A 57671-nucleotide genomic window follows, 5' to 3' on the forward strand; every position below is an offset into this window, starting at 1 on the left:
CAGTTCATTCCCATGTTTTTCATATGGTCGAAATCTTCTGTGTAACGATGATAGCTATCGGTCGCTACTTTCCAGTCAGAAGCGTGTTCGCTTGCATCTCTGATATCATACACACTTGGACCTTTGCCGCCTTCATTCCAGGCACCTTCTGTTTGCATACTGGAAACGGAATTGCCCCACAAAAAATCTTTTGGTAATCCTTTCGTCATGTCTAGACACATCCTTATAAAGATATAGTGTTATTGCTAATTCAAATTGTAAGCGTAATCGCAACGGAAGTCAATCAAAAGCACCACCTGTTGCATAAATGGAAACACGCTGAAGCGGAACGGACTCACTGCTTAGAGATGTCTCTATTCTTTTTGAAAATAGTAACGATTTCTTTTGCAAAATAAAGCGTTCTGTTCACATTTTATGAAAATGTTTTTCGAAAATAGCAGCACATCCTTGACTTAGAGTTAACTCTAGAGTGTAAACTATGGGTAAAGTAAAAGAGAGGGAGAGCAGTATGCAAATCAAAGAGGTAAGTAAAAAGTATTCTATGTCACCAGATACTTTGCGTTACTATGAAAAAATCGGATTGATCCCCCCAGTCAACCGGACTTCAGGTGGGGTAAGAGATTTTACGGAAGATAATTTGAAGTGGGTTTATTTTGTAAAATGTATGCGAGGAGCAGGTTTGCCGATCGAATCTTTGACACGGTATTTGGAATTGTTTCACCAAGGGGATAAAACCATTCCGGATCGCGTTCAAATTTTAAAGGATGAAAAAGAGAAACTGGAATTAAAACGGGTAGAAATAGAAACAACGATTGCAACACTGAATCATAAGATCGAAAATTATCATGAGCGCTTGAATGTGCGCGAAAAAGAATTGGACATGTATCCGGAAGAAGTTGAATCTACGTAAAAAGGGGTCTCAGTATGGGGGAAATAGCAAGAAATAAAAGTTGGAAACATTGGATCGTCATTTTGAGTTTGTGCGGGTTGACTGCGAGTGCAATTGGATTGCCCGTTATGTCGAGCGGGGTATTTATTACTCCAGTTTCGGAAGATTTGGGTGTGTTACGCGGAAGTTTTTCGATCCATAATACGTTGACATTGGCAGCCGCTGCAGTAGTGGCATTGTATATTCCAGCATTGTTGCGTCGCTATAAATTCAAACATTTAGTACTTATTGGTGGATTGATGGGTGCATTCAGTACCATCGGCTTCGGATTTTCCGATTCGTTGTGGGCTTTTAATATTTTAGGAATCATTCGTGGAATTGGTACAGGCGTATACGCAATTATTCCCTCAACGATGATCATCAATGAATGGTTTGAAGAAAAACACGGATTGGCTACGAGCATAGTTTTGAGTTTTAGTGGAGTTGCCGGAGCCATATTTTCACCCGTCTTTGCATCGCTTATAATCAGTATCGGGTGGCAAACGACGTATATGATCATGGGTGTGGTGATATTCGTCTTGTGTCTTCCCGTTATTTTGATTCCTTTTGAAATGAGTCCGCGTGAGGAGGGGCTATTGCCTTATGGGTATGTTCCCGAGGTTGAAGAGGATGAGCGAAATAATGTCAGCGCCACAGAGGCAACAAGTGGGGAATTATCTAAAAAAGCAGATATCAACTGGAAACATTTTGGACTCTTGAGTCTGTTCGCCATCATGCAGACGATTGTTACAGGAACCCCGCAGCATTTTCCGGGATTTGCTGAAACCTTACAGCATTCGGTACAAGTCGGTGCATCCATGCTATCTGCGGCCATGCTAGGAAATATCTTTTTCAAGCTCAGCTTAGGATTCATTAGTGACTATATTGGGCCAATTAAAGCGACACTGAGTATGCTGGTATTGAATTTACTGGTGAGTATTCTACTCGTGATGGTCCAGGCACCGTATCTATTGATTGCGGGGGGCTTCCTATTTGGTGGCGCTTATTCTATTCCATCGGTAGGCATCGCGTTACTTGTCAACGAGTATTTTGACCGTTTGAATTTTGCGCGTCTGTACCCCTTGATCTCGTTCGCGATCAGTATGGGAGGGGCTTTCTCCTTATCGATCGTCGGCTTTATTTATGACTTTACGGGCTCTTATACCAATGCCTTTTTAATGGGCGTAGGGATCAATGCAGTCAACATTGTTATTCTATTCCTTGTGACGCACCTAGTGAACAAAAGAGCACGAGAGGAAGAAGCACCAACAGTAGAAACCGATTAACTGAACCTCTGCTACTAAACTGATTTTCCCTATCCAAACAAACAATTTATGGTTAACTGAAGTAAGAGGAAAAGCATCGGACACTGTGTCCGATGCTTTTTTCAATTTGAAGCACGCCAGTGTTGCTTCAAGCAGAACGGCAGAAGTTGGCGGGACTGCCGTAACAGGAGTATTCAAATAGGAAAACAAAGACAATAGTTGATCGATTTCAGAAAATTTCAGCAAACACTTCAACTTAGTTTGTCTTTCAGAAAAATTTAGAGTAGAATGGGACTCAAATTACTTTTTTGAAAAAAAGTAGGTTACGGGGACAAATCCGTATCATTCAAGAAAAGAGGAGTGAAAAAGATGAAAAAAGTAGGACTGACTACACGAATTTTTATTGGGTTATTACTGGGAGTGATCGTCGGGATCCTGTTACAAGATCAGGTGGCAATCGCCAATACGATTCAGGCAGTCGGCGACATCTACATACGCCTGATCAAGATGATCATGATACCGCTCGTCTTTTCTTCACTCGTTCTAGGTGTAGCCAATGTCAGCGACTTAGCCAAAATTGGGCGTGTTGGAATAAAAACGCTCATCATTTTCATGGGGACCACGACTGTCGCCATCACCATCGGCTTGATCGTCTCGTCCATTCTAGAACCCGGTTCACAAATGAATCTGGTCGCGAGCCAACCCAATGAAGGGATAGAATCGGTCTCCTTCATTGAAACGATCGTCACCATAGTGCCCGATAACTTTATCGTGGCCGTGATGGATTCAAATATGCTCCAAATCATTTTCTTCGCATTGATTCTGGGGATGGGAATCGTCAAAAGCCAAGAAAAAGGCGCCGCTTTAAAAGACGTCATCGAATCGGTCTCAGTGGTCATTCATAACATCACCTCTATGATCATGGAACTGACGCCCTTTGGAGTATTCGGACTGATCGTTCCTGTCGTAGCCAACAATGGACTGGATGTCCTGCTACCCTTATCGAAAATCATCGTAGCCTTTTACATCGCTGTGATCTTACAACTGTTCGTTACCTATGGTTTGCTGATCAAATTTGGGACCGATTATTCGATCAAAGAATTTTTCAAAAAAATCATGCCAGCGCAACTGGTCGGATTTACGACTTGTAGCAGTTCCGCAACACTGCCGGTATCATTGAGATGCACACAAGAAGATTTGAAAATGTCGAAAGATGTTTCAGGATTCGTATTGCCTTTAGGGGCTACGATCAACATGGACGGAAGTGCTTTGTATTTAGGTATCACGGCACTCTTTACCGCTCAAGCGTTCGGGATCGATCTCACTTTAATGAATCAGATCACGATCGTCTTGACGGCCGTGTTGTCATCGATCGGAGTAGCGGGCATTCCAGGTTCAGGAATGATCGTCCTCAGTATGGTCCTTGCTTCTGTTGGTTTGCCGGTAGAAGCAATTGGATTGATTGCAGGAATCGACCGTATCTTAGATATGGGCAGGACCTTGATCAATGTGACTGGAGATGCAGTGACCGCAGCAGTGATCGACAAAAGCGAACAAAAAGAAACCCAAACGGCCTTGGGTACCTTATTCAATTTCGAATCCACGAACTAGCAACTAGCAGGTAAGAAAAAGACACCTCTTCATTTCGTGAAGAGGTGTCTTTTTCTTAAGTTCAATCAGTTTTTTTCAATAAACGATAGCGCGAAACAATCAAGTCCATGATCAATTGATACAGCAGGGCGTGGGTTTGAACGCTCGTCGTGTGTTCAAAAACAATACCGTAATCGACCGCCTCGTGTTCGATTTTATCGGGATCCGATGTGATCAACACGATTTTGGCTTTTGTTTTATTGAATGTTCGCTTCGGGAGATGGGCTTTTGATAGTTGGTTTTGAGAAATATACAAGCCTGAATTGGAAAAAATAATGATCAATGTATCTTCATCGGCAGTGCGAATATATTCTTCTTGGACCATATCATCAATTGCAGTATAAATGATTTTATTATTGTAAGCCAGTTTTTCCTGGAAATCGAGCGCAGCATTTTGGGAAAAGAGCAATCCAAAAGTCGCAACTTTTTTATAGTGAACAAGATCGGCAGCCAGTCGATCGATTTTTTCATAATCCAACTGTGTACGCAACCGTTCAATGTCTTGCAAAACGGCATCAAAATAAAAATCGGGACCTTTGGATTGCATCGGTTTGACAATATTGCTCAAATAATTCCAGTGAAAATCGTAGCGGTTTTCTTCAAATCCAGAAGCTTCTTTCATGGATTGGTAATCATCGAAGCCGATTTGACGTACAAACTTAGATAAGGTAGATTTAGAAACCGCACATTTTTCTGCCAATTCTGAAATTGTGAGTATTTTTATGTTGTCATACTGTTCGAGCAGGGTTCGAGCTAAATGAAAATCAGTCGTATCCGCTGGTTGTGTATTCACAATAGCAAATAAACGCATAAGTAGTAATCCCATAGTGCACTCCTTTTAGACAGTTTCTTATTTGGAAACTATTGCATGATGATCGTATTTGATTGGTAAACTCAGTATAACAAAAAGTTCTTCTCAAAAGAACAGAATAGGAAAGAGAAAAGGATCGTGGAGAACTATTGTAAATACAAAAAGGATCAAATAGGAGGAGCTGTCTATATGAAAAGCTATTTTAAAGAAGAGTTTTTATGGGGAGGGGCCATCGCTGCCAATCAGGCAGAAGGAGCGTGGAAGAAAGATGGGAAAGGAATGTCTGTAGCGGACGTTGCTCAATTTAAACCCACTGTTTCTGTAAAAGACTATAAAAATCAATGGAAAGTAACACTAGAAGATATCGCAAAGGCAAAACGAACAGATGATGTCGTCTACTATCCGAAAAGACGCGGGATAGATTTTTATCATCGCTACAAAGAAGATCTCGCTTTATTCAAAGAGCTGGGGTTGAAAACACTACGCGTTTCGATTTCCTGGCCACGGATCTTTCCTAATGGAGACGAGACGGAACCGAACGAAAAAGGTCTGGCATTTTATCGAGACGTATTTGAGGAAATGCGCCGCTTAGACATTGAACCACTGGTCACCTTATCTCATTATGAAATGCCATTGTATCTCGTGGACAATTATGATGGCTGGGTCTCGAGAAAAGTAATTGCATTCTTTGATCACTTCGCACGCGTAGTGGTAGACGAATACAAAGACCTAGTCACCTATTGGCTGACTTTTAATGAAATCGATAGTGTCTTCCGCCATCCATTTACCACAGTCGGAGTGGTAGAAGAAAAATACGACTCGAAAGAGGCAACGGAAGAAGCGATCTATCAGGCATTGCACCATCAGTTTGTGGCAAGTGCACTGGCTACGGAGTATATTCACAAAGTTTCTCCAGGGGCACAAGTGGGGGCGATGCTCACAAAACGCATGACTTATCCGGAAACGTGTAACCCACAAGATGTGAAACTGGCTTTAGCTGAAAATCGGGAAAATCATTTTTACAGTGATGTCCAGGTGTTCGGCGAATATCCACAGCATATCCTCAATGAATGGAGAGAAAAAGGGTATCAGATCCATTTTGAAGACGGGGATGAAACGGTTTTGAAGGAACACACGGTAGATTACTTGTCATTCAGTTACTACATGAGCATGGTCGCTTCTGTGAATGCTGATCAGCGTGATAAAGTCGGCGGAAATATCACAGCGGGTGTCAAAAATCCCTATTTGGAAACATCCGAATGGGATTGGCAAATAGACCCGACCGGTTTATACATTTCTCTGATAGATCTATACGATCGCTACCGCATCCCGCTGTTTATTGTGGAAAATGGGATCGGTGCACAAGATGTCTTGACAGCAGATAAAACGGTGGTGGACGATTACCGGATCGCTTATTTCCGTGAGCATTTCAAAGCCATGAATGAAGCGGTGAAAGATGGCGTCGACCTAATGGGTTACACTTCTTGGGGCGTGATCGATATCGTGAGTGCTTCAACGAGTCAAATGAGTAAACGGTATGGCTTTATTTATGTCGATGCCAATGATTACGGCGAGGGCAGTTTTGACCGCTACAAGAAAAAATCATTCGATTGGTACCGAGAAGTTATTGAAACAAATGGAAAAAGTTTGTTTGAATAAACAAACAGCTTCGGACAGATGAATAAAAGGTCGGAACCTAGGTTCCGACCTTTTTATTCACTAGTTAGACTAAGCCATATTTTTTAAAACTTTTTGCAAGTCCGTCGTTTTCGACGGAGTCTGTGATATCATCTGCAATAGATTTTAATCCGGGTTTGGCATTGTCCATTGCGACGCCAATGGAACAATACAGTAGCATTTCTACATCATTTAACCCGTCCCCGATCGCAAAAGTCTGTTCTAAAGGATGGTCAAGTTTTTCGAGTAAATGTTGAATGGCCTTGGCTTTATGCACACCTTTGATGGCCAGCTCACCACTATTTTCTCCAAAAGCCGGGACTGTACTTTGATGCACTTCAAATTCCTCAGAAAAGTTAGTGAGGATTTTTTCGAAGGGCACATTTGGGTGTTCCAAGAAACAAATCTTATTGATATCGGGATGATATTCGTGTTGGGAACTAGGTGTCAACCCTGCTATGAATGGATGGGGGTGACTTCTTTTTTCTTCTAAGAGTTCAGGATCGTGGATTACTTTTTCTCCATAAAGAATTTTTTCGACTTGAGGAATAAAATTTGGTGAAGTGAACAAGCCATCATTGGATTCAAGATAGTAATCCATATCGTGTGTAATAAAAAAGTCGAGAATGTGGCGGACGCTTGCTTCAGGCATCTTTTGATGATAAAGCATTTCGCCGTTGTTTTCCACGAATCCTCCGCCGGCTCCTATAATTCCGTCTATTCCAATGTCTAGGATAAAATCATAAATTTCCGGTTTTGATCGTCCTGTGGAAAGAAAAATCCGATGTCCATTCTGACGTGCGGTACGGATAGCTGTCACTGCACTTTGGGGAACATAGCCATTGTCGCCAACTAAAGTTCCATCAATATCGATAAAAATATAATAAGGTTTCATAAAAAGCCTACTTTCTAAATTTTGATTTGTCAATTATTCAAGAGGGTCAAAACGAGCTTGCTGAACTTTTCTATTTTGGCTAGCCATTCGAGCCTTGACCTTGTGTAAAAAAGACACAGTTACCCATTGCGCAGGATGCTCATTCAGGTCTGAATGGCCTATTTTTCAAGAGGGTCAAAACGAGCTTGCTGAACTTTTCTATTTTGGCTAGTTCAGTAAGCTCTGACCCTACGTGAAAAAAGATCCATTCGCCCATTGCGCGGGATGCTCATTCGGGGCTGATGGCCTATTTTTCAAGAGGGTCAAAACGAGCTTGCTGAACTTTTCTATTTTGTCTAGCCATTCGAGCCTTGACCTTGTGTAAAAAAGATACAGTCACCCCATTGCGCAGGATGCTCATTCAGGGGTGACCGTCCTATTTTTACAAAGGTCAGAGCAGGCTTGAATTGCTTTTCTTTTAAAATAGTTATCTATAGTTTAGCATAGGATAGATGGAAAAAGTAAAATTTTATTACGTTTTGCTTGATTGTTGGAATCCTTTTCATGTTATACTAAAGGAAGCAAAGTAAAGGAGTGAAGTGAATGGAACACAAACAGTTAAAACAGTTTCCAGAAAATTTCTTATGGGGTTCGGCTTCGGCTGCTTATCAAGTAGAAGGTGCTTGGGATGAAGCAGGTAAAGGTGAATCTGTTTGGGATCGGTTTGTTACTATCCCGGGAAAAACGTTCAAAGGAACAAACGGAAAAGTAGCGGTCGATCATTATCACCGTTATAAAGAAGATGTCGCATTGATGGCTGAGATGGGTATGAAAGCTTACCGATTCTCCGTTGCTTGGGCTCGTGTCATTCCAGATGGAGACGGCGAAGTGAATGAAGAAGGATTGGCTTTTTACGACCGGTTGATCGATGAATTGGTCGCGAATAATATTGAACCAGTCGTTACATTGTATCACTGGGATATCCCGCAAGCCTTACAAGATAAATATAAAGGCTGGGAATCACGTCAAATCATTGAAGACTTCACACGTTATGCAGAGATTTTATTTAAACGCTATAACGGAAAAGTAAAATATTGGGTTTCATTGAATGAACAAAATGTCTTCATTCAACATGGGTATAAACTAGCTTCTCATCCACCAGCAGTTACGGATGAAAAACGCATGTATGCTGCTAACCACGTAGCTAATTTGGCTAATGCTTCTGTGATCAAACGATTTAAAGAACTAGAAATCGATGGAAAAATCGGTCCGAGTTTTGCCTATCATCCAGCTTATGCTTTTTCTTCAAAACCAGCTGATCAATTAGCAGCATTGAACTTTGAAGACTTTGAAGCTCACTTATGGATGGATGTCTATGCATTCGGGAAATATCCAACAGTTGTGTGGAATTATTTAGTAGAAAATGATTTAGCACCCGAAATCCAAGATGGCGATATGGAATTGTTGAAAGCCGGAAAACCGGATTTCATGGGCTTGAATTATTACCAGACTGATGCAGTAGAAAGCAATCCGATAGAAGAAGGCGTCGGCATCGGAAAAGCAAACTACTCTGGTGAAAAAGGTACTACTGAAGCAAGTGGTGTTCCGGGACTGTATAAAACAGCCGTGAATCCTTATGTTGAACGTACAAACTGGGATTGGGACATCGATCCAACTGGTTTACGTATCGGTATGCGTCGAATTTCTAGTCGGTACGATCTACCTATCCTGATCACTGAAAATGGACTGGGTGAATACGACACATTGGAAGCTGACGGAAGTATCCATGATGATTACCGCATCGATTATCTCCGCCAACACGTGAAAGCGATCCAAGAAGCTATTACCGACGGCGTAGAAGTCTTAGGTTATTGCACATGGAGCTATACTGACCTATTAAGCTGGTTGAACGGTTACCAAAAACGTTACGGTTTTGTCTATGTAGACCGCGACGAAACGGAAGACAATACGTTTGATCGCTATAAAAAAGATAGCTTTTTCTGGTATAAAAAAGTCATCGAAACAAATGGACAAGATTTAGGCGAATAAAAAATAGATTTGAAGTGAGGGGATTTTATTCCTTCACTTCTTTTTTTCTGTTCTAACGTATGAACCTTTCGTGATCGCGTCAAACAAAGCAGCTGAGTTGCGTGACGAAATGGATATTGTTGAAGTCGCTTCTGTAGAAACTGCTTAATAAAAAAAATGAAATAAGGGCTGGAGCAAGTGCTTCAGCCCTTATTTGAACAAATTTGGTGTACAATAAATTATGAGTAGTTAATTGAATTGTACCGTAAGCAGGAGACATCCGAAAGGGAATAGAGGACCACAAAATTTTCAGTTAGCTAGCGGAAACTGCCAGTTTGGGTTTTGCAGGTTAAATAGCCGTTCCATTAGTCAACCAATGAGAGGAGTGGTGTAAATGAGTGTAATCAGTTTTGATGTAGGAGGAACTGCAGTCAAGCATGCCCTATTTAATGAAGAAGGGAAGCTAGTGGACAAGAACTTTTACCCCACCCCCGATGATCGTCCTGCATTTATGAATAAGATTGTAGAAATTGTGGAACACTATCAAGAAAAGGCACAAATCGATTCTGTTTCCTTTAGTTTTCCAGGATTTATCGATCCACAAACTGGATTTGCAGAAGCTTCTGGTGCGATTCCGTATTTTTATAAACAAAACATCAAGGAATTAGTTGGGGAAGCGACTGCTTTTCGTTATCCTATTTTTGTGGAAAATGACGCTAATTGTGCTGCTTTGGCAGAAAAACATTCGGGCAATGGTCAGAACGTAGAGAACTTTTTATTGTTCACTATTGGAACGGGCATAGGAGGCGCTCTGTATTTGAACGATGCTTTGTATCGCGGTTTTCAATTTAAAGCCGGTGAAATGGGAAAAATGCGGATCAATTATACATTGGATCCAGAAAAAACATTGCATAATTTTTGTTCCATCCATGTCTTGATCCATACCTACAAAAAATACAAAGGATTAGATGGATTGGACCGTGTTTCTGGTGAAATGATTTTTGAAGAAGTAAAGCAAAACCCGGAAGTCCGTGCAATCGTTGATAAGTGGCTCGATCGTTTATGTATCGGGATCCTCAATGTTGTGACTATGTTAAATCCGGAAAAGATCTTGATCGGTGGCGGCATCAGTGCTCATCCAGATCTGGTTCCCTATTTGAACCGCCGAATGGAAAGATTAGAAGACTGGACAAAAGACTTTCAAGTTCCGATAGAAGCGTGTGCCTATATGAATGATGCTGGAGTCGTTGGCGCATATGTTAACGCTACGCAAAAATAACCAACAATTAAAGAAGAATCAGCTGATGCTGTTTCTTCTTTTTTATTTTACTGAAAAAAACAGGGACCATTTGGTGTCTGAAAGTTACCTGAACCAGGTAATACTTAGGTAGGAAGAAGAAATACTCACACCTTTCTTCTTCCTATCTGAAAAGTGGTGTGTCGTCAACCGTTTGTCTAGCATTTTTAGGCAAGTTTTTGTACACTTAACACAATGAAAACGTACGAGAAAGGAGGCATATGATGGACAAACAACCGCATATTCAACTGACTACAATGGACGGAGCAGGATACGCATTACTTCCGGGAGACCCCGACCGTGTTTCGCGTGTGAAAAAATTTCTTACAGACCCGGTAGAAATAGCTTACAATCGAGAATACCGCAGTGTAAAAGGGACTTATAAAGGAGTGCCTGTTTTAGTGGTGTCGACCGGAATAGGGGGGCCGTCTACTGCGATTGCGATCGAAGAATTAAAAAGGATCGGGGTACATACACTTATTCGAATTGGAAGTAGTGGTGCATTACAACCTTTTTTGAAAATGGGTGATTTGATTCTTTGCGAAGGGGCCATTAGAGATGAGGGGACGTCTAAAGCTTACATCTCTTCAACTTATCCAGCTGTCAGTGATCATACCGTTCTCACTCATTTAAGAAAACAAGCTGAGGCAGTGACTGTCCGCCATCATGTAGGCGTTGTGCGCAGTCATGATTCGTTTTACACAGATGAAGAAGAAGCTATTGATTCCTATTGGTCTAAAAAAGGCGTGATCGGATCGGACATGGAGACGGCTGCTTTATTTACCCTCGCACGCTTGCGCGGTTTACGTGCTGCTTCTATTTTGAATGTGGTGGTTCCCTATGCAGGTGACCTGCAAGCCGGGATCAATCAGTTGCAGTCGGGTGAATTGCTGACAGCCAAAGGAGAACAGAACGAAATAAAGTTGGCTTTAGAAACAATCGTTTCATTAGACAACGAATAAAAAGGGAGTGTATGTGATGAGTAAAAACAAACGAAGTATGTGGTCGGTAAAACTATCGACTGCGGCAATCGTCTTGATCCCAGCAGCGATCGGGATCAATTATTTAGGGAAATTATTTGCAAGTTTGCTACGTTTGCCCCTCTGGTTGGATTCAATCGGGACGGTATTAGCCAGTATGCTAGCAGGCCCGATCATTGGAGCAGCATCCGGTATCATAAATAACATCATATTTGGAATCACCGCCGATCCCATTTCAACTGTTTACGCGATCACCAGTGGAGCGATCGGTTTGACAGTTGGGATCATGGCTCATAAAGGCTGGATCTCTTCTATCCAAAAAGCAGTCGTCGTCGGTTTAGTGACCGGAGTCGTTGCCGCGATCGTTTCGACACCGCTGAACATGATTTTCTGGGGTGGCCAAACGGGGAACATCTGGGGAGACGCATTTTACACCTTCCTGATTTCAACCAACAGCCCGCAATGGCTCGCATCATTCGGAGACAGTATTGTCGTAGACGTGCCGGATAAAGTCGTGACTGTGTTGATCAGTTATTTCATCTTTAAAGGCTTGCCAAATTCCTTGACCAATATCTACCGCCAAGATTCTGAAATCGAAGAAATATAAAAGGGTGATCTTATGGGTTCTATGACATTATATGTTGAAAAAAACAGTCTGATCCATCATCTCGATCCGCTTGTCAAGCTACTCTATGTGGCTGCAAGCATTGCTCTGACGTATATTTTACCTGAACCCTTGTTTATTGCAGGGGTTCTCTTCATCACGTTCCTCTTGCTGGTCGTCGGAAAAGTTTTTCGTAACAGCTTACCGATCGTTGCACTCAGCATGGTCTTGATTTTTTCACTCGTTATTGTCCAAGGGTTTTTCCATCCCGACAACGCGACCGAACTGTTCGCGATCGGACCAGTCGTGTTTTACGAAGAAGGTCTGACTGTCGCACTCGGCTTGGTCCTGCGTGTGTTGGTAATGGTGGGTGCATTCAGCGTGCTTATTTTGACGACACGGCCGGATGAAATGGTGGAAAGGCTGATCAAGAAAGGCATGTCGCCTAAAATTGGCCACGTCATTCTATCCGTCTTGCAACTGATCCCGCAGATGCGCGCGACAATGGGCAAAATTACCGATGCTCAACGTTCCCGCGGCATGGAAACAGAAGGGAAACTGCTGGTCCGCATCAAAGCTTTCTTTCCATTGATTGGCCCAGTAGTCCTCAATTCCTTGAACGAGACGAAAGAGCGTTCCATTGCTTTGGAGATGCGTGGATTTGATGCACCGGGAAAGAAAACATTTTTAAATGAAGAAAAAATCTATCCGTACAATAAACAATTTGCCGGTATGCTCGTCATCATCATCCTGCTGGCAATCGTTTGGAGAGTGATTGGATGAGTACCATCGAAGTAGAAAACTTAAAATACCGTTACCCAGATACCACTAAACTTGTATTGAATGATTTGAATTTTTCTGTTGAAAAAGGAGAGTGCTTAGGGATCATCGGTGAAAATACGGCCGGGAAATCAACACTCTGCTATGCACTGGCTGGACTGGTTCCGCATTTTTACAAAGGAGCTTATGGAGGCAAAGTGACCGTGAATGGATTGGTAGTCAGAGACCATGAAATCGCCACCATCGTTGAAAATATCGGTCTGGTATTCGAAAATCCTTTTTCTCAAATGACAGGAGCCAAGCAAACGGTCTATGAGGAAGTCGCCTTTGGACTGGAAAACATGGGCTTAGTGCGTCAAGAGATGCATACTCGAATTGAGAAATATTTGAAGCTATTGGCTGTTTATAGTGTGAAAGACAAAAATCCGTTTGATTTATCTGGTGGACAGATGCAGCGCGTGGCGATTGCGAGCGTCTTGGCAATGGAACCGGAAGTATTGATTTTAGATGAACCGACTTCCCAACTGGATCCCCAAGGCTCGCAGGAAGTGTTCGAAGTGATCGAAGAGCTGACAAAAGGAGGCATGACGATCATTTTAGTAGAACACAAGATGGATAAAATCGCGCAGTATGCCGATCGTGTCTTGTTATTGCATGAAGGCAGACAAGTCGATCTAGATACACCAGAGAACATATTTTCAAGAGGGGATCTCACAGACTTTGGACTGACGCCTCCAGTGGTGACGACCATCGCCAAAGCTTTAGGGATCCAGTATCCAGGGACGAAGCTCTATCCTGTAACGATCGAAGAATTCAAACGATTGGGGGAAGACAAATGAAAACTTTTACAGTAAGAGAAGTCGATTTTTCTTATTCTCCGATTATCCCGATCTTCCAAGGACTGACGATCGACTTTGATAGCCGAACGACGGCGCTAGTCGGCCAGAATGGGGCCGGAAAAACAACCTTGGTGAAACTCATGAAGGGGCTACTGAAGCCAGATAAAGGCGAATTGCTTGTTGACGGAAAATCCATTAGCGAGCAGACAGCTGCACAGTTGGCTAAACGAATGGGACTAGTATTCCAGAATCCCAATGATCAAGTATTTAAAACCAATGTGTTAGACGAAGTCATGTTCGGTCCATTGAATATTGGATTTTCTAAAAGAGAAGCGGAAAAACAAGCAATGAATGCTTTACGAAAAGTTGCTTTAGAATCCAAAGTTGCTGAAAATCCTTATGATTTAAGCCTGTCGGAGCGAAAGCTGATCGCATTGGCTTCTATTTTGGCAATGGATACAGAGATGGTCATTTTCGATGAACCGACCATGGGCCAAGATTTTGCCGGAAAAGAAAAAATCAAAGCCATTATTCAAGAACTAAAAGCAGAAGGGAAGCTAGTGATTTGTATCTTGCATGATATGGATTTTGCGGCTGAAGTATTTGAACGCACAATCGTCCTGAATCAAGGGAAAGTCATTTTAGATGACGAAACACGAGAAGTTTTTTCAGAAAAAGAAGTCCTCGAAAAAGCTTTTTTAGAACAACCTTCTGTTTCACAAATTGCGCATGCGTTAGGTTTTGAAAAAAGTTTTATCCATGAAGCTGAATTGATCCAGTTCCTAAAAGATGTTCAGCGACTCAATCCTGACCTCTCCTGAAAAAAGATACCCGTACCCCATTGCGCAGGGTGCTCATTCAGGGGCAGGGGTCCTATTTTTCACGGAGGTCAAAGCGGGCTTGAGTCGCTTTTTAATTGTCCAGCGACTCAAACCTGGCCTCTCCTGAAAAATGATACCCATACCCCATTGCGCAGGGTGCTCATTCAAGGGCAGGGGTCCTATTTTTCACGGAAGTCAAAGCGGGCTTGAGTCGCTTTTTTATATTGGGTTTGTGATTTGAAATTTTGACCTTGTTTCGTTTTTCTTATAAGATTAATCTAGGATTTAAAGAGGGGAGAGGATTTATATGATGTTTCCAAATGATTCATGGATGTTTCCAAGTGGCGGAGGATTATTTTTCGGCGTATTTGGTTTATTCCTGTATCTAGCTGTACTTGGCCTTATTGTATATGTAGTAATGAAAGTAATTCAACTCAAAAAAGAACACAATCAAATTTTACGCGAGATTTTAGATGAATTAAAAAAAGATGACTGGAAAGATCTTTAACAAGAAAGCAGAGTCTCTGAATGAAAAGGGTTCTTTGCCCAATCGTGTTGATCAGTTTGTCTAAGGTAGAAAACAGGTTTGTTTTCTACCTTTTTTTATGCAATCTTTCGGTCCCAGGAGCGATAATATCACTAAAAAGGAAGAAGGAAAAGATTTTTCTTATGAAGTTCTGTGAGTTTACGTGCTAACTCCGCAAAAAAAGTAATTACCTTTTGAAGAGACAAGTATCCTTGTCTCTATTCCGCAAAATATTCTAATATTCTCTATTATCTAAAGAAGTTTGGTTGCTATTCCGTTAAACTTCTCTCGTTTAATCATTATCTAAAGAAGTTTGGTCGCTATTCCGTTAAACTTCTTTCGTTTAATCATTATCTAAAGAAGTTTGGTCGCTATTCCGTTAAACTTCTCTCGTTTAATTATTATCTAAAGAAGTTTGGTCGCTATTCCGTTAAACTTCTCTCGTTTAATCATTATCTAAAGAAGTTTGGTCGCTATTCCGATAAACTTCTCTCGTTTAATCATTATCTAAAGAAGTTTGGACATTATTCTATTAAACTTCTTTAGATTCTCTATGAACTCCCACCAATGCGTTCGCTAAAATATAAAACACGATTTAGTATAGAATCAATAAAAATGACTGTCGCTTTTTTGAATAAAGGTGGAATAGTGCGCTATTCCACTAAACAGTTTATGTATTTTTCTGTCTTTATTTGGAATATGTTACACTAGGGATGAAATCAGAAAGAATGGAGACGTGTCATGAATCAATTTAGTGAAGCCTATCAGACCATCGAAACTTTCAGCTGGAGCTACTGGCTGATTGCCCTCATTGGTTTGATCCTGTTGTTTTTTGCTTATACCTTAGCCAAAAGAGCCGTCTTGCGCTTTACCCACAGCGAACAGTCAAAGCGCTTATGGCTATCTTTAGTAAACTGGCTGTCCAGTTTTGCATTTTTGACCTTTATTTTAACGTATTTTTTAGAATCTCGTTTGATATACAGTCCTTTATTTAAAATAGGGAATTCATCTATTTCCATGTTTCTCATTATTATTGTCGTATTCGTTTTGGTGCTCGCTTTTCGCTTGTCCAAACTAATAGAAGCATATGTCTTGCCATCTGTTTATGATAAATACAATCTAGACCGTGGTATCCGGTTTACCTTCAATACAATGGTTCACTACTTTATTATGATCATTGCCTTGTTATTCTCGCTCAATTCCTTAGGATTCAATTTAAGTAGTCTGACCGTTTTCGCCGGTGTACTGGGAGTTGGGTTAGGATTTGGATTGCAAAACATTGCCTCGAACTTTATCTCCGGGATCATTCTGCTATTTGAACGCCCCATTAAAGTCGGCGATCGGGTCATTATTGATGATATTATTGGTGATGTCGATAGAATAAAAATGCGCGCGACGATTGTTAAGACGTTAGACAACGAGCGCATCATCATTCCCAATTCCTTTTTCCTAGAAGAAAAGGTGATCAATCGTTCGTATGGAGACACACGCTTGCGATTGGTGATCCCAGTGGGCGTTTCTTACGCTAGCGATGTAGAACACGTTCGTGACTTGCTTGTTGCTGCTGCAGAAGAAGAAAGAGCGAATTGGCCGGAAATCATGATCCATCCCGAAAGCTTTGTTTTCTTTGTCGGTTTCGGTGATTCCTCGTTGGATTTCAAATTATTCGTCTGGATCAATGATCCAGAAAAAGAATTCCAGATAAAAAGTGCTTTGCACTTCACGATACTCAGAAAGTTTCGAGAAGCAGAAATTGAGATCCCTTTTCCACAAAGAGACTTACATTTAATTAAATAAGAAGAATGGAAAAGACAGCTCGGCGTTTTCGCCCAGCTGTCTTTTTTAATTGTATTGAACATAAATCGTTAAGTCTAACGCTTCTTCGCGGTCAACTATTCGACCATTTTCTTCATCCATGACTCTATAGGGTCCGCCTGTGATGTATACGTAGCTAGTCAGTTCCTTTTTAACTTGCCATTCCCGCAAGTCCCTTTCGATTTCTGAAGGGACATTTCCCAATAAAATCCCCTCTATGTAGATGGGCAAGTGACTCACTTTTTCGAAATCGAACGTTACAGCCATCGTCGTTATTTCCTGATACTTGAATAATAGTTTGGGGGAATGGGTCGTACCTGTTTCAGAGTGACTACCGTAAAAGAGTTTGAACGGATCTTCTGCAATGATTTTATTGACGATCTGTTCGATAGTAGATCGATCATCCGTTACTGAAGAAGCACGAAAGTCAGTAAAATAGGCGATTTCATTTGATCCTTCAGTCGGATCAATGGTTACCTTAAATTCATTCTTTTTTTTTAAAAAATCAAACAACCCCATAGATGCGCTCCTTTACACGAATTTGTTTCAGTATACAACAACTATACCCATCTTTGTAGTTTAGTGAATGGGTAAATTAAAGATAGCTCTGATTTCTTCTGGCGCTTCACTGACAGGAAAGGAATCGATCAACTCTCCTTGGGTATTTAGGCGCATATCCCCATTGTAGTTACAAGTGATCATCGTCAACAATTCCGACGGGGTATCTCGGATCACATCCACACGAGTAGGTTCAATGATTTCATGGGTCGCAATTTCATAGACATAAACGTGTTGTTTATCTGTCAAGTAGGCTTTCATCCCAGGTTTTGCCTGATGGAGCGGAGCAAAGAGCAAAGTAGGATCCTTCATGTTGTGACTGGCTAAAGAAAAATTCCCCTTGCCCATTTCCTGGTCAGGTTTCATTGTACCAGCCCCTGCAATTAAATTCTCATTGGAGACTCCCTCTAGGATAGCTAAGTGCATCCCTAATTCTGGAATAGCAAGACTACCGACTACAGGTAATTCACTTTGATTAAACTGTGATTGCAACAGATCTTCTAAAGTCACTTCTTCAACCGCTGAGAAATCAAAAGAAGCAGAATCCTTGTCTGATGCAACCACTCCGATTTCATCGGTAAGCTGATTGGAAAGGTGACGAACATAAGCATTTTGTATAGGTTCAGCTAAAAGAAATAAAACACCAAATAAAATGAGTATAGAACCAATGATGATCCCTAATTTCCGCGACTTTAAAAATTTCATTTAGAACAGCTCCTTCATAATCTTGATTCAAGTATAAACCGGGAGCATAACAGTTACAGTAACATAATCCAGTTTCAAAGGATCAAATAAACGGAGGTGAAAACAAGGTTTTTGAGACTTTTCAACATTCCCCCTTGTTTGATTCGATTTAACATTTATAATAGATAGGTGATGTTAAAAAAGAAGAACGGTTTTAATGAATAGAAGAGGTATGGGGGAGTTCAGATGAAAAAAATCGGATTTGATTTGCAGAAATACATCGAAGAACAGTCGAAATATATTTTGGAACGTGTCGACGACTACGATAAGCTCTATCTTGAATTTGGTGGAAAATTGATCGGGGACAAACATGCCAAACGCGTATTACCCGGTTTTGATGAAGATGCAAAGATAAAGCTGCTTCAAAAGCTGAAAGATAAAGCGGAAATGCTCATTTGTGTTTATGCAGGAGATATTGAACGAAACAAAATACGCGGAGATTATGGCATTTCATATGATCAAGATGTGCTCCGTTTGGTCGATGAATTGCGTGGATATGGACTCAGTGTGAATAGCATTGTGATCACACGTTACCATGGTCAACCTGCGACAAAAGTTTTTATCAACAAATTGGAACGCCGTGACATCAAAGTATACACACATGAATCGATCGAGGGTTATCCATCTGATCTGGATGCCATTGTGGGAGAAAATGGATTCGAAAAAAATGCCTACATCGAAACGACTAAGCCCATTGTCGTAGTGACTGCTCCAGGACCAGGGAGCGGTAAACTGGCTACTTGCTTGAGTCAAATGTATCATGAACACGAACAAGGCAAAGAGGCAGGCTATTCAAAATTTGAAACCTTCCCAGTCTGGAATGTTCCCTTGAAACATCCGTTGAATATTGCCTATGAAGCCGCAACGGTTGATTTGAAAGATGTCAACATGATCGACAACTTTCACTACGAAGCTTATGGAAAAGTAGCTGTGAATTATAATCGCGATATCGAAACATTCCCTGTCATAAAACGGATCATTGAGCGAATCTCAGGAAAAGAATCACATTATCTTTCACCAACAGATATGGGTGTAAACCGTGTCGGATTTGGTATCGTTGATGATGAAGTTGTAAGAGAAGCCTCTAAACAAGAAATCATCCGGCGTGTATTTGCCGTTGAAGGCGATTATAAAAAAGGGTTGGTCGATGAAGAAACGGTGAACCGCATTAAGCTGATCCTGGAAGAAGTCGGTTTGAAGAAAGAAGACCGCGTACCTGTAATGCCGGCACGAAATTATGCGGAAATACTAAGCAAGCGCGAGGAAACTCCAGAAATCCCAGCGGTCATTGCATTTGAACTACCAAATGGTGAAGTGATCACTGGACGAACGTCTGATTTGATGGATGCCTCTTCAGCGGCCATACTAAATGCCCTCAAAACTCTGGCTAATATTTCTGATGAGATATTGTTGTTATCTCCGATGATCCTGGAGACTATTCAACGAATGAAGCGCGAAAATCTGCATAATAAAAGCGCAACATTAACAGCCAATGATACACTGATCGCCTTAGCTATCAGTGCCGTGACCAATCGGACTGCTCAAATTGCTTATGATAGATTAGCTGAGTTGGGAGATATCCAGGCCCATTCGACCGTTTTGTTAAATCGGGATGATGATCAGATCCTCAAGCAGTTAGGAATCGATATTACAGCAGATCCAGTATTTCCGTCGAATAAATTATATTTCTGATCACTAGCAGAATACAGGAGCCGCATATTCGGATGCCAACTGTTTAAGTAAAAGAGTTTCTGGTTTACTCAAAAAAAGTTGTTGGAGCTTGCGCGCTTCTTTTTTCTGGTTTAAACAGATCGGTCATGGACAAAGTCGAGCGATGATCTAGCTAAACTGAATGCCTAGTGTTCTATAAGCAGACAATGGGGAAGGTACTGCTTGAATGCATGTACGACAATGAACTAGCACGAAACAAAAAGAGCCCAGAAGAACAGTCGCCACCGTTCTTTCAGGCTTTTTTTGTTTGCTCCTGTCTGTCTTATCAGATCAGTGAGTAGACAGGACAATGACGATCGATTTGTTAGAGTTGGTGACTAAAATTACTCTTTCTTTCTGGGTGTTATTTTACGGTATAACAAGTGTGTTCTCCGCTGCATTCTGGGTTGGGCCAGTTAACTACAGCACAGTAAAAAAGGCATGTTCATTTGTTTTCAACTATTTTGATCAGTCAGCTCATCAGCACTGAAAGCGTGGTCGTTTCGTGAGAAAGATCGATCCGCTGAACGGAAAAAGCTGTATTTTTCTCGCGGGAGAACAGTATGCTTGCGCGCTAAAGAGAGGCTGCTTTTTTAACCCAACAAAGGATTCAGAGCTTCTTTTTGACGGGACGATTTTCCAATGATTCAGCTGTCTAATCCGACTGTTTGCGCGTCTCTTTAGGATCATCCTTCATCAATTTAGATGGACTAGAGTATTTGAAATAGTCCATTACTTCTGCTATATACGGGTTTTCACTACCAAATACCTTTGTCAGTATTTCTTGCAACTTAAAGTATTGGAGGTAGGTCATCAGTTCAAATAAATTAAACTTCTTCTGTGCATGTTCTGATTCAGCTAAATAGAGATGAATGATATTTTGCTGGACACTTTTTAACGGTTGACTATACCATTCAAAATATTCTATCCAGGAACAAGCTACACATTTTTGAGCATAGTACAAATCAGCAACCCGCTGTACTTGTTTCGAAAACTGTTCCTTTTTTACAGGCAACTCCAACGTATACACGTTCCGCAGATTTAACTGGGTCACACCCTTCTTCGTCGGACTGGACGCCGATACGACGTGGTGCATCGCATACCAACTGGCTGAACCGCGACTCGCACCTTTATTGGGAACAAACATCGTTTCCCCGAGCACATAGGGACAACGCTGCGTCAATCCAAGACTTTTTCCCATCCATTGAACCACCTCATACGAACATTTCTTTACAGAAAAGTAGCGCTTTAATAAGGAGGAAGTTTTCTCCAGCGTCTTGATCGGAAGCTGGTGCAATTGAAAAATCAGTGTATTATATTTGCACGAAGAAACAGTCGATAAATCCAATAAATAGACCGTTTCCTCATTGATCAGAAACTGATTGTGTTCCAACGCCACAGCCAAATAATCCGGCACGGATCGTTCATTGATCACTGAATGCTCCGGCTGAACAGACCGTGTCCCATTCAACCGGTAAACAAAAGGTGAAGACGGGTACGCTTGCACCACCTCTGCCACACAATCACTCGTAAGCTGAAAGTTCTGCTGTTGCGCAAGCAAATACCCTCTACCTTGTTCCTTTAAAAAATCTTGATCCACACAATTCCACCTCTCTTGATTTAATCACACAACTCCACATGATTGTAACCGCTAACAAAGACGTTCGGTAGGCCTTTGTGAAGATTCATCTTAATTTTTAATGAGTGCATTTTCTTTTTTTGAAATAAACCCACCCACTGTGCGCTAAAAAAATTGACCTTAGAAAAGAAAAGGAGTGTTCGTATAAATAATGGCTAGATTTGTTTCAGAATGACTGAGCAGTTACCATGATTTTGTACGATTTTAACAATGGACTTCGACACCCTTTTCTCATGTAAATGCCATATAAAAAAATAAAAGGGAGCAGGATAAAAATAAAAAATGAAAAAGAGATGAAAAAACGTATATAGATAGAATGGATCCAGGTATTTTCAGGATACTTTTGCGATGGTGAACAAAAGTATAGCGTGTGTTACCGGTCAATGACCATTCGAAGAAATCATTTCCAGTCGCTAAGCTAGGAGTGTACAAGGCCTTGTAACAGTAGTGAGAAGGAAGCGAACGAAGATGAGTGCAGGAACAAGGAACAAGAAAAAAAGATCCTTACCCTTAGAAATGGAACAAGAATTTTTCGCTCAATACAAAGGGATCATCGTATCTATATTAAGAAAACGAGGCATCTTTTCTTTCCGATCTGATTACGATGATTATTTTCAAAATGGCTCGATCAAATTAGTCGAAGCCTATGAACAATTTCCATTGTCTTTTGAAGAGGAGGCCGAATGGTATCAGTTCGTCGGGTATGCTTATCGAAAAATCGACTGGTATATCGTTGACTGCTTGCGAAAAGATTGGAAAAAATCAGTACAAGAACAAGCCCTACCGGAGTTCTTCGAAGAAACGGAACCGACTTCAGAAAAATCTATGGAAGAACGGATCTTAGAAGAAGAATGGCTGCAAGGTTTATTAGCTTTATTGACACCCAGAGAAAGAAATTATGTGGTGGATACTGTGATCGAGCAACTATCTGCCAGCGAGATCGCCAAAAAGCATCACGTGAGCAGAAAAACGGTGTATGTATGGAGAAAACAAGTGGCTAAAAAGCTGGCTCATTTACAAACGTGCGCCAATCAACACTAAGTAGGACACGAAACCATAGTCTAAAGAAAAGAGGAGAAAAAAATGAAATCGATCATGATCGATCCGGGACACGGAGGCTCAGATTCGGGTGCAACAGCTTGGGGAATTGCAGAAAAAGAGTGGAATTTAAAAATGAGTCTGTATCAATTCAAACGGTTGAAAGAAATGGGGGCTAGTGTGAGTTTGACACGGTCACAGGACCAAACCCTAGAGCCGAATCGGCGTGCAGCACTGATTCGAAATCGCTATGATTATTGCATCAGTAACCATTTCAACGCCTACAATGGATCTGTAAGAGGGATCGAAACGATTCATTCGCATTATGCTAAACCAGCATTGGCACAAGCACTTGCCCGTGGTTTACAAGAGGCGACTGGACTGCCCATCCGCAGAGTGTTCGATCGCAAAATGCAGTCGGGAGAAGACTATTATTTCATGCACCGAAAAACAGGGACCACCCAAGTCGTCATCATCGAATACGGATTCTTGGATCATTCAGAGGATGTTGGATTTTATTCACAGGAAGAAAATTTTTATTCAGCTGCAGAAGCAGTGATCAAAGTGCTGTGTTTGTATCTAGGAATTAGATACACAGAGAAAGACAATACAAAATCGTATCCGAAAAAATTGTATCGAGTCCAAGTTGGAGCTTATGGAACGAAAACGGCCGCGTTGAAAATCGCGGAAGAATTGAAAGAGAAAGGGTATGAGACAGTGATTAAATAGCACTAAGTAAGCAATGTGAAAAAACTCCTTTTAGGTATACCATTTTACTTTGGAGGAGCTTTTTCTCTTTGAATGTAAAATTTGTGTGACAAGATTTCAACACTCTCCATTAAATTCAGAAACAGACTGGACGAAACGAGTTCTTATTGTTATATTAGATACACATAGAGAAATTATTGTCTGGTTATCAGACGCCCATAACCATTTCTGCACATCTGTCATCTCCAGACAGGTGTGTTTTTTCATGCATAAATCGGAGCGCTTTCATAAATAGGCTATCAAACCGTACCATTTACATAAAAGATAGTGAAAAAGGCTCTAGCTCCGGATAATTTCCTGCACCTTATGAATACCTGAACCGTTCTCAAGTATGCTATAGTAAAATTAGTAAAGTCTAAAGGGTGAAAGGAGCGTCACGTATATGAAGAAATCAGTAACAGTTATCGGTGGAGGCTTAGGCGGTTTGTCTGCTGCAGTATCCTTAGCTCAAGAAGGGTATAGCGTTGAAGTGTATGAACAGAATGAGCACTTGGGCGGGAAGTTGAACCGCCTTGAAAAAGGTGGTTTCGGCTTTGATTTGGGCCCATCCATTTTAACAATGCCATGGATTTTTGAAGGGTTGTTTGAAAATAGCGGGAAAGAAATGGAAGAATATATTCCCCTTCAACGCCTAGAAACAGAAAGGCGCTCCTTTTTCTCAGACGGGACAGTCCTTGATTTAATGGGTGATTTAGAAAAAATGCACAAAGTAAATCCTAATTTAAGCACTTCCGACATGAATGAATACCAAGAGTTATTGATGTATTCTCGTGGATTGTATGAATTGGCTGAAAAAGGATATTTTGATAAAGGAATCGATACAACTTGGGAAGTGTTCAAAGAACACGGGATGATAGGGAGCTTGAAAGGCTTTGATAGCTTTTTGACGATGCAAGAAGCTATTAATGAGCGCATTTCCAATTCGCACTTTCAAGATATGCTCGGCTACTTCATCAACTATGTAGGATCTTCTTCATATGCTGCACCAGCTATTTTAAATATGCTGATCTATATGCATCATGAACAAGGAGCTTGGTACGTTCCAGGTGGAATGCACCATATTGCCGAAGGAATCGTTCGTTTAGCCAAAGAAATCGGCGTCACGTTCCATACCGGTTCCAAAGTCGTAAAGATGGAAGAAGAAGATGACTTGATCACCGCTATCGTTCTAGCCGATGGAACGAAGGTCACTTCCGATCTATATGTCTCCAACATGGAAGTGATCCCCGTGTATGAGCAATTACTTAAAGAAGACAAAAAATATACAGAAAAATTGACAGAAAAATTTGAACCGGCAGCGTCTGGTTTGGTCCTCTTTTTAGGCGTCAAAAAAGAGTATCCACAACTAGCCCACCACAACTTCTTTTTCTCCAATGATTCCAAAACGAACTTTGAAACCATCTTTCAAAAGAAACAATTGCCGGAAGATCCGACCATCTATTTAGTGAATGTCAATAAAACAGATCCGGGTCAAGGCTTGCCCGGACACGAAAACATTAAAATATTGGCGCCTGTCCCGTATATCCAGGATGACCCATTTACCCAAAAAGACTATGAAGACCTACGCGAGCGTATATTGGTCAAATTAGAGCGGATGGGACTGGACGGGCTACGTGACAATATTGTGGTGGAAGATATGTGGATGCCACAGGATATCAAAGAGAATTACAGTTCTTATCGGGGCGCACTGTATGGTACCGTTTCGGATAAAAAGAAAAATCATGGTTTCAAACATCCGAAAACGAGCGAAAAATATGACAATTTATATTTTGTGGGCGGGACAGTTAATCCAGGAGGCAGTATGGCGATGGTAACGCTCAGTGGTCAGCAAGTCCGGGATAAAATCGTAGAAAGGGAGGAAAACGAAAAATGAGTAGAGTAACTGAAGATAAAAATAAATGGGTCAGCATTCAACATGCGCAAAAAGAAAGTGTGCAATTGCGACGTGGGAACGGCATCGGTGAGCGCATTGAGAAGTTAGACCGGCTAAAATATTTATTGGAACAACACGAAGAAGAATGGTTTGAAGCATTGTATGCAGATTTAGGAAATTCAGCCATCGAGGTCTATGCTTCTGAGCTGGCGACGACACTCAATGAAATCGACCATGTGAAAAAGAATTTAAGAAACTGGATGACAGCTGAAAAAAAGGTGACTTATTCGGTCATGGGGGAAGTTGAACGATCCATTCTGCGCAGGCCATATGGTTCTGTTCTGATCATCAGCCCGTGGAATTATCCGTTACAGTTGACAGTGGTCCCCCTTATTGGAGCCATTGCCGCTGGGAACCGCTGCTTTGTGAAACCCTCTGAAAAATCTCAAGCGGTGAGTCATTTGCTAAACAAATTGATCACACGCTACTTTGATCCGGAAGAAATCACTGTAGTGGAAGGCGAAGCCGAAACAGCCAAAGCTTTATTGGAATTGCAATGGGATTATATCTTCTTTACGGGAAGTCCGAGTGTGGGACAAAAAGTATACGAAGCTGCCAGTAAGTTTATCACCCCGGTCACGCTTGAATTAGGTGGGAAAAACCCGTGTATCGTAGACGAAACGAATTGCACACGTGGATCGGTCGAAAAAATCATCTGGGGAAAATTTTTAAATGCCGGTCAAACTTGTATCGCCCCCGATACGATTTATGTACAAGAGACCGTTCAAGAAGAATTTAAACGCTTAGCCATTGAAACGATCCGCACATTTTATGGACGAGAACCGGAAGAAAGTGAACACTACAGTCGCTTGATCGATCAGAAGCAACTGGATAAAATGCGCGACCATTTGACCCAAGGGAGAATCGTCTACGGAGGCAGAAGTAACGAAGAAACAGGATACTTTGAACCCACGTTGATGGAGAAAATCGAAAAAGATTCTGCGCTCGCTACAGAAGAAATATTCGGACCGATTTTACCGATCGTCCCGTATTACTCGCTGCGTCTACTCCTTGAGCAGTTGCAGCAACAAGAAGCGCCATTGGTTACGTATTTCTTTACCAAACAGACAAGTCGGATCGAAAAAGTCGAGCAGGCAATGAAGACGGGTGCTGTATTAGTCAATCAAGTGCTTTTGCATGTGGCCGATCCCAATATCCCGTTTGGTGGAGTAGGGAGAAGTGGCTTAGGGAGTTATCATGGACGGTACAGTTATGAAACATTCACGTATGAAAAAGTACTGTATCATCAGACCGCAGATTATGCCAATAGGCTACTGTTTCCGCCGTATTCATCCGGTGCTTTGAATGGACTAAAATCCGGACGGAACTGGCTGACATAAAAATAAGGGAAGAGTTGAGTTGCAACTGAAAAGCTCAGCTCTTTTTTTAATGAAAGAAATGCCGAGCATTTCTTTTCGATAGTCTGTAGAGCAGTCAGCAGGAACTTTGCCGGATTTCTCTTCGATCCGGCAAAGTTTACCTATAGTTGCTTTTCAAACTTTTCAATAAATAAGTCGATCGGTACACTTTATAAGAAAATCCGGTTGAAGTTGCCGGAATCATATCCGTTCGAGCAACTTCAGACAGCATTTCGTTTGAAGTGTCCAGTAAGAGTGTCGATCGGTTAACTTTGTAAGAAAATCGGGTTGAAGTTGCCGGAATCATATCCGTTCGAGCAACTTCAGACAGTATTTCGCTTGAAGTGTCCAGTAAGAGTGTCAATCGGTTAACTTTATAAGAATATCGGGTTGAAGTTGCCGGAATCATATCCGTTCGAGCAACTTCAGACAGCATTTCGCTTGAAGTGTCCAGTAAGAGTGTCGATTGGTTAACTTTATAAGAATATCGGGTTGAAGTTGCCAGAATCACATCCGTTCGAGCAACTTCAGACAGTATTTCGCTTGAAGTGTCCAGTAAGAGTGTCGATCGGTTAACTTTATAAGAAAATCCGGTTGAAGTTGCGGGAATCATATCCGTTCGAGCAACTTCAGACACCTACTTGGTCAAAAGTCGCCAGATCCCTCTTCAATCTGGCAAAGGAACTTTTTGAAGCGGCTTTAGCAAACACTATCTCCATAAAAAGAAAGAGGATGGGACAAAAGTCCCAGCCTCTAATCATTTTTCAAACGTTACTTTCTAAAACGTGCTCCAAAAAACAGACCCGACAGCCACTTCACGAACACTCTTCGATAGTCTACGACTATCTTTCGAGTATCCGCTCCAGTTGCTGTATCCGTTGACACTTTAGTGGCTTACGGATACAGTAACTGGAGCTCTATTCGGGTCTGAACGTTTTTTGTCCCACCCTGTTTCTTTTAATTTAAATGACTCGTATCGTTCCAAGTGTCCACCGAATAGTGATCATTATCAAAATGAAGAATAGATATACTCGTATTATCCAATGGTTCAAAAGAACGAAAAGCACTGATGGGTTTACCTAGAAGTGAAAGCATCGTACACGTTGTCGTGATGCTGTGTCCAACAAACAATAAATTTTCATTTGGGAATTGTTCTTGCGCTTTTTGGATGGCAGTCACGCCTCTAGAAGCCAAGCTTTCATATGTCTCAGCTTGGATCGTTCGGGGATCGTATTTCTCGGGCTGGTTTCTCAAGTGATGAAACAATTGTGGATAATCTACTTCTAAATCAGGCATATATTTTCCTTCCCAGGTGCCATAATGCATTTCTTTCCACTCATCCACTGTCTGTAGTTCATGTATATGTGTAAATGCTTCTGTAATATGACGAGCAGTATCCAGCGCACGTATTTGAGGGCTAACAAAAACATAGCGCAAGTTTTCTTTTTTTAAGCGGATACCCGTCTTTTTTGCTTCAACAATACTCTCGAGTAGAAGAGGAGAGTCTACACTGCCTCCTTGAACTTTTTTCGCAGCATTGAATTCGGTTTTTCCGTGACGAACAAAGAATATTTTTGACATAGGCAGTACTCCTTTGAATCTATTGTTGGTAGGAAAGCTTACTTTTCAATACATAGTATAGCATAATCCTCTAATGCAAAAAAAATAGGTAGCGGTAACACTGAAAGTTTCTTGAGAATTTCATGAGAGAGGATTGAAATTTTATTTCGATATGTTACGATAGTTTAATGAAAGCGGTTTATTATTTTACAAAAAAATGTGTAAAAATAAATGAATATGCAAAATCTACGTAAATAAACGATAGTTCAGAGGAGAAAAATATGAATAATGTCCTGTTAACGATACGTGAGAAAGAATCCCGGTTACCGAAATCAGAAAGAAAGATTGCACAATTCATTTTAGGAAATGCGATGGATGTCATCAGTATGAATGCATCAACTTTAGCAAATAAAGCTGACAGCAGTGCGGCTGCGGTCATTAGATTCTGTCATTCGCTCGGATTAAAAGGATTTACCGACTTGAAATTACAACTTTCTGCCAATATGAGTGAGATCAGAGAAGACATTCATACAGACATCACGTATGGTGATCCGATTGAAATGGTGAAAAGGAAATTTTTGCTGAATACACAACACACGTTTTATGAAACAAATGATGCATTAGATGAGGAAATACTTCAACAGATAAATGAAATCATACACGAGAGTCCGGTTATTTTTGTGTACGGATTGGGTTCTTCCTCTATTGCAGGTCAAGATTTGCAGCAGAAATTTTCACGTTTAGGAAAAATAGTGATGAGTTCAACGGACCAGCATTACTTAGCAGCGTCATTGAAAAGTGCGGACAAAAATGCGTTGTTTATAGCTATATCAAATACGGGAGAGAAAAAAGAGACTTTGGCCTTGGCTACTTTAGCAAAAAAAATGAAGGTAAAAGTTGTCTCTGTCACACATCTCACGGACAATCCTTTGGCAAACTTAGCTGATTATGCATTGAAAACGGCGCCCTCAAAAGAGGCACCACTGAGAAGTGGAGCAACATTGTCTGTCCTAATGCAACTGTATGCACTGGATATATTGTTTTTGACCTATGTCACTACCTATTATGAAGAGAGCTTTGAAGTCTTAGAAAAATCCAAAGATGCCCTAAGCGATTTTTATGCAATTATGGAAAGGACCCTAGGTAAAAATACAGTTTTATTTTAATGAGACGTATTCTAAAAAATGGGACGAGACCTAAATTGTTTTTTGGGATAGAAGACAAATAACGATTGGGTGTGTAGTTGTCATTCGCTTGGGAAATGCTAGGCATACAGTCACGCTATGTAAAAAGGAACTAAGACGTTGGGGCAGTGGAATCAATGTTGTTGCCTGTTTTGGACACACAAAGGGATACTGATTGAGGCTAAGGCGAAATTTTTAGGCATAGCAATGCGACTGACAAATAGTTTGTGTGACGTAGCATAGACCATGAAGAAATCAAAAGAGTGTATTTACCGAATGAATTGCATGTTCAAGTTTCAGTTCAATCGATAGCAGTAGGAATAAAGAGAGGGATACCTAGCCTTATTCGTATGTGGGAACTATGACTCAAAGGGCAGAGAAGTCATACGAAGATTTTGCAGCAGGAGCCACTTCTTTGATTTCGGCGGTCGAATGATCAATTTAATATAAATTTAAAAAAGATGTGCTACTGTAAGCGTAAGCACTATTTAATGTAATCTATACAATAGAATACCCTATTTGCAGAAGGGAGACCGCGAATGAATAAAGTTTATATCGCTGGAGCGAAACGGACACCGATCGGATCATTTTTAGGTGCTTTGAAAGATGTTTCAGCTTCAGAATTGGGGAGCTATGCCATAAAAGGTGTACTCGAACAGAGTGGCATCGACCATAAAGATATCGATGAAGTTGTATTGGGAAATGTTTTGCCAGCCGGTCAAGGACAAGGTATTGCACGCCAGGCAGCTATTAAAGCCGGAATCGAGGTTGAAGTACCTGCTTATTCGTTAAATATGGTTTGCGGGAGTGGCTTGAAGACAGTCATGAATGCATATCTAGGCATCAAGTCTGGTGAGTACCATGCTATTATTGCTGGTGGAACTGAATCGATGAGTCAGGCGCCTTACCTTATTCCAGGTAAAACAAGAACGGGACAGAAAATGGGTGGCTACAAGGTGGGCGATCACATGTTAGATGATGCCTTGACAGATGCATTTGACGGCTACCACATGGGCGTCACAGCTGAAAACATCGTCGAACGCTATGGTATTTCACGTGCAGTTCAAGATGCTTTTGCTATTACTTCTCAAAGGCGCGCGATCGAAGCGAAAGATAATGGAGCCTTTGTGGATGAAATCGTGGCAGTTGAAACGAAAGAACGACATGGGTCTGTTACAGTGGATACAGACGAGTATCCCAATCGCAAAACGACGGAAGAAAAATTAAGCAGCTTACGTTCCGCTTTCAAAAAAGATGGTTCGGTAACCGCCGGAAATTCTTCTGGAATAAACGATGGCGCTAGTGCCACTTTAGTGGTCGGCGAAGAATACCTTATTGAAAACAACTTATCTGCTTTAGTGGAAATCATTGCTATTGGTCAGGGCGGGGTAGATCCTTCTGTTATGGGGTTGGGTCCGACGCCCGCTATCAAACAAGCCGTCAAGCGTGCGGGCATTTCATTTGAGGACATTGATATCTTTGAGCTCAACGAAGCATTTGCTTCCCAAAGTTTAGGTGTGATTCAGGAATTGACTGAAGAGTTCGGTATCACAAAAGAATACATGCTTGAACGTACGAACGTGAATGGAGGTGCCATTGCCTTAGGCCATCCAGTCGGTGCGAGTGGAAACAGGATTTTAGTCACCCTTATTCATGCTCTGAAAAAACGTGGATTGACATACGGACTAGCCTCTCTCTGTATCGGCGGAGGAATGGGCGCTGCGGTGTTGGTGAAAAACGTCGACTGATCTCAGTTCAATCGATTGACTATATAAAATACTCTGTAACACTTCCAGACAGTTACTCTGGAAGTGTTTTCTGTCGAAACGCACTCATTTTTTAAGAAAAAAGTATTTTCCGGTTAATATTTAATTGTGTAGAACCGATACATATTGTAGGGTCCATCAAATCAAAAGGGTATGAATCCAAAAATGTAAACGTGTTATCATGTTAATCAGTGAATTCTGTAGTATACTGAAGAGGATAGGCGGATTCGTATTTTGAGAAAGAAAAGAATAGTAAAAAAATATAAAATTCATAAAATTACGGCATGAAGGAGACAAAGTATGAAAGTTAATCAGATCACTCAAGAAATTTTAATGGAAGAAGTAAAAGAGGAATGGATTTCATTATTCCTTAATACAGAAGACTGGGCAGGGATCCACCAACAAACGGTTTGTACATATTGCAATGCTTTTGGAAAAGAATTGAACTTATCTAGCGAAAAATTGAAAGAATTACAAATCGCAGGATTGTTTCATGATATCGGTAAACTGGTCACTCCAAATGAAATGTTAAATAAACCGGCAGATTTGACCATTCAGGAGTTTCAAGAAATGAAAAAGCATACGGTACATGGCTACCATCTGTTACAAAAAAGTAAAGCTTATCGCCATTTAGCAGAAATCGTCCTGTATCATCATGAGAATTTTGATGGAACAGGCTATCCTGAGGGGTTAAAGGGTGAAAATATTCCGTTGTTTTCACGTATTTTATCCATTGTGGATTCCTATGATGCAATGACAAGCGAGCGACCGTATTCTAAAGGGAAAACAAAAGTGGAAGCAATCGAGACGTTGCAGAAACAAGCAGGAAAACAATACGACGCCAAGCTAGTTACTCTGTTTATAAATAAAATATTGCCTACGATCGATTTGAATCGATCAGTATAAATTATTTAAACGGACGCTGCGTGGCTAGACTTAAACTCTAGCCACGCAGCGTCCGTTTTGTATTGAAATAGTATATGTGCTCATGGGGTGACTAATTTGGATAAGAATAGTTGGCGAAACTTCTTTTTGTCTTCTTTTGTTAATGGTTTTGGTCCTTTTGTTCGCTGGCCACTATTTCGTGCCAGAGCTGAAAAATGGCGTGTTTGCAGAAGCCCTTGGATATTTTCATCTGTATAAAGAAACCCTTTGTGGTGTATAACGATCACTTTCTTGGGCAACAGAAGAGAGGCTAAGCCGTAATCTTGAGTAACAACTATATCTCCTGGTTTTACGAGGGCAACGATTTTAAAATCTGCTGCATCGTTCCCTTTTTCTACGTAGATATGTTTCACATGCGAGGGTTCTATTGTCATAGAATAGTGATCTATACTAGATACGAGTATAACGGAAATGCTTTTTTTTTCTGTTTCTTCTATTATGATATCTTTAACGGGACAAGCATCGGCGTCTACGATTACATTCATCCTGAAGAGCTCCTTTCTCTAATTCTTTTTCATTATAAAGGATAGAAAGAGTGATTGTATAGGCATTTTTTTGAAAACGTTTGCTAAAATGTGAGGGATATGAGATAATTATGAATAGAGGTTAATTATTTATTCATTAACTAGAATCCATTAACAAACTGGAGCAGAAGGGATGATGAAGATGAAATTAGGTATGATTCGACCAACCTATCCAAATGAAAAAAGGGTTGCGTTACTTCCTGAGCATGTGAAGGCTTTTGAGAATGAGCTCGTCGTAGAACATGGCTTTGGAGAGTACTTAGATATACCAGATGAAGCTTATGCAGCGGTAGGTTGTACATTAGCTAGTCGCGAGGAAGTATTTGCGTCGTGTGAGGCCATTTTTTCATTGAAATTGATCCAACCGCATGATTATTCGCTTTTACGTAAAGGGCAGATGATCGTAGGCTGGACTCATCCTGAAGTAAGTGGATTAGGATTTATGGAAGATGTCGGGTTTGAAAAAGAATTAATGATCGTTGATTTAGACAATATATGTCCTACTATACAATTGAACAAGAAAAAGATACAAATCCCGTGGATACCGATGAATTTTGTTCATCGAAATAGTTTCATTGCAGGATATGCAGCAACTCAGCACGCCTTTATGAGTTTCGGCAAGTTAGCAGACTCCAATCAGAATATAGCGATTTTAGGATCGGGGAATGTATCTCAAGGAGCTTTTTCGGCTGTAACCAAAATGGGAGCGAGTCAGGTCAGGATGTACTATCGCAAAACGATGAATCAATTAAAAGATGAATTAGATGAGGTAGACGTGCTGATCAATGGGATCGAACTTGATGCAAAACATGGTCACTTGGTAACGAAAGAGGAACTAGCGAAAATGAAACCCAATTCACTGATCATCGATGCGGCGGCAGATGCTGATCGTACAATCGAAGGAACGGATTATACGACCATAGATGATCCACTATACAAAAAAGATGGATTGTATTATTATTGTGTAGCTAATGCGCCAGCTGTTTTATACAGAGAAGCCAGTTATGCTATATCTAAATCTTTCAGCAAATGGGTTTATCAACACGATTTAAAAATGATGTACACATTAGCAAAAAAAATAAAATAAGCAGGAAACAAATACCTGTTTAACATAAAATGTAAATAAATAAAAAGTGTCTCCTATATAAGGGGACACTTTTTATTTTAGACAGGGAATCACAAGAGTCAAACAAAAGTTTTGACTGATACGGACCACCCAAAGAAGAAGATTCAAAAATGGAACCTTGGCAAATTGAACAACCTTTATTAAAAGGAATTTATAATTTTGAAGATGCACCATACTGGTGGACTATCTGCTTATTACATTATTGAAAGATTCTGATCGAATTAAAATTGTTTGTCTAGCTCAATTAGTAAATGTGATTGCTCCAGTAATGACAGAAAAGATGGAGAAGCATGGAAGCAACCTAATTTATATCCATTGATGTAAGTTTCAAATTAGGATAGAGAGAATGTGCTTTTGTCGGATATAGAAGTAGCAGATTATATATCCAAAGATTTTGATTCAGTACCTTACGTTGAAACCAATGCCGTTCATAACGATCCAATTAAAAAAATCACGATTACTGGTAAATTGAGACCGTTATTATGAAATGCAATTAGAATAAAATTAAATTAGGTCACGAAAGTATTTGCGCAAGAGTCACTTCTTGTAAGCTAGTGATTCAAAGAAAGGACATACATATTTACGAATGAGATGAAAAGGCCTGTATTTAAATAGGTTTTTTCAATTATTTTGAAATTTTCCTATCAGCCATTCTTGATTTTCATATAGTGATATCAGCTCAAATTATAAACTTCTTTACTTTCGAATAAAAAATACGTTATAGTTTGAGTGGATACATTAGTAAATGGAGGACGCTGCAATGACTGAACCGAAATACTTATATATAAAAAAAGATATCAAAACTAAGATTGCAGAAGACACTTATCCTTTAAACACTAAAATACCATCGGAAGCTGAATTAAGGGCAGTCTATAAAGTAAGCAGGCATACAATTCGCCAAGCCATTTCAGAATTAGTGAACGATGGTCTATTAATCAAAAGGCAAGGATCTGGAACGTTTGTAAGTGAAACTGTTATATCATCGGGCAATATGGTTGAAAAGTCTAAGACAATAGGCGTGATAACGACCTATTTATCGAATTATATTTTCCCGTCAATTATTAGAGGTATTGAAAGCGAGCTGAGTAATGAAGGCTATTCGTTGATGCTTTCGAGTACACAAAATAATGTTGCAAATGAAAAAGAAAGTTTAGAGAAGATGTTGAATCAAAATGTAGATGGATTGATCATCGAGCCGACTAAGAGTAATCTGCTCAATCCCAATTTAAGTTATTACTTAAAAATAGCTGAAAGCAATATTCCAATTGTTATGCTACATGCAACTTATGAGGAGTTGAATGCTCCAGCAATAGCTCTTAATGATGTGAAAGCTGGAAAAATCGCCACAGAACATCTGATAGAACTAGGTCATAAGGATATAGCTATCATCACTAAAATGGATGATTTACAAGGGAAAAACCGATTAAAAGGATTTATTAGTGCTTTTTATGATGCGAAATTATCTTTCAATGATGATTATATCATTGCCTACGATACGGAAAGCAAAGATGATTTGGGAACAAAATTAGGAAAATTATTAGAAAATATGTCCTCACCAACTGCTTTTGTTTGTTACAATGATCAGATTGCGATAAGCTTGATTCACGAAATCAATAAGTTAGGAAAAAGTGTACCGGAGGATTTTTCTGTTGTGAGCCATGATGACTCGCATTTGAGTCAAACATTACCTTCAGTGAAATTGACAACTGTGCAACATCCAAAAGAAAAATTGGGGAAAGCTGCAGCAAAATGGATCATTCAGGCTTTAGAGAATCCCGAATTCAATAAAAAATCTATCACATTTGAACCCTATTTGATTGTCCGTAACTCTACAAGAAAGTATAAAAGAGATCAAACTAACTGAGGAGGCAGTCCATAATCGGGTTGACTCTTCTTTTTTTGTTTCCTAAATTATTAAGAATTTTTATAAGCTTAGGATAGAAGATCATTTTAACGGAAATATAATTAATGCAGAGTATGGTAGCTCGCTCACAAATGAAGGATCAGCTAAACTTTGAAATGCTGCGTGTATGAGAAAAAGATAGAAATGAGTATGAATGAAATAAAGGTCATACATATAATTTGAGTAAAATAAAAAAAGTCTCCTGCAAAAGGAGACTTTTTTTATTGAATGGGATATTTTTCAAAATGAAAATGAAACATTTAGGCACTATGGACTGCTTTGATCAAGAATAGAGCCTATTTAGTTACACATAAAAATTCATACGTACAAATATAAAAATACACTTGACTCGTCCGTATAAAAGCGTTATCATTTAGATGAATTCAAAAGTTACATAGCAAAGGAGGGGGCATTTTTTTCGGCAAGTATACAAAATAGAAAAGGAGATGTTTGTTTTGTCAAAAATGAAAAAAATATTTTCCGTAGTTTCAAGTTTAACAGTCCTATTAACTCTAGGTGCATGTAGTAGCGATGCAGAATCAAGCGAATCAGGTGAAGCAAGTGATGAAAGTAAGGGGACTGTTGGTATTGCTATGCCTACACAATCTGCAGAGCGTTGGATAGCAGATGGAAATAATATGGTAGAACAATTAGAAGAGAAGGGTTATGAAACAATTCTTCAATATGGTGAAGATGATGTTCAAAACCAAGTTTCACAAATTGAAAATATGATAACTCGTGGCATCGATTATCTTGTAATCGCTTCAATTGATGGTTCAGCACTAACAAATGTTTTAGAAATGGCAGATGCTGAAGATATCGACGTTATTGCTTATGATCGTTTGATGATGAATAGTGATTATGTAGATTACTATGTAACTTTCGATAACTTTGGTGTAGGTGTTTTAGGTGGAGAATATATTGAAGAAGAATTAAATCTAGCTGAAGGTGATGGTCCTTTCAATATTGAAATGTTTGGTGGATCACCAGATGATAACAATGCTGTAATCAATTACGATGGATATATGTCCGTATTCCAAGAATACATTGACAACGGACAATTGGTTATCCCTAGTGGACAAACAGAATTCAATCAAATTGCAACTTTGAGATGGGATGCTGCTACTGCCCAAGAAAGAATGGATAACTTATTAAGTGCACAATATACAGATAAAGTATTAGATGCAGTCTATTCACCTTACGATCCTATTAGTTTAAGTATTATTGCTTCATTGAAAGGTATCGGATATGGTTCAGACGATAAACCTTTACCAGTTATAACAGGACAAGATGCAACTACTCCTAGTGTGAAATCAGTAATTGCTGGGGAACAAGATTCGACAATTTTCAAAGATACGCGTTTATTGGGAAATTCAACTGTCATGGTAATTGAAGCTTTAGAAAATGGAGAAGAGCCTGAAGTAGACGATACTGAAACATATGACAATGGAAATATTATCGTTCCTACTATTTTACAAGAACCTGTAATAGTTGATCAATCAAATTATCAAGAAATTTTAATTGATAGCGGTTACTACTCAGAAGAAGATTTGAAATAAAAAATGGTAAGGCTACCTGTTCTTACAAAAATGGGTAGCCTTTTTCTAGAAATGGAGTGAGGGATTTGGCTAAATACATTTTAGAAATGGATGATATTGTAAAAACTTTCTCTGGTGTAAAAGCTTTAGATGGCGTAGATTTAAAAGTTGAAGAAGGAGAAATTCATGCTTTAGTAGGAGAAAATGGTGCTGGGAAATCAACTTTAATGAATGTACTTAGTGGAGTATATCCTCATGGAGAGTATACTGGGGATATTGTTTTTAAAGGTGAAACTTGTGAGTTTAAAAGATTGAGTGACAGTGAAAAAAAAGGAATTGTTATTATTCATCAAGAGTTAGCATTAGTCCAATTCTTATCTGTTTCCGAAAATATATTTTTAGGCAACGAACAATCAACAAAGGGTGTTATCGATTGGGGATTGAGCAATAAGAAAGCAAAAGCACTATTAGATAAAGTTGGATTGAAAATCAATCCTCAAATACTAGTTGCGGAAATTAGTGTGGCTCAGCAGCAATTGGTTGAAATAGCTAAAGCGATGTCTAAAGAAGTTAAACTATTGATTTTAGATGAGCCAACAGCTGCTTTAAATGATAATGATAGTGAAAATTTACTTAAGTTGTTAAAAGAATTTCAAAAACAAGGTATCACTTCGATTATCATTTCGCACAAATTGAATGAAGTAATCGACATAGCTGATAAAGTTACGATCATTCGAGATGGAAAAACCGTTGAAACATTAACAAAAGATAATATTTCCGAGGACCGAATTATAAAAGGAATGGTCGGTAGGGAATTAACGAATCGTTTTCCAAAAAGAGATGTTGAAATAGGCGAGACGATTTTTGAAGTGAAAAATTGGGATGTCTATGATGAAACCTTTAGAGACAAGAAAAAGCTGAAAAATATAAATTTCCATATAAAAAAAGGAGAGGTCATTGGTATTGCAGGTCTGATGGGAGCTGGAAGAACAGAGCTCGCTTTGAGCATTTTTGGCCAATCCTTTGGATCTAAAATCACTGGTGAAATGTATAAAAATGGGAACCTTTTAAAAATAAAAAGTATCCCAGAAGCTATCTCTAATGGAATAGCGTATCTTTCAGAAGACAGAAAAAGCGCTGGGTTAAATTTGATTCAATCAATAAGAGAAAATATATCCATCGCCAGTTTAGACAAAATTTCAAAAAATAATATAATAAATTACGGAAAAGAAACAAAAATCGTAGAAGAGTTTAGAGAAAAGTTGAATATCAAATCAAGTGGTATTTCCCAAGAAGTTAGTTCTCTCAGTGGGGGGAATCAGCAAAAGGTTGCAATCGGCAAATGGCTTTTATCTGATCCAGATATTCTATTTTTAGATGAACCAACTCGTGGTGTTGATGTGGGAGCAAAATATGAAATCTATAGTGTCATCAATGAAATAGCTGCGGAAGGAAAAGCTGTTTGTGTTATTTCGTCAGAGTTACCTGAAATTTTAGGAATGTGCGACCGTATTTATGCTATGAGTGAAGGGATATTTACTGGTGAAGTTAAAAATGAAAACGTTACCCAAGAAGAATTAATGGAGCTAATGACTATGAATATTAAAGAGGGAGTGTCCTAGTATGCAAATGACGAAGAATCAAACAAAAAATAAACGTATCGCTTCTGATATGTTAAAAAATATTTTAAGCAAATATAGTATGGTATTTATATTTATAGCATTATTGCTATTATTTCAATATCTAACGGGTGGAATAATATTTAGACCGTTAAACGTTACAAATTTAATTTTACAGAATGCATATGTTCTCGTGCTAGCGTTGGGGATGTTGCTGGTCGTCTTACTGGGAAATGTTGACTTATCCGTTGGATCTGTAGTCGCTTTTGTAGGGGCTGTAGCAGGGAAATTAATGGTCGATATGAACTGGAATCCTTATATCGTTATACCGCTAGCCCTTATTATCGGTGGCATTATCGGTATTTGGAACGGCTATTGGATCGCATATTTAGGAATTCCTTCCTTTGTTGTTACTCTTGGTGGTTTGTTGATGTTTAGAGGATTAACGCAAATTATTTTAGGAGGAAAAACTTTAGCTCCTTTTCCAGAAGAATTTCAATTTATCAGTAGTGGGTATTTCCCCTCATTAAATCCGGGAGGGTTTCATTTATTGTCCGTCATTTTGGGGGCAGTGATCACCATTATAACCATCTTTATGTTGATCAGCTCAAGGAAAACAAAAGAAAAAAATCTATATGAAGTCGAATCGATGGGTATGTTCATTACTAAGATGATTCTTACGATCGCACTGATCATGGGAGTCACATGGGTTCTAGCCCAGTATAGAGGTTATCCATTTGTATTGGTCATTTTAGCATTTTTAACTATGATCTTCAGTTTTGTTACGAAGAAAACAACAATTGGTAGAAGAATTTATGCTACAGGTGGAAATAGAAAAGCAGCCCAACTATCGGGTGTAAATACAAAATCGCTAGAGTTTTGGATTTTTGTAAATATGGGCGTAATGTCAGCCCTAGCCGGACTCGTTTTAGCATCCCGTTTAAATGCTAGTACACCCCAAGCAGGTGAAGGCTTTGAATTAGATGCTCTAGCAGCGGTATATATTGGTGGAGCCTCTACAAGTGGTGGTATCGGTACAGTTTTAGGAACCATTATCGGAGCTTTGATTATGGGGTTACTTAATAATGGGATGTCGATCATGGGTGTAGGTGTGGACTGGCAAAGTGCTATTAAAGGGTTGATTTTGATTTTTGCAGTAGTATTTGATGTATGGAATAGAAAAAGAAAATTAAAAGCTTAAGTTTAGTATTGTCAATCAAAAAATGATAAAAAACATTGAGGGTCCTTTTTGAATATTCTATAAACTAATGGAAAAAACCTAATTTGGAGAAAGTTGATTTTTTCTTATAATAACAACAGATTAATAAGGAATTAATTAGATAATTAGGCTATAATTTAACTGAGGAGGATACCTATGTTAAGTATACCGAAGTATAAACAAATAAAAAAAGACTTAAAAGGCAAAATCTCAGACGGTACCTTTCCTTTGAATTCTAAAATACCGTCTGAGTCGGAGCTTAAAGAAGAGTACGGGGTAAGCCGCCATACAATTAGACAAGCTATTTCTGAATTGGTAAATGATGGCTATTTGTTAAAGAGGCAAGGAGCCGGAACCTTTGTTAATGAAAAAAGGAACCCTGATAGAACATATAAGAGTGAAAATTCAAAAACAATTGGTGTAATAACTACCTATCTCTCAGACTATATTTTTCCATCTATCATTAGAGGGATCGAAAGTGAATTGAGTGAGAAAGGTTATTCACTGATGCTAGCGAGCACACAAAATAACGTCGTAAATGAAAAAGAAAATTTAGAAAAAATGTTAGAACAACAGGTCGAAGGGTTGATAGTCGAGCCTACAAAAAGCAACCTGCTCAATCCTAATTTAAGTTATTATTTGAAAATTGCGGAAAAAAATATCCCAATGGTGATGTTGCATGCAACCTATGAAGAACTGAGCGCTCCTGCAATTACTTTAGATGATGTGAAAGCAGGAAAAATCGCTACAGAACATTTGATCGAATTAGGTCATAAGGACATAGCTATGGTAACTAAAATGGATGATATGCAGGGGAAGAACAGACTAAAAGGATATATAAGTGCTTTATATGATGCAAATCTTACATTCAATGATGGCTATATAGTTACTTATGATACGGAATCGAAAAATGAGGTGACTGTTCAATTGAAATCTCTATTGAATACGACTCAGCCACCTAGTGCTTTTGTTTGTTACAATGATGAAATTGCAATAAGTTTGATTCAGGAGATCAACAAGTTAGGAAAAAGCGTACCGGAAGATTTTTCAGTTGTCAGCCATGACGATTCGCATTTGAGTCAAACGCTACCTTCAGTTAAGTTAACAACTGTACAACACCCAAAAGAAAAATTGGGAAAAGCTGCAGCAGATTGGATCATTCAAGCTATTGAGAATCCTGAATTCAAAAAGAAATCTATAACATTTGAACCCCATTTGACTGTACGTAATTCTACTAGAAAAATATGAGGATAAAAATAAAAAAGAATGTAGAGACATCTTATTGTTGATGACTCTGCATTCTTTTTTAATTAGTACGTATGTTTGTCCAAATGATGTTGACTTATACGTACATTTAATGTATTCTGTTTATGAAAGCGTTATATTAAAGGAGGAATTTGATGGATCAATTGTCTAAAGAAAATAAAGAGATACTTGAAAATACCTTTTTAGGGATAGAATTCGGTTCTACTCGAATAAAAGCTGTTCTTGTAGATGGAAATTATGAAACTATTTCCAGCGGTTCGCATGATTGGGAAAATCAATTCGAAGATGGAGTATGGACATACTCTAATGAGATGATTTGGGATGGTCTACAAAAAGCCTACAGTCATTTAAAAAAGAATTATCAAAATAAGTATGGTTCCACTTTGACAAGTGTAGATGCAATCGGATTTTCTGGCATGATGCATGGGTATCTTCCCTTTGATCAACAAGGAAATCAGTTAGTTCCATTTCGAACATGGAGAAACACAACAACTCGAGAAGCTTCAGAAAAATTGACTAAAGCTTTATCGTTTAATATACCTCAAAGATGGAGTGTATCTCATCTGTATCAAGCTATATTAAACAAGGAGCAGCATGTAAAAGATATTAGCTTCATTACTACCTTGGCAGGATATGTACATTGGAAATTAACAGATCATAAAGTACTTGGAATTGGTGAAGCATCCGGAGTGTTCCCTATCGACAGCGAAAAGGAAACTTATCATGCAGATCATTTGGATGTATTCTCTTCGTTAATTAAAGAAGAAAATAGTAGTTTGAATGCATCAGCCATTTTGCCTCGAGTATTATCTGCTGGAGAAGATGCGGGGAAATTAACAGCCGAAGGTGCTTTATTATTGGATCCATCAGGGGATTTAAAACCCGGGATACCCTTTGCTCCACCTGAAGGAGATGCTGGTACCGGAATGGTAGCTACGAATAGTGTAGCTAAAAGAACGGGGAATGTTTCTGCTGGGACTTCTATTTTTTCAATGGTTGTTTTGGAAAAAGCGTTGTCTGACTACTATGAAGAAATCGACATGGTTACTACACCAACTGGGAAACCAGTTGCTATGGTTCATTGCAACAATTTCACTTCAGACATCAATGCTTGGGCAAATTTATTTAAAGAAGTCACAGAAGGATTAGGAAACCCAGTAGATTCTTCCGAACTATTTACCTTCTTATTTAATAAGGCAATGGAAGCAGACGATGATTTGGGTGGCTTAGTTAGTTGCAACTATTTCTCGGGTGAACCAATTACGGGATTTGAAGAAGGACGGCCACTGGTGATAAGAATGCCAGATAGCTCTTTGACAATTGCAAACTTTATGCGCACACAGATTTATTCTGCATTGGCCACTTTGAAAATAGGAATGGATATTCTGATTGTGAAAGAAAGTGTTGAATCGGACTATCTGATTGGTCATGGTGGTTTCTTCAAGACACCTGTAGTAGGACAACAATTGATGGCAGATGCTACACGCACCCCGATAGCAGTGATGAAGACAGCTGGTGAGGGTGGTCCTTGGGGAATGGCCGTACTTGCAGCTTTTGCAATAAAGAACAAGGAATATCCTACTCTAGAAGGATTCCTGACTGAAGAAGTTTTCGCTGAGGAAGATATGAGTAGTATTCATCCTTCTAAAGAAGGAATGGAAAATTTTGATCAATTCATGAAACGGTACAAAGCAATGTTACCAGTTGAAAGAGCAGCTATAGAAAACTTGAAATAAGGTGGGAAAAATATGCTAGAGCAATTAAAAAAAGAAGTTTACGAAGCAAACATGCTCTTGCCTCATTACGATTTGATTACTTTCACATGGGGAAACGTTAGTGGGATAGATAGAGAATCAGATTTAGTCGTGATCAAACCGAGCGGAGTCGAATACAATAAGCTTACTCCGGAAGATATGGTGGTAGTAGACCTAAACGGAGACGTGGTAGAAGGTGATCTAAAACCGTCAAGTGATACAGCCACACACGTGGAACTCTACAAGGCCTTCAAAGATATAAAAGGAGTTGTCCATACTCACTCTCCCTGGGCAGTTTCTTTTGCCCAAGCGGGGATCAATATTCCAGCAGCGGGAACGACTCAAGGAGATTATTACTATGGATCGATTCCTGTGACTCGTGAAATGAGAAAAGATGAAATCGTCTCTGATTATGAAAAACAAACAGGAACGGTAATAATTGAAACTTTTGGACAAAAAGGAATTGATCCTAATGAAGTACCTGGAGTACTAGTCAACGACCATGGTCCATTTAATTGGGGAAGCTCTCCTGAAAATGCAGTTCACAACGCAGTAGTCTTAGAATCGGTGGCAGAGATGACTTACCATACGATGCAACTTTCAAAAAGTGAAGATGTGAGTATGAGTCAGGACTTATTGGATAAACATTATTTAAGAAAACATGGTAAAAATGCTTATTATGGTCAAAAATAAAAACAAAGGACGTGGATCGTATGTTAAAAACTGATAAAAAAGAATTTTGGTTTGTTGTAGGAAGTCAACATTTGTATGGGGAAGAAGCGTTACAAGAAGTAAAATCTCATGCAGAAGAATTAGTTGAAAAATTAAATGAACAAGCAGACTTTACTTATTCGTTAGTGTTCAAAGCATTGGTGACAACGACAGATGAAATAACTAGTATAATGAAAGAAGTCAATTATCAAGATCAAGTTGCAGGAGTCATTACTTGGATGCATACTTTTTCTCCAGCAAAAATGTGGATTCCCGGAACAAAACTTCTTCAAAAACCGTTATTGCATTTAGCAACTCAATTTAACAAAGAAATTCCGTGGAGCACGATCGACATGGACTTTATGAACCTAAATCAAAGTGCACATGGTGATAGAGAATATGGATTCATCAATACTCGTTTAAAGAAAAACAACAAAATCGTTGTAGGACATTGGTCGAATAAAGTAGTCCAAAAAGATATTAAAAACTGGATGGATTCAGCAATCGGCTTTATTGAAAGTCAAAACATTAAAGTTGCTCGTTTTGGTGATAATATGCGTAATGTTGCTGTAACCGAAGGAGACAAGGTTGAAGCAGCCATTCAATTCGGCTGGACGGTTGATTACTTTGGTATCGGTGATTTAGTAGAAGAGATGGACCAAGTAACTACCAAAGAAATTCAAGAAACGTATGATGAATGTACTAATCTCTATGAAATGGAACTTGGAAATAATGATCCTGATTTTTATGAAGAACATGTGAAAGAACAGATCAAAATCGAAATCGGTTTGAGACGTTTCCTCGAAAAAGGAGGATACACGGCTTTCACATCAAACTTTGAAGATCTACACGGAATGAAACAATTACCGGGTATGGCAGTTCAAAGATTGAACATGGAAGGTTACGGATTTGCTGGTGAAGGAGATTGGAAAACAGCTGCTCTAGATCGTTTGATGAAAGTCATGTCTAATAATGTTGATACAGGATTCATGGAAGACTACACGTATAATTTAGCTGAAAACAATGAATATATTGTGCAATCGCACATGTTAGAAGTTGATCCAACTTTAGCTAATACCAAGCCACGTGTTATTGTAAATCCACTCGGTATCGGTGGGAAAGAGGATCCAGCGCGTCTTGTATTTGATGGCAAAGCTGGAACAGGTGTTGTCGTATCCATGTTGGATCTGGGCACGCATTATCGTCTAATGATCAATAAAGTCGAAGCAGAAACACCAACAGAAGAAGCTCCACATTTACCTGTTGCACGAGTGATCTGGAAACCTTATCCAAACTTTAAAGATGGGATTGAAAAATGGATTCAAGCTGGCGGTGGACACCATACAGTTATGTCACTAGCTTTAACTGTGGATCAAATGAAGGATTGGGCTAAAATGGTAGATCTAGAAATAATAGAGATTCAATAATTGTTTGTTAATTAAAGTCACCCCCCAAAAGGAACCAGATCATTCTGGTTCCTTTTTAATTTGTTTGGATCTCATACTATTAAACGGATATCGAAGTAAATATGCAATGCGAAAAACCGAGTATCTGGAGTAACTCAAGTACTCTTTTTGGTTTGGAAAATGTATTTGTAGTAACATGAAAGTAGAGAATACAAGCAAATACAGAAAGGAAGAGGCCATGAGAAAAGAGAGTATCGTAATCAATACACCTGTCTTTGATGAACTAATCAAAGATGGAAAATATCAGGTGGATCTGCTGGAGGAAATTGACCAGACCGGAATTGGAATGGGTAATAACTTTTATAGGAATTGAGATAATGATGATGATAACCTGATGGAATCCAATTTAGAATCATGAACGGCGACATACCTGTTGCATAAGTAGCATTTATTATTTGAAGTGCCATTTATTCCGTATTTTTCTATTTTATTTTTTCTATAAAGCTGAACAAATTCGTCCTTTGCTATTATATGTAAGTGTTTACATTAATGATAAGGAGTGGAACGCAATGGAAAATAAAAAGCAAACAAAAATAGTCGCTTTGACGGCATGTCCAGTTGGTATAGCACATACCTATATGGCTGCGGAAAACTTGCAAAAAGCAGGAGATAAAATGGGGGTGGATATTAAAGTTGAAACCCATGGATCCATTGGTGTAGAGAATGCGCTGACAGACGAAGAAATCAGTCAAGCAGACGGTGTCATTATCGCCTCGGATACAGTGTTGGATAAATCAAGATTTAACGGTAAACCTTTGGTCGTTGTCGGTGTCCAGGAAGGTATCCGCAATCCAGAGGAATTGATTCAGCGAGTGATTGACGGAGATGCAGAAGTTTATGGAGATGTGGCTGATGCGCAGCAAGTTAAAAAATCATCATCCAAGGATTCTGGTAACTTAGTATATCGTCACTTGATGAATGGCGTATCCTATATGGTACCATTTGTAGTTGTAGGTGGTTTGCTGATCGCGATTGCCTTGACTCTTGGTGGCGAACCAGGACCAGCGGGGATCGTTGTACCTGAAGGAACGATTTGGTCATCCATCCTGGCAATCGGTGGGGCCGCCATGTCATTTATGATCCCCATACTTTCCGCTTTTATTGCTTACAGTATCGCTGACCGACCAGGGTTGGTCCCAGGGATGATCGGTGGGTTAATAGCAGCAGACGGAAGTTTTTATGGTAGTGAAGCCGGAGCGGGATTTATCGGAGGGATCATCACAGGTTTCTTGGCTGGTTATATCGCTTTATGGCTAAAAAAAGTGAAGGTTCCTCAAATGATGCGATCTGTCATGCCGATTATTTTCATTCCTATTCTCTCCTCTCTAGCAGTCGGACTCTTGTTTATCTTGGTAATCGGACAACCTGTAGCAACCTTCTTCCTTTTCCTAACTGAATGGTTGGCAGGTATGCAGGGTGGAAGCAGTATTGTCCTCGCGATGATACTCGGAGCGATGATTGCAGTCGACATGGGTGGACCATTCAACAAAGTGGCTTTTCTATTTGGAGCTGGAATGATAGCAGAAGGAAACTATGAAATCATGGGACCGATTGCAGTGGCTATATGTGTGCCGCCACTTGGTCTTGGATTGGCTTCCTTCCTTTTAAAAGACAAATTTACAATTGGAGAAAGAGAAACGGGAAAAGCCAGTTTTACTATGGGACTTTTCGGAATAACTGAAGGAGCTATTCCTTTTGCCACACAAGACCCTCTTCGCGTCATTCCAAGCATCGTCATTGGATCTGTTGCCGGAGCTGTGACGGCATCCATAGGAAATGTCGGAGATCGAGTAGCTCATGGAGGTCCGATAGTTGCAGTTTTGGGAGCGGTGGACAATGTCCTGATGTTCTTTGTAGCTACTTTGGTAGGTGTCGCAGTCACTGTATTGATGTTGAAACTATTGAAAAAGAATATAGAAGAACCGGAAATGGCCGTTGCAACGGCTGGTGGAGCAGTAGTACCAACCTCAGAAAGAGCGACAGCGACTTCTGATCCAACCGAAGCAACTGCTGCACCGAATGTAGCAAAGCCTGTCAATCAGCTGACAGATATTTTGACCAAAGATTTGATCGAATTGGATTTAAAAAGTTCGACTAAGGAAGATGTCATGGATGAATTGATTGCAAAATTAGCCAGGTATGGTGGTGTCACTTCCGAACGAGAATTTAAAAAAGCAATTCTTGCAAGAGAAGGGGAAAGTACAACGGGTATTGGAATGAATATAGCCATTCCCCACGGGAAATCATCTGCGGTAACGGAACCCTGTGTAGTATTTGGTCGTAAGAATGATGGCGTGGACTGGGATAGCCTCGATGGAACAGATGCAAAACTGATCTTTATGATCGCTGTTCCAGAAGACAACAAGGATAATGCCCATTTGAAAATCCTACAAATGCTTTCAAGGAAATTGATGGATGATCAATTTAGAAATGACTTGATGAAATCAGAAACGAAGGAAGAAGCATACCGCTTATTGCAGGCTGTTTCTTGATATACGAACAATGAATACGGTAGACTTAAGAGCGATTGAAATTCAACGCCACCTATTCAGTGCTTGTTCCCCAAAAAGGAACCAGATTAGTCTGGTTCCTTTTTGATTTGAATAATGTATTTATAGTATTATGAAAAGAGAGAATACAAAAATCAGAAGAGAGTGGATGAAAAAGAACATATCAGGTAGATCTGCTAGAAAAAGTTGACCTGATTGGAATGAAAAAAGGAAAAAAGGTGGTGCCCGAGTCCAAGGAAGCGGGAAACTTTAAAAAAATAGTGACAGGATAAATGCTTCTATAGGAGGAAACCAAATGAATAGAAAATGGATCGTATTTTACATATCGTCCCATGGATTCGGACATATGACACGGTGCTTAGCGATTATGGAGGAGATTCTTGAAACGACCGATTATAATCTTTACATAAACGGAGGGGAATCCCAGAATGCATTTGGGTACTCTTATTTATCGAGTTATGCTGAGAGGGTCCAGTTTCATGACTTGCAAACGGATGTGGGATTGATCACCCATCGAAACAGCCTAAAAATCGATAAGGAAAAAACCGAAAAAGAAGTTACTGAATTTACCGAAAAATGGGATGAAATCATTGAAACAGAAGCAGACTTGTTGAAAGGAAAGACCATCGATTGGATAGTATGTGACATTAGCCCGATCGGTGCGCTGGTTGCGGATCGTTTGGGCGTTCGCTCTGTAGGTTTGTCCAATTTTACTTGGGTCGAACAATACGAAAATTTACATATGGATCCGAGCATTGTGAGGAGGTTTAAGGATGCGTATGCTCATTTTAATCGATTTGTGGAATATGAATTGAGTGTTCCAATGGAGCATGAAACCACTAAGGTGGATCGCTTGAATTTCGTCTCAAGAAAAGTCAGTCGGCAACGTGTAAGCGAAATAAAAGAGAAATATGGATCCGCTATCATGATCACAGCGGGGAAATCAGTCGATATTGAAAAGATTACTATTCAAGATTATGATGGAACTGTTTTTTATACGAGCGGAATCGAAGTGACGGGAAGTGGAAGAAAGGTCGCTTTGCCAGCCAACATAATCGACACCCAAAATTACATTGCCGCCAGCGAAATGGTGATCGCCAAAGCTGGCTGGGGAACCATTGCTGAAGCCATCAATTCTCATAGGAAGTTGGTATTGATCGAGCGAGAGGATACTCTGGAGGACTCACATAGTATCCGCGAGTTGAAAAAGAGAAAACTTGCACTTTCCATCAAAGAAGAAGAACTCCAGAATATTGATATTCGAAAAATACAGGATGAACTGGACAGGACTATCGATCGAGTTCTATTGAATACCTATAGCAACCAGCCTTGTACGGTATTGAAGTGTTTGTCTATCCATTGATCAAGTCAGAATAGTTTCCAGTCGGCAAGAAGACAAGAAATCGCCGACTTTTTTCTAAGGATCGACTAAATCGGTGGAAACCGAGGGGGGGAGTCCTCAAGGAGATGAAGAAAGAGCCAATAAGGGTGAGAATGATTCAACACGATCAGAAAGCCGATCAATTGTCATGGTGAACTAGTAAAAATAACTTCTGCTAAGTTTAAATCAACAAAGTAATAAGCAGATACTAATTGAATAGCACAAATAAAAAAGTTGGAAAATTTCAGCTTTTTTTTATTTTTTACTTAAGTCGTCCTTTTTTATTCCGATAGATAAAAGATGAGTTGAATAAGAGAGGGTTGAAAATATGAAGTTACGTAAACGAAAGTTAGGAAAATCTCAAAAGAATAAATCGATACGGACCAAATTGTTTCCGATGTTCATCGGTTTAGCAATGGTCCCCGTTATGATCGCTCTATTTTTGTCTTATAGAGAAACAATGGAATTGTTGGAAAACAGAGTTATTCTACGTCAGCAAGAAGCGACGGCTGATGTGGCGAAGATGATGACAACGATGGTGGATACAGCAGAACTGGCTATTTCTGTTTTAGCAGAAGATGAAACTGTTTTACAAGTTGACGATGTCACTAATCAAGGATTATTAACGAATAAAAGCAATTTGTTAAAAGATAGTAATCCACAATTGCTGGATATTTATTATTACGCTCCAGAAACAGGACTAGTAGGCAGCGTTCAAGGTGTACCAGATGACTTTGATGCCACAACAAGAGAATGGTACCAGGGAGCGATGGCAGAAGAAGGATCAACTTTTTGGACTTCACCGTATGCTGATGTTGTTACAGGAGCAAGTGCAGTTACGGTTGCGCAAGCTGTTGGTGATGCAGGAGTCATAGGGGCAGATATCAGTTTTCAGACAATCTCAGACGACGTTGCTGAAGTATCCTTTGGGAATACTGGCGAAGTTTATGTCATTTCTCAAGATGGGTATGTTCAAATGTCTAAAGATACCGACTGGATAGGGACTGATGTAGCAGAAGAAGGTATATTTACTGACGTGACAGAGACGGCGGGCTATCTGAATAATGGAGACGAACATGGTGGTTTTGCTGATTATTATGAAACGGTGCCTAGCTTAGGATTTACAGTGTACGGAACAGTGGCTGAAAATGAAATGACAGATGAAATCGTATCATTTTTAAGAATTGCCGTTATTGTGCTCGTGCTTTCACTTATTTTAGCTAGTGTGACCGCATACTTCTTAACAAAATACTTAACGAATATAGCTGAAGGGATCAAACAAGCACTTGAAAGAGCAAAACAAGGGGACTTATATGTACGCTTGACTGGGAATGATTTAAACCAGTCCAACAAAAATGTTGGCAAAAGAAATTACAAAGAAAAAGAGTTAGAGTCTAATGGAGATGAATTTCATCAGATCGCTTTAGCTTTCAATGATACGATGGATACATTTTATGGAACAGTGGCGATGATTCAAGGGAATAGTCAGATGATTTTGAATATGTCTAAAACCTTGAATGAAATTGGAAATCAAACGAGTTCCGCTACAGAAGGTGTTTCCGAAACAATTACAGAAATTGCCCAGGCCACCGGAACTCAAACGCAAGATACAGAACAAACATTGAGTTTAATGACTGGTTTAGCCTCTTCTATAGGAGAAGTGGAAACCAAAATGGATAAAATGGGCGCGATGGCTGATAAAACAATCGTGGCTAGTGGCAACAATAATGCTTCTATGCAAGAAGTCAGTCAAAACTGGAATGAAACCAATAGTATTTTGGGAGATTTAAAAAATAATATCCAAGAAGTGGATACAGATATCCAAAGTATTGAAGGGATCACCCAAGTCATTCAAAGTATTTCAGAACAAACGAATTTACTCGCGTTAAATGCGTCGATCGAAGCAGCCCGTGCGGGTGAAGCTGGAAGAGGATTCTCAGTGGTTGCTGAAGAGATCCGGAAACTTGCTGAACAAAGCAATGTCTCATCCCAAAATATCACGGGGATCATCCAAGCGATCCAAGGGAAATCAACGGCGATGGTGTCAACGTTAAATACAGCTTCGACAGGTAGTGAAAAACAAACAAAAATGATCAAACAGGCAATCGATGCAAATGGAGAAGTAGTCGATCAAGTTGAAAAATTGGTTGAAACTATTGTCTTGGCTTCACAAGTCAGTCAAGAAATTAATGAAAACAAAGATAAAGTTGTCTCTTCTTTAGAAAATATTGCGGCTTCTGCAGAAGAAAATTCTGCCGGAACAGAAGAAGTGTCTGCTAATGCAGAAGAAATTTTGGCAACGATGGAAGAATTTTCATCTAACATTTCACAACTAGAAGAAATTGCTGAACAATTAAAAGAATCTTCTGCCCATTTTAAATTAGCAGAGTAACTATTTATTCCAGGAACCTAAAAGTAAAAAGAATTGTCTTATAAAAAATTGGGTCCACGAATCAATTAAATATAGTGAAAAAAGCACGCTCTTCACATTAGTAGGCAAAATACAGACTAATGTGAGAGCGTGCTTTCTTCTAATGACTATTTTTTAGCGCTAATATATTCGATTTACTTTTTGTGCTTTCGCACGTGTATTCATATATGCTTCGATTTTTAATCCAGGAATTGTTAACATAGACATAAAACTTACTAGATAAAGAACAGACAAGAAGCCCACGACAGTAAACAAATTGGAGTAATCCATTAGAAAGCCTATTGCTAATGAAGAGAATCCTCCAATCGCTCGGCCTACATTCAGAACCGCATTATTAGCAATAGAATGGATTCGACTTGGATAAAGTATACTGACGATTGCCCCATAACCTGGGAACATCCCATTTACAAAGAATCCAACAAATGCTCCACCGAATAACAAAGTCCATTGTGAACTAGTAAAAACAAGTAGGAATACGGAAGTTGCAGAAGCGAGTAGAAAGACTGCAAATACATTGCGTGGCCCGAATTTATCTAATAACCGACCAAATGTCAACATGCCCAATGACATTCCGATAATTGTTACGATCATCCAGAGAGATGAACCAGTGACAGTAAGTCCAATTCGTTCTTGCATGATGGAAGGAAGCCAATTCATCAAACCAAAATATCCTGCAATTTGAATGGTAGCCATCAACATTAATGAAAGAGTAGTGCGAGTTAATTCTCTTGTTCGGAACAATTCCTTTAAAGAAGGTTTTTCTTTGTTGATTTCTTCAGGAGAAGCCATCAGTTCAAAATCTTCGTCAATCGATAGATGTAACCAAATAACTAGTCCGAGCGGAATGAGTCCAAACAGGAATAAAGCTCTCCAACCAAGAAGTGGTATCATCATGCCGGCTAACAAGGCTGCCGTTATGGCACCCAGTTGCCCTGCAACACCATTCCAGGAAGACAGCTGACCCAATTTTTCAGGAGGAGAAACTTTAGCAATAATGCTCATTGCTATCCCATACTCTCCACCGGCTCCTATTCCGGCAATAAAACGGAGAACGCAAATCCAGAAGAAGGACTCGATAAAAAAGAGACCAGCAGTAGCAAGTGAAAATATAATAATAGACCATTTGAAGAGCCTAAGATTTCCGTTACGATCGGCCAGTACTCCGAAAGTCAGGCCGCCTAATAACATACCAAGATTAGTGATAGTAGAAATAAAGCCTCCTTGGGCACCTGTAATTCCAAGGTCAGTGATAATAGAAGATAAGGCGAATGACAAAAACATGACATTCATATCGTCCATACCTGATCCGGACAGGGCCGCAAAGAGGGCTTTGGCTTTGTTATTAGACAGACTGGTGCTAGTAGTGCTTGACATAGAACATCTCTCCTTAAAATGGTTGCTCACAGACAACCTTAATTTTAAATCTCTAAAAGTATATCGAGTTTTTTTTAAGATGGCAAGCATTATTTTTTCGTTGACAATTTCTAAAGATATGTATAGGATTAACAACAGTGAACAAAATGATTTCCTTAATTGAGTCCCGTGAGGCTGGAAGGAAGTGCGGAGCAATATAAGCTTTCCTTAGCCTTTTATGCCTATTTTTAGGATGAAAGGTTTTTTTTATGGAATGATAAAAAGGAAAATAGACTAGAAGAAAGATAGGGAGGATAATAGAATGAATGAAATAATGATAGCCTTAGATTTTTCATCAAAAAAAGAAGCCATGACGCTTATTGAAAAATTCGATGATGAATCAATGTATTTGAAGGTCGGGATGGAACTTTTTTATGCAGAAGGAAAAGATTTCATTCGCATTTTAAAAGAAAAAGGACACCAGATTTTTTTAGATTTAAAGCTACATGATATTCCTAATACAGTTTATAGAGCTATGAAAAATTTAGCATCACTAGAAATAGATATGATCAATGTGCATGCCTCAGGTGGCAAAGAAATGATGATTGCAGCCAAAAAAGGATTAGAAGATGGAACGAAAGAAGGCGCTCAGCGGCAGTTGTTGATTGCTGTAACACAATTGACCTCCACAACCGAAGCTCAAATGAAAAGTGAGCAGTTTGTTTCAGGAACTTTAGAAGAGAGTGTTCTAAGATATGCTAAATTGGCTAATGAGGCGGGATTAGATGGTGTGGTATGTTCTGCATGGGAAGCTGAAGGCATTCATGAGGTAACAGATTCAAAATTTATATGTGTAATACCTGGGATTCGTCCAAAAGATTTTGAAGCGGATGATCAGAAACGAGTGGCCACACCGAGAATGGCACGTGAACTGGGGGCCTCCTGTATCGTAGTTGGGCGGCCTATAACACAGGTAATGGATTCGGTGGCTACTTATCGTTCAATCAAAAAACAATGGGAAGAGGTTAATTGATATGAATCAAACAGAAATTTTTGCTGAATTATTATTGGATTGCAAAGCAGTTACATTGAATCCGAAAGAACCCTACACTTGGTCAAGTGGTATTAAAAGCCCTATTTATTGTGATAATCGGGTCATTATGAGTTATCCTGAATTACGCAAAAAAGTTGCTTATGGACTAGCAAAATTAATTCGAAAACATTATCCTGATGTGGAAGTTATTGCAGGAACAGCAACAGCAGGAATACCTCATGCTGCATGGGTAGCTGATGAAATGAATCTTCCGATGATCTATATTCGTGGAAAGGCGAAAGGGCACGGAAAGCAAAATCAGATTGAAGGACGATTAAAAAAAGGACAAAAAGTAGTTTGCATAGAAGATTTGATTTCGACTGGTGGGAGTGTTATTGAAGCTGCATGTGCAGTACAACAGTTAGGCGGAGAAATACTTGGATGTGCAGCTATTTTCACCTATCAACTAGATGCATCCGTAAATAACTTTGAAAGTGTCGGAATTAATATTCATACCTTATCAAATTACTCTGCTTTAATGAAAGAGGCGACTAAAAAAGGGATCATCAAATCTGAAGATAGACAGTATCTTGAGGATTGGCGTCATAATCCGAATGAGTGGAGAAATAAGCCAGCTGAAATTGTCCGCGAAAGTTATAATTGAATAGTTTTGTAAATGGAGGTTGGGATAATAATCCCAATCTTTTTTTAAAATTTCTAATTGTATTTTATATTATATTTTGTATTGAAGTTGTAAATAAAAAAAAACACTCTTTTGATTTATTGATCTTTCTCTTAATTACTGAGTATTTATTCCGATAGACTGAAGAGGAATAGAAAATAGAAGGGATGAAAAGAATGCCACTACAAAAACGCAAGAAAGAGAATAAAGGAAAGAAAAAATCGATACGGAATCGTCTATTTCCATTATTGATCGGGTTAGCTATGATACCGGTTATTTTAGGATTGCTATTATCCTATCGCGAGACGATGAACTTACTCGAAAACAGGGTCATCACCCGTCAGAAAGAAGCTACTTCACAAGTAGTGACGTTGTTAAATGAAATGGTACAAACAACTGAGCAAACTGTAACGGTGATCGCAGAGGATGAGAGCACACTCGATGCAAATGCGGGCGAAACGCTTGATGCGTTAGATGACAAACTGGATTTAGTGAGGGATAGTAATCCACAGTTTTTATATACATACTATTATGCGCCAGAAACTGGGATGGTAGGAAGTACAGAAGGCATAGAGGACGACTATGATGGAACAAGCCGTGACTGGTATATCGGAGCGATGGAAGAGAAGGGGTCAACCTTTTGGTCCTTGCCTTATATGGATGCCGGAACAGGCAGTGTAACAGTAACGGCTTCGCAAGCTATTGGAACGGCAGGCGTGGTTGGGTTGGATATCAGTTTGGGAACGATTTCAGCAGAAGTTGCTAAAGTTGATTTTGGGAATACTGGAGAAGTCTATGTTATTTCTGAAGATGGGTTTGTTCAAATGTCAAAAGATACTGAATGGATCGGTGAAGATGTCAGTGGGGAAGCTATCTTTACAGAAACGGCTGATGCAGCAGGGTATTTGAACAATGCTGATGATCATGGCGGTTTTGCAGATTATTATGAAACGGTGCCCGCTTTAGGTTTTACTGTCTATGGAACAGTTGCTGAGACAGAGATGCGAGGAGAAATCCTTTCATTCTTAACGATCGCTTTAGGTGTTCTAGTGGTTTCATTGTTATTAGCTGTTGTAGCTGCCTATTTCCTAACGCAGTATTTAACGAACATCACGAGTGCAATTAAAAATGCCTTAGAAAAAGCAAAACAAGGCGATCTATCTGTTCGATTGACTGGGAACGATTTGACTCGTTTAACTAAACAGATTGGAGATCGAGATTACAAAGAAAAAGAAGTGGATCCAAATGGGGATGAATTCCACCAAATTGCTGCTGGGTTCAATGATACGATGGATAGTTTCTACGGTACCGTATCCATGATCCAAGGAAACAGTGGGACGATTTTAGATATGGCCAAAACGTTGAATGAGATCGGTAATCAGACAAGTTCCGCAACGGAGGAAGTATCTGAAACGATTACGGAAATCGCTCAAAGTACTGGAACACAGACACAAGACACAGAGAAAACGTTGAGTCTGATGAACCACCTGGCTGGGTCTATTACAGCTATTGAAAACAATATGGAGAAAATGGGCACGATGGCTGATAAAACGATCGTGGCGAGTGGAAATAATAATGCTTCGATGCAGGAGGTCAATCAAAACTGGAAGGAAACCAATAGTATTCTGGGAGATTTGAAAGAGAATATCCAACAAGTGGATACAGATATCCAGAGCATCGAAGGGATCACGCAAGTTATTAAAAGCATTTCTGAACAAACCAACTTGCTGGCATTGAATGCGTCGATCGAAGCAGCCCGTGCGGGTGAAGCTGGAAGAGGATTCTCAGTGGTTGCTGAAGAGATCCGGAAACTTGCTGAACAAAGCAATGTCTCATCTCAAAATATCACGGGGATCATCCAAGCGATTCAAGGAAAATCAACGGCAATGGTGTCTACATTAAATACAGCCTCAACGGGCAGTGAGAAGCAGACGGAAATGATTCGTCAAGCCATCGATTCCAATGAAGAAGTGGTCGATCAGGTTGAACAATTGGTCGACACGATCGTAATGGCTTCAAAAGTAAGTCAAGAAATCGATCGCAACAAAGATAATGTCGTTTCTTCTTTAGAAAACATTGCGGCTTCTGCAGAAGAAAACTCTGCTGGAACGGAAGAAGTGTCTGCCAATGCAGAAGAAATTTTAGCAACAATGGAGGAATTCTCCTCGAACATTTCGCAATTGGAAGAAATAGCGGAACAATTGAAAGAGTCTGCAGCACACTTTAAATTAGCAAAATAACCGTCAATTGGAAATGAAATAAGATGATGCAGTGAAGAATAAGAACGTTTATTCTTCACTGTTTTTCTATATTGTGAACACAAAATTTTTCTCATTGGGTCGAATTTGTCCAAAATGTAACAGTTTTTCTTTTATTTCAAAAAAATAGGTTAAAAAACTTAATAAATTGGCTACTATTCCGATAAAGAAAAAGAATGTACAGAAAGCAGATTGTGAAAAGAGGGAGAAAATGAAAGAGCGTACACTATCAAAAAAAGGTATACATAGTTTAAGTAAATTTGTGGGATTCTTTTCTATTCCAAATATGAGAGAGAGATGGAAGAATCGTTCGCAACAGAAAAAAGTGAGTCACTATATCGTTCCGATGCTGACAGCTGCCATTTTAACACCGCTATTGATCGTCCTTATCTTTAATATGTTTCAAACAACCAACATTATTACAGAAAGGATCGAAGAGCAAGAAAGACAAATCACGAGCAACTTAGTCAACCAAATCCAAAATGCCACTGATTCTACTCAGAGTGCAATGAGTCGTTTGAGTGTCGATCCCCGGTTGCTTAATTTTGCCAATGAGCCTACGCAACGTGCTTCGGTTCAAAACACATTTGACTATGTGAATGCAAGCAACCATTACATCTATAATTCCACTTTCGTTCCAACAGAAGGAGAATTTGTGACGACCCAAACTGATTTAGCAGCTAACTATGATCCAACAAGTCGCCGCTGGTACCAAGGAGCTTTGGCTCGCCAAGGAGAATTTTACTGGGATACGCCGGAACGAAATGAAGAATTAAACAAATCGTTGATGACTGTATCA

Annotated in this window: 50 protein-coding genes (1 of these 50 running past the window's edge); 40 read left to right on the plus strand and 10 right to left on the minus strand. The window is 39.5% G+C overall.

Annotation, left to right across the window (positions count from 1 at the left end; translation table 11 throughout):
- Positions 1-209: family 1 glycosylhydrolase (locus tag H626_RS10785; protein WP_035618822.1), on the minus strand; the 209-nt coding region annotated here is incomplete at its 3' end.
- A 269-nt stretch (positions 210-478) separates the two neighbouring features.
- Here H626_RS10785 and H626_RS0106325 point away from each other — a divergent pair.
- From H626_RS0106325 to H626_RS10795, 3 genes are all read left to right on the plus strand, one after another.
- Positions 479-910, plus strand: coding sequence for a MerR family transcriptional regulator (locus H626_RS0106325; protein ID WP_245570085.1), 432 nt, complete (start codon positions 479-481; stop codon positions 908-910).
- Between the two features lie 14 nt (positions 911-924).
- The gene (locus tag H626_RS10790; protein ID WP_051237879.1) at positions 925-2214 is read left to right on the plus strand and encodes an MFS transporter; all 1290 of its coding nucleotides are present in this window, start codon (positions 925-927) and stop codon (positions 2212-2214) included.
- A gap of 348 nt (positions 2215-2562) precedes the next feature.
- The gene (locus H626_RS10795) at positions 2563-3804 is read left to right on the plus strand and encodes a dicarboxylate/amino acid:cation symporter (RefSeq protein ID WP_035618825.1); all 1242 of its coding nucleotides are present in this window, start codon (positions 2563-2565) and stop codon (positions 3802-3804) included.
- Between the two features lie 61 nt (positions 3805-3865).
- On the opposite strand, the gene H626_RS0106345 is transcribed toward H626_RS10795, so the two are convergent.
- Positions 3866-4669: a MurR/RpiR family transcriptional regulator gene (locus tag H626_RS0106345; RefSeq protein WP_027108604.1), complete on the minus strand. Its 804-nt coding sequence runs from the start codon at positions 4667-4669 to the stop codon at positions 3866-3868.
- Positions 4670-4843: 174 nt separating this feature from the next.
- On the opposite strand from H626_RS0106345, the gene H626_RS0106350 reads away from it, so the two are divergent.
- The gene (locus H626_RS0106350; RefSeq protein WP_027108605.1) at positions 4844-6313 is read left to right on the plus strand and encodes a glycoside hydrolase family 1 protein; all 1470 of its coding nucleotides are present in this window, start codon (positions 4844-4846) and stop codon (positions 6311-6313) included.
- A gap of 64 nt (positions 6314-6377) precedes the next feature.
- Here the strand turns inward: H626_RS0106350 and H626_RS0106355 are convergent, their stop codons facing one another.
- Positions 6378-7226, minus strand: coding sequence for a Cof-type HAD-IIB family hydrolase (locus tag H626_RS0106355; RefSeq protein WP_027108606.1), 849 nt, complete (start codon positions 7224-7226; stop codon positions 6378-6380).
- A 582-nt stretch (positions 7227-7808) separates the two neighbouring features.
- Between H626_RS0106355 and H626_RS0106360 the strand changes: the two genes are divergently transcribed.
- The 9 genes from H626_RS0106360 (at position 7809) to H626_RS10805 (ending at position 16877) form a co-directional block, all read left to right on the plus strand.
- A complete protein-coding gene (locus H626_RS0106360; protein ID WP_027108607.1) occupies positions 7809-9254 on the plus strand; it encodes a glycoside hydrolase family 1 protein in 1446 nt (481 codons plus the stop codon).
- A gap of 373 nt (positions 9255-9627) precedes the next feature.
- The gene (locus H626_RS0106365) at positions 9628-10512 is read left to right on the plus strand and encodes an ROK family protein (RefSeq protein WP_027108608.1); all 885 of its coding nucleotides are present in this window, start codon (positions 9628-9630) and stop codon (positions 10510-10512) included.
- A gap of 242 nt (positions 10513-10754) precedes the next feature.
- Positions 10755-11492, plus strand: coding sequence for a nucleoside phosphorylase (locus tag H626_RS0106370; RefSeq protein ID WP_156883264.1), 738 nt, complete (start codon positions 10755-10757; stop codon positions 11490-11492).
- Between the two features lie 16 nt (positions 11493-11508).
- The gene (locus tag H626_RS0106375; RefSeq protein ID WP_027108610.1) at positions 11509-12117 is read left to right on the plus strand and encodes a hypothetical protein; all 609 of its coding nucleotides are present in this window, start codon (positions 11509-11511) and stop codon (positions 12115-12117) included.
- A gap of 12 nt (positions 12118-12129) precedes the next feature.
- The gene (locus tag H626_RS0106380) at positions 12130-12897 is read left to right on the plus strand and encodes an energy-coupling factor transporter transmembrane component T family protein (protein WP_027108611.1); all 768 of its coding nucleotides are present in this window, start codon (positions 12130-12132) and stop codon (positions 12895-12897) included.
- Positions 12894-13733 (plus strand): energy-coupling factor ABC transporter ATP-binding protein, encoded by an 840-nt coding sequence (locus H626_RS0106385; protein WP_027108612.1) that lies wholly within the window; start codon positions 12894-12896, stop codon positions 13731-13733. Before H626_RS0106380 ends, H626_RS0106385 begins: the two co-directional genes overlap by 4 nt.
- Positions 13730-14554: an energy-coupling factor ABC transporter ATP-binding protein gene (locus tag H626_RS0106390; RefSeq protein WP_027108613.1), complete on the plus strand. Its 825-nt coding sequence runs from the start codon at positions 13730-13732 to the stop codon at positions 14552-14554. The genes H626_RS0106385 and H626_RS0106390 overlap by 4 nt, the downstream gene beginning before the upstream one ends.
- Before the next feature lie 307 nt (positions 14555-14861).
- The gene (locus tag H626_RS10800; RefSeq protein ID WP_035618828.1) at positions 14862-15062 is read left to right on the plus strand and encodes a hypothetical protein; all 201 of its coding nucleotides are present in this window, start codon (positions 14862-14864) and stop codon (positions 15060-15062) included.
- Positions 15063-15821: 759 nt separating this feature from the next.
- Positions 15822-16877, plus strand: a complete 1056-nt coding sequence (locus H626_RS10805) for a mechanosensitive ion channel family protein (protein WP_027108614.1) — start codon at positions 15822-15824, stop codon at positions 16875-16877.
- A gap of 45 nt (positions 16878-16922) precedes the next feature.
- Here the strand turns inward: H626_RS10805 and H626_RS0106405 are convergent, their stop codons facing one another.
- Together H626_RS0106405 and H626_RS0106410 are read right to left on the minus strand one after the other, a co-directional pair.
- A complete protein-coding gene (locus H626_RS0106405; RefSeq protein ID WP_027108615.1) occupies positions 16923-17414 on the minus strand; it encodes a hypothetical protein in 492 nt (163 codons plus the stop codon).
- A 60-nt stretch (positions 17415-17474) separates the two neighbouring features.
- On the minus strand, positions 17475-18158 hold the full coding sequence (locus H626_RS0106410) for a class A sortase (protein ID WP_027108616.1): 684 nt from the start codon (positions 18156-18158) through the stop codon (positions 17475-17477).
- A gap of 225 nt (positions 18159-18383) precedes the next feature.
- On the opposite strand from H626_RS0106410, the gene H626_RS0106415 reads away from it, so the two are divergent.
- Positions 18384-19889: a DUF1846 domain-containing protein gene (locus H626_RS0106415; protein WP_027108617.1), complete on the plus strand. Its 1506-nt coding sequence runs from the start codon at positions 18384-18386 to the stop codon at positions 19887-19889.
- Between the two features lie 673 nt (positions 19890-20562).
- Here the strand turns inward: H626_RS0106415 and H626_RS0106420 are convergent.
- Entirely contained in the window at positions 20563-21507 is a 945-nt protein-coding gene (locus H626_RS0106420; protein WP_027108618.1) for a competence protein ComK, read from the minus strand.
- A 507-nt stretch (positions 21508-22014) separates the two neighbouring features.
- On the opposite strand from H626_RS0106420, the gene H626_RS0106425 reads away from it, so the two are divergent.
- From H626_RS0106425 to H626_RS0106440, 4 genes are all read left to right on the plus strand, one after another.
- Entirely contained in the window at positions 22015-22587 is a 573-nt protein-coding gene (locus tag H626_RS0106425; RefSeq protein ID WP_027108619.1) for a sigma-70 family RNA polymerase sigma factor, read from the plus strand.
- A 42-nt stretch (positions 22588-22629) separates the two neighbouring features.
- Complete coding sequence (locus tag H626_RS10810; RefSeq protein WP_051237880.1) at positions 22630-23313, plus strand: N-acetylmuramoyl-L-alanine amidase; 684 nt, start codon at positions 22630-22632, stop codon at positions 23311-23313.
- Positions 23314-23734: 421 nt separating this feature from the next.
- Positions 23735-25225 carry a phytoene desaturase family protein gene (locus tag H626_RS0106435; protein WP_027108620.1) on the plus strand — a complete coding sequence of 497 codons (1491 nt, stop codon included), beginning with the start codon at positions 23735-23737 and terminating at the stop codon, positions 25223-25225.
- Positions 25222-26625, plus strand: a complete 1404-nt coding sequence (locus tag H626_RS0106440) for an aldehyde dehydrogenase family protein (protein WP_027108621.1) — start codon at positions 25222-25224, stop codon at positions 26623-26625. Before H626_RS0106435 ends, H626_RS0106440 begins: the two co-directional genes overlap by 4 nt.
- Before the next feature lie 136 nt (positions 26626-26761).
- Here H626_RS0106440 and H626_RS0106445 read toward each other — a convergent pair whose 3' ends face one another.
- Complete coding sequence (locus H626_RS0106445; RefSeq protein ID WP_027108622.1) at positions 26762-27280, minus strand: hypothetical protein; 519 nt, start codon at positions 27278-27280, stop codon at positions 26762-26764.
- 320 nt (positions 27281-27600) lie between these two features.
- On the minus strand, positions 27601-28224 hold the full coding sequence (locus tag H626_RS0106450; protein ID WP_027108623.1) for a histidine phosphatase family protein: 624 nt from the start codon (positions 28222-28224) through the stop codon (positions 27601-27603).
- 260 nt (positions 28225-28484) lie between these two features.
- Between H626_RS0106450 and H626_RS10815 the strand changes: the two genes are divergently transcribed.
- From H626_RS10815 to H626_RS10820, 3 genes are all read left to right on the plus strand, one after another.
- The gene (locus tag H626_RS10815) at positions 28485-29369 is read left to right on the plus strand and encodes a MurR/RpiR family transcriptional regulator (protein ID WP_035618832.1); all 885 of its coding nucleotides are present in this window, start codon (positions 28485-28487) and stop codon (positions 29367-29369) included.
- Between the two features lie 557 nt (positions 29370-29926).
- Complete coding sequence (locus tag H626_RS0106460; protein ID WP_027108624.1) at positions 29927-31135, plus strand: acetyl-CoA C-acetyltransferase; 1209 nt, start codon at positions 29927-29929, stop codon at positions 31133-31135.
- 318 nt (positions 31136-31453) lie between these two features.
- Complete coding sequence (locus tag H626_RS10820; protein WP_051237881.1) at positions 31454-32059, plus strand: HD-GYP domain-containing protein; 606 nt, start codon at positions 31454-31456, stop codon at positions 32057-32059.
- Between the two features lie 80 nt (positions 32060-32139).
- Here H626_RS10820 and H626_RS0106470 read toward each other — a convergent pair whose 3' ends face one another.
- Positions 32140-32583 (minus strand): YaiI/YqxD family protein, encoded by a 444-nt coding sequence (locus tag H626_RS0106470; RefSeq protein WP_027108625.1) that lies wholly within the window; start codon positions 32581-32583, stop codon positions 32140-32142.
- A 172-nt stretch (positions 32584-32755) separates the two neighbouring features.
- Here H626_RS0106470 and H626_RS0106475 point away from each other — a divergent pair, with 172 nt between their 5' ends.
- The 15 genes from H626_RS0106475 (at position 32756) to H626_RS0106545 (ending at position 51507) form a co-directional block, all read left to right on the plus strand.
- A complete protein-coding gene (locus H626_RS0106475; RefSeq protein WP_281170659.1) occupies positions 32756-33709 on the plus strand; it encodes a Rossmann-fold NAD(P)-binding domain-containing protein in 954 nt (317 codons plus the stop codon).
- Between the two features lie 217 nt (positions 33710-33926).
- Complete coding sequence (locus H626_RS11795; RefSeq protein ID WP_169449787.1) at positions 33927-34067, plus strand: alpha-L-arabinofuranosidase C-terminal domain-containing protein; 141 nt, start codon at positions 33927-33929, stop codon at positions 34065-34067.
- Between the two features lie 35 nt (positions 34068-34102).
- Entirely contained in the window at positions 34103-34234 is a 132-nt protein-coding gene (locus H626_RS11700; RefSeq protein ID WP_281170660.1) for a hypothetical protein, read from the plus strand.
- 274 nt (positions 34235-34508) lie between these two features.
- On the plus strand, positions 34509-35612 hold the full coding sequence (locus H626_RS0106490) for a GntR family transcriptional regulator (protein WP_027108627.1): 1104 nt from the start codon (positions 34509-34511) through the stop codon (positions 35610-35612).
- A 485-nt stretch (positions 35613-36097) separates the two neighbouring features.
- Positions 36098-37210: a multiple monosaccharide ABC transporter substrate-binding protein gene (gene chvE / locus H626_RS0106495; RefSeq protein ID WP_425411629.1), complete on the plus strand. Its 1113-nt coding sequence runs from the start codon at positions 36098-36100 to the stop codon at positions 37208-37210.
- A 65-nt stretch (positions 37211-37275) separates the two neighbouring features.
- On the plus strand, positions 37276-38811 hold the full coding sequence (locus H626_RS0106500) for a sugar ABC transporter ATP-binding protein (protein WP_027108629.1): 1536 nt from the start codon (positions 37276-37278) through the stop codon (positions 38809-38811).
- 1 nt (position 38812) lies between these two features.
- Positions 38813-40009, plus strand: coding sequence for a multiple monosaccharide ABC transporter permease (mmsB, locus tag H626_RS0106505; RefSeq protein WP_027108630.1), 1197 nt, complete (start codon positions 38813-38815; stop codon positions 40007-40009).
- 174 nt (positions 40010-40183) lie between these two features.
- Positions 40184-41275, plus strand: coding sequence for a GntR family transcriptional regulator (locus H626_RS0106510; RefSeq protein WP_027108631.1), 1092 nt, complete (start codon positions 40184-40186; stop codon positions 41273-41275).
- A 152-nt stretch (positions 41276-41427) separates the two neighbouring features.
- A complete protein-coding gene (locus H626_RS0106515) occupies positions 41428-43029 on the plus strand; it encodes a xylulokinase (protein WP_027108632.1) in 1602 nt (533 codons plus the stop codon).
- A 12-nt stretch (positions 43030-43041) separates the two neighbouring features.
- Entirely contained in the window at positions 43042-43740 is a 699-nt protein-coding gene (locus H626_RS0106520; RefSeq protein WP_027108633.1) for an L-ribulose-5-phosphate 4-epimerase, read from the plus strand.
- Positions 43741-43760: 20 nt separating this feature from the next.
- Positions 43761-45185, plus strand: coding sequence for an L-arabinose isomerase (gene araA / locus H626_RS0106525; protein WP_027108634.1), 1425 nt, complete (start codon positions 43761-43763; stop codon positions 45183-45185).
- A gap of 217 nt (positions 45186-45402) precedes the next feature.
- Entirely contained in the window at positions 45403-45537 is a 135-nt protein-coding gene (locus H626_RS11705; protein ID WP_281170661.1) for a hypothetical protein, read from the plus strand.
- A 196-nt stretch (positions 45538-45733) separates the two neighbouring features.
- Positions 45734-47716 carry a PTS fructose transporter subunit IIABC gene (locus H626_RS0106535; protein WP_027108635.1) on the plus strand — a complete coding sequence of 661 codons (1983 nt, stop codon included), beginning with the start codon at positions 45734-45736 and terminating at the stop codon, positions 47714-47716.
- A 313-nt stretch (positions 47717-48029) separates the two neighbouring features.
- Positions 48030-49097 carry a glycosyltransferase gene (locus H626_RS0106540; RefSeq protein WP_027108636.1) on the plus strand — a complete coding sequence of 356 codons (1068 nt, stop codon included), beginning with the start codon at positions 48030-48032 and terminating at the stop codon, positions 49095-49097.
- 346 nt (positions 49098-49443) lie between these two features.
- Positions 49444-51507, plus strand: a complete 2064-nt coding sequence (locus tag H626_RS0106545; RefSeq protein ID WP_027108637.1) for a methyl-accepting chemotaxis protein — start codon at positions 49444-49446, stop codon at positions 51505-51507.
- A 159-nt stretch (positions 51508-51666) separates the two neighbouring features.
- Here the strand turns inward: H626_RS0106545 and H626_RS0106550 are convergent, their stop codons facing one another.
- Positions 51667-52920, minus strand: coding sequence for an MFS transporter (locus H626_RS0106550; protein ID WP_051237882.1), 1254 nt, complete (start codon positions 52918-52920; stop codon positions 51667-51669).
- A 301-nt stretch (positions 52921-53221) separates the two neighbouring features.
- On the opposite strand from H626_RS0106550, the gene pyrF reads away from it, so the two are divergent.
- The 4 genes from pyrF to H626_RS0106570 form a co-directional block, all read left to right on the plus strand.
- Positions 53222-53932: an orotidine-5'-phosphate decarboxylase gene (gene pyrF / locus H626_RS0106555; protein ID WP_027108639.1), complete on the plus strand. Its 711-nt coding sequence runs from the start codon at positions 53222-53224 to the stop codon at positions 53930-53932.
- A 1-nt stretch (position 53933) separates the two neighbouring features.
- Entirely contained in the window at positions 53934-54596 is a 663-nt protein-coding gene (pyrE, locus tag H626_RS0106560; protein ID WP_027108640.1) for an orotate phosphoribosyltransferase, read from the plus strand.
- Positions 54597-54790: 194 nt separating this feature from the next.
- Positions 54791-56854 carry a methyl-accepting chemotaxis protein gene (locus H626_RS0106565; protein ID WP_035618836.1) on the plus strand — a complete coding sequence of 688 codons (2064 nt, stop codon included), beginning with the start codon at positions 54791-54793 and terminating at the stop codon, positions 56852-56854.
- A 229-nt stretch (positions 56855-57083) separates the two neighbouring features.
- Positions 57084-57671, plus strand: partial view of a methyl-accepting chemotaxis protein gene (locus H626_RS0106570; RefSeq protein WP_051237883.1) — the 5' end (the start) only. Its footprint extends 1566 nt past the window's final position; the window shows 588 of its 2154 coding nt (coding positions 1-588); it begins with the start codon at positions 57084-57086; its stop codon lies beyond the right edge, outside the window.

This window comes from Lacticigenium naphthae DSM 19658, assembly GCF_000425865.1.
Classification (GTDB): Bacteria; Bacillota; Bacilli; order Lactobacillales; family Carnobacteriaceae_A; genus Lacticigenium; species Lacticigenium naphthae.

What these genes read in the sequence shown, in the direction of transcription:
- H626_RS0106390 (WP_027108613.1), top strand. Translation starts at nt 13,730, where the DNA reads ATGAAAACTTTTACAGTAAGAGAAGTCGATTTTTCTTATTCTCCGATT.
- H626_RS0106520 (WP_027108633.1), top strand. Translation starts at nt 43,042, where the DNA reads ATGCTAGAGCAATTAAAAAAAGAAGTTTACGAAGCAAACATGCTCTTG.
- H626_RS0106350 (WP_027108605.1), top strand. Translation starts at nt 4,844, where the DNA reads ATGAAAAGCTATTTTAAAGAAGAGTTTTTATGGGGAGGGGCCATCGCT.
- H626_RS0106470 (WP_027108625.1), bottom strand. Translation starts at nt 32,583, where the DNA reads ATGAATGTAATCGTAGACGCCGATGCTTGTCCCGTTAAAGATATCATA.
- H626_RS0106385 (WP_027108612.1), top strand. Translation starts at nt 12,894, where the DNA reads ATGAGTACCATCGAAGTAGAAAACTTAAAATACCGTTACCCAGATACC.
- H626_RS0106425 (WP_027108619.1), top strand. Translation starts at nt 22,015, where the DNA reads ATGAGTGCAGGAACAAGGAACAAGAAAAAAAGATCCTTACCCTTAGAA.
- araA (WP_027108634.1), top strand. Translation starts at nt 43,761, where the DNA reads ATGTTAAAAACTGATAAAAAAGAATTTTGGTTTGTTGTAGGAAGTCAA.
- H626_RS10805 (WP_027108614.1), top strand. Translation starts at nt 15,822, where the DNA reads ATGAATCAATTTAGTGAAGCCTATCAGACCATCGAAACTTTCAGCTGG.
- H626_RS10795 (WP_035618825.1), top strand. Translation starts at nt 2,563, where the DNA reads ATGAAAAAAGTAGGACTGACTACACGAATTTTTATTGGGTTATTACTG.
- H626_RS0106515 (WP_027108632.1), top strand. Translation starts at nt 41,428, where the DNA reads ATGGATCAATTGTCTAAAGAAAATAAAGAGATACTTGAAAATACCTTT.
- H626_RS10800 (WP_035618828.1), top strand. Translation starts at nt 14,862, where the DNA reads ATGATGTTTCCAAATGATTCATGGATGTTTCCAAGTGGCGGAGGATTA.
- H626_RS0106360 (WP_027108607.1), top strand. Translation starts at nt 7,809, where the DNA reads ATGGAACACAAACAGTTAAAACAGTTTCCAGAAAATTTCTTATGGGGT.
- H626_RS10815 (WP_035618832.1), top strand. Translation starts at nt 28,485, where the DNA reads ATGAATAATGTCCTGTTAACGATACGTGAGAAAGAATCCCGGTTACCG.
- H626_RS10810 (WP_051237880.1), top strand. Translation starts at nt 22,630, where the DNA reads ATGAAATCGATCATGATCGATCCGGGACACGGAGGCTCAGATTCGGGT.
- H626_RS0106460 (WP_027108624.1), top strand. Translation starts at nt 29,927, where the DNA reads ATGAATAAAGTTTATATCGCTGGAGCGAAACGGACACCGATCGGATCA.
- H626_RS0106370 (WP_156883264.1), top strand. Translation starts at nt 10,755, where the DNA reads ATGGACAAACAACCGCATATTCAACTGACTACAATGGACGGAGCAGGA.
- H626_RS0106415 (WP_027108617.1), top strand. Translation starts at nt 18,384, where the DNA reads ATGAAAAAAATCGGATTTGATTTGCAGAAATACATCGAAGAACAGTCG.
- chvE (WP_425411629.1), top strand. Translation starts at nt 36,098, where the DNA reads ATGTTTGTTTTGTCAAAAATGAAAAAAATATTTTCCGTAGTTTCAAGT.
- H626_RS0106435 (WP_027108620.1), top strand. Translation starts at nt 23,735, where the DNA reads ATGAAGAAATCAGTAACAGTTATCGGTGGAGGCTTAGGCGGTTTGTCT.
- H626_RS0106345 (WP_027108604.1), bottom strand. Translation starts at nt 4,669, where the DNA reads ATGGGATTACTACTTATGCGTTTATTTGCTATTGTGAATACACAACCA.
- pyrE (WP_027108640.1), top strand. Translation starts at nt 53,934, where the DNA reads ATGAATCAAACAGAAATTTTTGCTGAATTATTATTGGATTGCAAAGCA.
- H626_RS0106450 (WP_027108623.1), bottom strand. Translation starts at nt 28,224, where the DNA reads ATGTCAAAAATATTCTTTGTTCGTCACGGAAAAACCGAATTCAATGCT.
- mmsB (WP_027108630.1), top strand. Translation starts at nt 38,813, where the DNA reads ATGCAAATGACGAAGAATCAAACAAAAAATAAACGTATCGCTTCTGAT.
- H626_RS0106355 (WP_027108606.1), bottom strand. Translation starts at nt 7,226, where the DNA reads ATGAAACCTTATTATATTTTTATCGATATTGATGGAACTTTAGTTGGC.
- H626_RS0106545 (WP_027108637.1), top strand. Translation starts at nt 49,444, where the DNA reads ATGAAGTTACGTAAACGAAAGTTAGGAAAATCTCAAAAGAATAAATCG.
- H626_RS0106410 (WP_027108616.1), bottom strand. Translation starts at nt 18,158, where the DNA reads ATGAAATTTTTAAAGTCGCGGAAATTAGGGATCATCATTGGTTCTATA.
- H626_RS0106535 (WP_027108635.1), top strand. Translation starts at nt 45,734, where the DNA reads ATGGAAAATAAAAAGCAAACAAAAATAGTCGCTTTGACGGCATGTCCA.
- H626_RS0106325 (WP_245570085.1), top strand. Translation starts at nt 479, where the DNA reads ATGGGTAAAGTAAAAGAGAGGGAGAGCAGTATGCAAATCAAAGAGGTA.
- H626_RS10820 (WP_051237881.1), top strand. Translation starts at nt 31,454, where the DNA reads ATGAAAGTTAATCAGATCACTCAAGAAATTTTAATGGAAGAAGTAAAA.
- H626_RS0106475 (WP_281170659.1), top strand. Translation starts at nt 32,756, where the DNA reads ATGATGAAGATGAAATTAGGTATGATTCGACCAACCTATCCAAATGAA.
- H626_RS0106405 (WP_027108615.1), bottom strand. Translation starts at nt 17,414, where the DNA reads ATGGGGTTGTTTGATTTTTTAAAAAAAAAGAATGAATTTAAGGTAACC.
- H626_RS0106380 (WP_027108611.1), top strand. Translation starts at nt 12,130, where the DNA reads ATGGGTTCTATGACATTATATGTTGAAAAAAACAGTCTGATCCATCAT.
- H626_RS0106565 (WP_035618836.1), top strand. Translation starts at nt 54,791, where the DNA reads ATGCCACTACAAAAACGCAAGAAAGAGAATAAAGGAAAGAAAAAATCG.
- H626_RS0106510 (WP_027108631.1), top strand. Translation starts at nt 40,184, where the DNA reads ATGTTAAGTATACCGAAGTATAAACAAATAAAAAAAGACTTAAAAGGC.
- H626_RS0106490 (WP_027108627.1), top strand. Translation starts at nt 34,509, where the DNA reads ATGACTGAACCGAAATACTTATATATAAAAAAAGATATCAAAACTAAG.
- H626_RS10790 (WP_051237879.1), top strand. Translation starts at nt 925, where the DNA reads ATGGGGGAAATAGCAAGAAATAAAAGTTGGAAACATTGGATCGTCATT.
- H626_RS0106375 (WP_027108610.1), top strand. Translation starts at nt 11,509, where the DNA reads ATGAGTAAAAACAAACGAAGTATGTGGTCGGTAAAACTATCGACTGCG.
- H626_RS11705 (WP_281170661.1), top strand. Translation starts at nt 45,403, where the DNA reads ATGAGAAAAGAGAGTATCGTAATCAATACACCTGTCTTTGATGAACTA.
- H626_RS0106550 (WP_051237882.1), bottom strand. Translation starts at nt 52,920, where the DNA reads ATGTCAAGCACTACTAGCACCAGTCTGTCTAATAACAAAGCCAAAGCC.
- pyrF (WP_027108639.1), top strand. Translation starts at nt 53,222, where the DNA reads ATGAATGAAATAATGATAGCCTTAGATTTTTCATCAAAAAAAGAAGCC.
- H626_RS0106540 (WP_027108636.1), top strand. Translation starts at nt 48,030, where the DNA reads ATGAATAGAAAATGGATCGTATTTTACATATCGTCCCATGGATTCGGA.
- H626_RS0106440 (WP_027108621.1), top strand. Translation starts at nt 25,222, where the DNA reads ATGAGTAGAGTAACTGAAGATAAAAATAAATGGGTCAGCATTCAACAT.
- H626_RS0106365 (WP_027108608.1), top strand. Translation starts at nt 9,628, where the DNA reads ATGAGTGTAATCAGTTTTGATGTAGGAGGAACTGCAGTCAAGCATGCC.